The sequence below is a fragment of the Pseudomonas sp. LBUM1669 genome, assembly GCF_059695705.1.
Genome location: NZ_CP166784.1, coordinates 3,399,940 through 3,457,169, shown reverse-complemented (window position 1 = coordinate 3,457,169; position 57,230 = coordinate 3,399,940). Strand labels below are relative to the sequence as shown.

Below are 57,230 nucleotides of genomic sequence, written 5' to 3'. Positions count from 1 at the left end.
TCGCTGATCATCAGTTGCTCGCTGGCCCACAGGCTCGGTCGCAGGTTCGGGTCGAAGGACACGCTGCGCCCGGCAGTGCGCATTCGGGTCATCAACTCGAAGGACATTTCCCGGGCAGACGCAGACAGCGCCGGAGGAATGCCGGTGGCGTGCAGATGTCGCGCGTTGAGCAACGACGGGGCGATCGATTGCACCGACAAATGACTCGCCGCCGAACCGCGACGGAAATACTCAACCGCCGGATCGCTGCCATCGTCGGTACGGGACTTGAGCTGAAACCCGGTCGGATGTGCCGGGTCGATGTCGACATGGCTGCAGTCCAGGCCTTCTTTTTCCAGTGTGTCGACGACAAACCGCCCCAGCGAATCGGCACCGACCCGGCTCAGCCACGCCACGTTGAATCCCAGCCGCGACAGGCCGATCGCGACGTTGCTGTCCGCACCGGCAATGCGCTTGTGGAATTGGCCGACGGTTGACAGATCACCGTTCTGTTCAGCGACAAACATGGCCATGGTTTCGCCGAACGAGAGGATATCGAACTCAGACATGGGCACTCTCCAGGCGGGATTGACCGAGGCGGGCGAGGGTGGCGACATGGTCGGTGGTCAACTGCACCAGGTCATCGCCTTGCAGCGGATATTCCGCCGCGCGCATAACGCCTTGAGCCATGTGGCGCAACAGTTGTTCCCACAGGTGCACATCGCTGGTAGCCGGCGGGATGGCGACCAGTTTGCCGTCGGCCCGGCGCGCAACGGCTTTGCAATGCACGTAGCCGACATGCCGACCGAGCAGCCGCGCAGCGCTGGCGGCGGACTGGTCCTGCCATTGCCAGTTGCCGATGTCGAAGGTCATTTTGATCGGCAGTCGGTGTTGCTCGACCTCGCCGAAGAAACGTTGGAACGGCTCGATACGACCGCCGTGCAGCGTCTGGTCGTTTTCCACCAGCAGCTGCATCGGGCTTTGCGCGAGGATCCGGCTCAAGGTTTGCAAGTCGTTGTTGTCAGTGAAGTAGCCCAAAGAAACTTTCAGCCATTTGGCGCCGAACGTTTCGGCGCGCTGGAGGGTGGTGAGCAATTGAGGATTGGGTTTCGACTGGCCGGCCTGCCACAGTTCTATCGGTGAGGAATAGATGCTTTCCAGGCCATGTGACTGAGTGGCGTCGGCCAGTTGCAGCGGGTTTTCATCGGTCAGCAACTCTTCGCGCCATTCAATGCGCGTGGCACCGGCAGCCGCCAACAACTCGATAAAACTGCCTTGGCCGCGTTGGCGGACCAGATCGGCGCCGTAGCTCGACAGGCTGATGGAAACGGGTGGTTTATTCATTGTTTTGCACCTCTGAAACCGGTTTCATTTTTGTTCAAAAAAAAGGGATGCTTGAGTGATGTGGTGTTTTTCAGGGCCACTTCGCGGGCAAGCCTCGCTCCTACAGGGGGATGCGGTGCCCTTGTAGGAGCGAGGCTTGCCCGCGAAGGCGTTCTCAAACTGAAACACGCAACGCCGTCGACCCCCGCACCATCAACCGCGCCGAAAAATCCATCGTCCGCACTGGCCCGTCATCCCCGCGCAATCGCTTGAGCAAACACTCAAACGCACTCGCGCCCATCTCCGCCGTAGGCTGGGCCAGCGCCGTTATCCCGCTGCCCACCAGCGGATACCAATCCAGATCATCCAAAGCGATCAGCCCGACATCCTCGAACAGATCGCACTGCAACTCACGCAAGGCATGGGTGGCGGCCAATGCCGCAATGCCATTGGCACAGAACAACGCTTTCGGACCAGGGCCGGGGGTGTCCAGGAAGGTTTTCAACTGCGCAGTCAGCTCGCTACCGGTTTCCACCACCGCACCGGCCAGCGTCGGACGCTGCCGGATCTGCGCCTTGAAACTGCTGACCCGCTCAATCCGCGAGCTGGTGCCGTCAAATGGTTCAGTCACCATCAATACGTCGCGATAGCCGCGTTCCTGCAAGTGGGCGATGGCCATTTCAACGGCGGCCGGGTTGTCCAGACCGACCAGATCACTCTCAAGCTGCTCGACCTTGCGATCCACCAACACCATCGGCATCTCCCGATGCAGTTCGCGCAACTCATCGCGGTGGTGGCCCAGGGTGTTCACGATCAAGCCTTCGATGTTGTACGAGCGCAGCAACGCCAGGTGCTGGCGTTCCTGCTCGTCATCGCGATCGGTGTTGCACACCACCAGGCTGTAACCGTGCTGACGGCAGGCGGTTTCCACCCCGTGCATCACGGCAATCGAATAAGGGTTACGGATATCGGCCACCAGCATGCCGATCAGGCGAGTGCGGCCACGTTTAAGGCCGCGGGCCATCTGGTTGGGGCGATAGCCGAGTTGGGCAATCGCCTGCTCGATGCGCAAGGCAATGGCATCGGAGAGCAGGGCGCGGTCATCGCCGATGAAGCGCGAGACGCTGGCCTTGGAGACGCCGGCGTGTTCGGCGACGTCGAGCATGGTGACGCGGCTGCGCTGGGCGGCGGAGAAATCGTTCAAGGGACGACCTTTCTATTGTTATTGTCAGGTTCAAACGCTTATTGCTGAAACCGGTTTCAGAAGACTCCATTAATGGTCGCCCGTCAAGCAAGGCATTTTTGCCGCATGGTGCGCAACGCACAGAGATTCCGACAAACGGTCTGAATACCTGTCAGATCTGACAGTAGGCGGGTACGAAATAAGCGGGTCTAATTTCTTCCAGTCGTGCAGGAAAATTCCGAACTCGGGAGCAAAAGATGGCTTCAACAAATAGTGGCGGAATTGGAGTACTTGCCTCCCGGTTCACCGTAGAGGGGGTGGATCCAAACGACCCGGAAGCTCTGTTGCCTCCAGACGCTTCAACAAATGGTGTCTACCTGAACATCCCTCTGTGGGAATTTCCATCCGAAGGGGTCGGCAAATCCGACTTGTTGGAAATTTGGGTGCTCGAACCTGGTGTTACGGTTGAAACGCTTTTCTACAGCAATTCTTTTTTGGTTCCTGTAACCATCCCCCCACGGTTCCATTTGCCGGCACAGTATCTTCAACGCGTTGGCGAAATCAGCCTCCGGTATCGGGTGACACTGGGAGATAACGGAAACGAAGACACTTCGTTGCCACAACGTTTCACTTTAAGACGTCCGGTTCCAATCAACCTGAAGGAACCGGTTTTCCCCAATGCCACTCTCTGGGGTTACCTCAATTGCAAAACAATGCCGCCTATGTGGCAGCGGATTCAAGTTTTTATACCGCGACAACCGGGCAAGTTTAAAGGGGGTGACCAGTGCTTTCTGGATTGGGAGTCTTTCAGGAAGCTGAACGGAGTCGACGCCATTCCGAATACATTCACTCGTTTCACCAAGCGGTTGACCGAGCAAGAGGCTGTCGATGGTTTCTACTTCATACTCATGCGGTACAACAGACTTATAAAGCCCATTGATGGGCTCGGTTCGGCCTTGGTCAGATACTCCCTTTATCGTAATAACGTCCCAATGGGAAAGTCTGCCGCGGGGTTGGTAAAAATCGACCGCGTCATTTCCGGGGAGTCAGCATTTTGTGGTCCCTGATGTAATTTGAGGGGACTGCAATAGTTGTAAGTGTTTAACAGCGTTTTAAGTTGAAAGACGTCAGTGCCGGATTTTAGTTCAGGGGTAACTCCCTGATACTCGGAGCATGCAGTCAGCAGTCGCGCGGTTCTCTATCGGGCAATTACGTGTGTGGGTCAATAATCTAACTCATCGATGGGGTATACGAAAATGAATATGCAGGTTAAAACAGGTGGCGGTGTTCTGGCTCTACCACCGACCGTTCTCGACATACTGCCGGATAATCGCCTGACGTATAAGCAATTAAGAGAAGACCGACTCATCAAGGTGCAGTTGGCCGATATTGACGATAAGAGCCCAGACGGCGGCGCTAGAGTCGAACTGCATTTGTTTCCGAGAGGTCAAACCCCTGTCGAATTCGATCCCACTTTTGTCGTCGCAACCCAATTAAAAGCCAACCAGCCCGGAGGCGACTGGACATACCCAATCACGTTCGATGTATCTGTCGATAGACTGAGCGAGCGATTCGACATAAATGGCGAGTACACGGCTTATCAGCTGGCATTCATTATTTATGACGCTTTCGATAACAGTGATACCTCCGGTCCGTTTGCCGACGTTCTGGTCGACTTGACGGCGGCTTATCAACGACAACCAGGCGGGCCTAACGGTACGGGCAACAGGCCTCCTGTGCTGGTCTTGGGGCCTACCTTTCCTGCCGTCATCGACGATAATTGGTTGAATGATCCAGCCAACGCCAATGGATTGAATCTGATCATTCCCACCGCTTATCAAAAATTTGAAGCGGGCCTCGACAGGCTCAACTTCTATATTTCGACACAAACTACTTTTTCATTGATGCAGGGCCAACCAGCCGCCGTAGCAGGCTTCCCTCTGCCCGTTGGGGGCGCAATCAATATTCCACTTGCGTTTCTGACTGCCTTGGACGAGGGCACGTACTTTTACGCCTACAACATTACAGATGCACCAGGGAACATCAGCAACAACTCGCCTATTACCACTATGTTCAGACGGGTCAAGACACCGGCACCGGTACTCGAAGCACCGAAAATCCCCGTCACCGGTACCGACGGCCGTGTACCGATCACTTTCCTGACGGTGGCCTCGCCGACCAAAGCCATCATGGAAATCCAGCATCCACTTAACTCGTTACCCGGTGACCGAATCATCCCGTACATCACCTCAAACGAAGCCGGCGCACCGATCAACTTGCCTGAGCAAGTAATTCCACCCGCGGGCACCCCAGGCCCACTCAGGTTCGAACTGGAATACGACATTTTTGCCCAGCTTTTTGGAGACCCCAATGGGGCCGACGAAGTGGAGTTCGAATACTGGTTTGAACTGTTTCGCCCTACCATCACGCCCAATCCGGTCTCGCCGTCCGCATTTGGCGTAACAGACTTGGCTTATGCCGGACCGGAACAACCGAATCTGCCGGAACTGGAAAACCCTAATATTCGGCCAGTGGTGGTTCAGGGCGCAGGTACAACGCCGCCTCCTAACACACTTGGTCCGGCACAGGCAGGGCTGCCGGCGACCATGAACTGGCCAGTATGGGTTGACGCCAGTCGCCCAGTAACGGGCAGGGAAATTGTAACGTTCTATTACCAGGGCAAACAGGTTGGCGATCCGGTACCTGTGCGAGTGGGCGATACAACCGTCACAACCACATTGCCTTGGGAAACGATTCGGGTTGAGGGTAACGGCACTGTCGCAGGCGGTGACGCCAGAGAGGCATATATAACCGTCGGGTACCCTGGCAGCGATAATGTGATGAAGCAGCAGGTCACGACAAAAGTCGACGTGACCGCGATCGTGATCAATTTGCCGGCACCTCAAATTATTGTTTCAGCCTTCCGGTCGGCAACTGCGTTGGTGCCGGAGCGCGTCGTTACCAGCATCAACTGTCCAAGCCTCAACCACCCGCAAGTGGCCAATGGCCCCATGCCGCCTTATCAACCGCGCCAACTGCGGATCAGGATCCGGCGCGATGCCAATATCCCGACCGGTGCCACGGTGGATCTGGTGTTTGAAGGCCGGGTAACCAACGCGGTGGGGGGGGCTGCCATCCCGAATACACGCATCACCGCCACGGCGACCATGCCGCCGACCGGGGACCTGGAGTTCAGGCTGACAAACTACACGGCGATCAGGACGATCCAGTTGCCAGCTACGGGCACACGTCCTCCAACCCGCTATGCGAATATCGAATATACGGTTAACGGGATTAAGTCTGCAGTCATAGTGCCTGTTGCGCTTTTGAACTCAAGCCTGGTGTATTGCGAGCAGGAGCGTCCTGAGCCAACTCCTTAATCGATACTTCAAGTAAATCTTCCTACTGATGGAGGCGGCACTGGTTGTCGTCTTCATCAATGGAGGTGAAGTGTTGTACGTCCTGATACGGAGCCTCGCACAACAAAAATGGATAAGTCGTACATGCAAAGAGATTTTTCCTACATATAGCTGGACAGGTAGACCGTAGTCTGGCGGCCGTTTCAGTCCGGCTCGCGCACTGTTTGAGTCGGAAACTCGTTCCTGACGGAATGCAATCGAGTAGGACTTAACTATGTGGTCAAAGACGCAACTTCCATTCTCAAAACAATCGATCGGCCTCTGGACATTTTCGTTTATGTCCCTCGTATTAAATTCTTCATTGGTTCAGGGTGCCACCGTTCCAACGGGCACCAGCCAGTCTATCGACTCCAATACTCCTCTCGAAAACTGGCAATTAGAAGCCAACGCCACACTGATCGGTTCCGGTGCCGCAACGCTCGGTATCACCAGTTCTGCGGGAGGAACGATCAACTTGACTAACTCGAGCACCACCTCTGCAGGCGAAGGTGGTTTTGCCCAGGGTATTTTCCTGACCAACGCCAACGCCACGCTGAGCAATTCAACGGTCACCAGTGTTTCGGGCATCGGCATGTCGGCCGTGCGTGGAGTCTCAAGTGTCGGCGGTTCTACAGTAACCCTGCGTGACCAGTCTGTTGTTCGAGGCTTGCAAGGCGGGATTGCGGGTAACCGTTTCAGTGAAATCAACGTTCAGAATTCGACCGTAGAAGGGACGGGCGCCAACAGTTTTGGGATTCGTTTGCTCGAGGGTGCGTTGTCTGCCAGCGGTAGCACGATTACCGGTGGTCGAAACGGCTTGACCGTGGGGACTGACACACAGGCATCAGCGATCATTCCAACAACGATCGTGCTGGACAGAACTCGGGTAGAGGGCAAGAGTGGTTCGGCCATTGTTGTCGGCATCAATGCGCCGAATTTCCCCACCGTGGCCAACATCGAAGTACGCAATGGTTCGAGCCTGATCGCGGGTAACAATACGATTCTTGAAGTCGGCCCAGGTGCCTCGGCCGGTTTTCTGGTTGATAACAGTAACTTGACTGGCAACGTCGTGGTTGCGCCAGGCAGTTCGGCCAACGTTACCTTGCAAAACAATGCGTCGTTGACCGGTGATTTACAGAACGTCACCTCTGCAACCCTCAACAATCGCGCCAGTATGACTGGCAATGTGTTGGGCGCCTCAAACGTGTTAGTCAACAATGCATCGACGGTTACCGGCAATTTTCAAGGTGTCATCAATGCAACGATCAACAATCAGAGCGTGATGACGGGAGACGTGGTGGGCGCCTCAAGTGTGGTGGTCGATCACGCATCCACGGTCAACGGCAACTTTCAAGATGTAGCCAATGTAACGATCAACAACCAAAGCGTGATGATCGGGAATATCAGGGCTGGCGCTGAAAGTGTTTCCAGCCTGACGCTGGATAACGGTGCCAACTTGACGGGGCAGGTGACTGTAGCCAACTTCTCCATCAGCAATCAGGCGCTGTGGCAAATGACCGACAGCCAGTCGGTTAACAATCTCACGCTCAACAATGGCGGCAGGGTGCGGCTTGGAGGGGATCAGGAATACTTTCAGCTGAACGTGGCCAATCTGTCGGGCAGCGGCACGTTTGAGATTGGTACCGATTTCAACAAGCGTATCAGCGGTCTGGTGAACGTCACCGAAAGCGCTGCCGGCGATCATCAGTTGCGGGTGTCCAGCACAGGCCTTGATCCGGTCATTGATTCGTCGATCAAGGTGGTGCAGAGCGTTGCAGGAAGTGCTCAGTACGCCCTCGTAAACGGTCGGGTCGATGTCGGGGCATTTACTTACCGCCTGGTCAAGGAAGGTAATGACTGGTACCTGCAACCCGATAAAACGGTAGTCAGTACTCCGACCCGTGCGGTCATGGCGATTTCCGCCGTAGCGCCTACGGTGATCTATGGCGAGACCGTTTTATTGAACAACCGGATGGGGGATCTTCGCGTCAACGGTGGGCAAACAGGGGGATGGGTCCGCTCTTTCGGTAGTCAATACAGCATCAGCAACAATGCCTACGGTAATGGTTACACCCAGAATCAGTATGGGTTTTCCATGGGGGTCGACACCCCGGTACAGATTGCAGGCGAGCGAGTATTGCTGGGTGTTTTTGCCGGCTACAGTAAGTCGAACCTCGACTTGAGTCTCGGCAGTTCCGGTGAGATCGATAGTACGTCCATCGGCCTATACGGTACCTGGCTCGGCGATAGCGGCTACTACCTGGATACCGTGGCCAAACTCAATCATTTCCGCAACGATGCAAAGGTGACGATGAGCGACGGCAGGCAAACCAAGGGTCATTACGACAACCTGGGCGCGAGTGCATCGGTCGAGTTTGGTAAACACATCGACATCAGGGACGGGTATTACGCAGAAGTGTTTACCCAATGGCAAGCAGCCTCCGTGCAAGGCAAGGACTTCAGTCTGGATAATGGTTTGAAGGCTGACGCCGACACGACGCGTTCCATGCTTGGAAAGGCAGGCGTAACCCTGGGACGGGGTATGACACTGTCCAACGGTAGCGTACTGCAACCGCACATTCGGGCAGCCTTCGTTCATGAGTTCGTGAAAAACAATGAAGTACGGGTCAACGATAACAAGTTCAACAATGACCTGTCGGGCCGCCGGTTGGAAGTCGGGGCAGGGGCCTCGTGGACATTGAATGATCGCTGGCAACTCCATGCTGAACTGGATACCAGTAAAGGCGACAATGTCACTAAGGACTTTGGCGTGAACATGGGGGCTCATTACACGTTCTGAGTGTTAAATAAAAAGGGAAGCTTTGGCTTCCCTTTTTATTGCCCTTTTTGTTGATGCCAAATTGGACTATCCCGCTTTCAGTACCTGAAAGTTGCCCTTGAGAAGAAAGGTCTTTCCGTCGGTGTCTGGCAATTCGAGGTCGACTTTGAAGCTGCCCTTGACATGTTCTCCCACGGGCGCTTCCAGCCCGATGCTGCCCGAAATACCTTCGTAGATCGTGTTGTCCGCATCTTTGAAGCTGAAGCTCACATCGTCGCGACTTTTCAATGCGTATTCGCCCGCGGCGAAGTCTGCGGGAATGGAGATATGCAGCTCCCGAGCAGGCAAGCTTTTCGCTTTTGTTTTTGAGGCTGGCCGGTGGATTGCAGTAATTAACACTGCTTCAGTTTGTTTTACGCCCGCTTTGACCCTCTCGATCAGTCGGGATGTGGCAATAAACTCTGGAACTTCTTTATCAGTTGCGAAAGCAGAGGCGGTGACGTAGTTGCCGTCTGCAAAGCTGGTGCGTTTGATCACAGCGTTCATGGATTCGGTCTCCGTTACGGTAAGTAAGGTATCCAAAGGCCATGTTCGGCCCTAATCCTGGATGAACTATAAAAGCCTGTTATTGAACAGGTTGTAAACTGTCATTGTTGACAGTTTACAAGGGCTGGCAGTTGTGAAATCAATCACAAAATGATCGTGCTAGATGTCTGCTGATATGTGCTTATAGCCGCTCGCGGCTATACCGCGACCGGCAACCAGACTGAACAAAGCTACAGCACGCTCCTGCCTCTTTTGAAATACGCCCGCATGGGGAAAGTGGGGGACATGACAGCGGGCTCCGTAGATGATCCTGGGAGCTGATCCTCACAAAGGCTGCGTCAAACGTCTGGAAGATTTGAGCAGCGCCTGCGGTATAGCGCCGGCGTGAAACCATAAGCCCGGATGAACCAGCGGCCCAAATGGCTCTGGTCGGCAAAGCCCTATTCCATCGCCACGGTAGCTGGTTGCTCGCCACGGGCCAGCATTCGCCGGGCCGAAGCCAGGCGCAATTGCACCAGATAGGCGTGGGGCGCCAAGCCATAGGCGGCCTTGAAGGCGCGGTCTGGCGGACGATCTTCAGTTCGCCGCCATGCAGGGCTTGAAAGGCCAGGATGGTGGCGTGGGCCAGTCGCGTATCGCTGGACAACGTGCTGGCGAAACTCAATTGGCTGTTGTCGGGCGCATTTTCGAACACCGCACTCAGTTCCCGCTGCAACCACTGCGGGTCGAGGTACAGCATGCGGTAGGTAAAGCCTGCTTCGGTGGGCGCCTCGCCATCGTGGATGTCCCCCGGCTCAAGCAAAAACACCTTGCCCGGTGTGCTCTGATGCCTGGCACGCCGGCAATTGAACTGCTGGACACCTTGCTCGGTCACGCCCACCAGGTAGCGGTCATGCCTGTGCGGATGCTAACAAATTTAACGCCCGCGCCGGGAACGATGACTAGAACGTTTGTGCAGCGGTCAGCCAAACAACCCGGCTGCGATGTTGATCGAGAACCCGAGAATGGCTGTGTTGAACAGAAAACCGATCAATGATTGCGCCAGCACAATCTTGCGCATACTCCGAGTCGCCACGCCCACATCCGACGTCTGCACCGCCACGCCGATGGTGAAAGAAAAATACAGAAAGTCCCAATAGTTGGGCGTTTCCAGTCCTTCTGCGAAACGCAACGCCAAGTCTTTGCCGTTCCAGGTGTAGAACAGACGCGCGTAATGCACGCTGAAAATCACCCCGATCAGCAGCCATGAACCGATGACCGTCAGCGCGGTGAAGCCGTAATGCAGGAGCTTGTGGGTGGTTTCCAGGTCCTTGCTGCCGGCCAGTTCAAAGGTGATGGTCGCGAGGCTGGCAAGCGCGGCAATGCACACCACGAATAACACCAGCCCGGCGTTTTCGTCTTCGATCTCGGCAATGCGCTTTACATCCGAGGCCTTGGCGCGGGCGGCGAGCCAGAACATCAGGATCAGGTAAGTCCAGACGCCGATGTTCCAGCCAATCAGGATTTTGCTGATGATCGAATCGGCCGGAGCCAGAATGCCTGCCGCAACACCGAGGGTGGCGGCGGCCGACAGGCGAGGGTGGCTGCGGGCGAGGAAGGGCATGAAGACTCACGGTCAGGGGCTTTGCAGCACCATAGCCCTGCCGTGAGTGATGCAGCAAGTGCGGGGCTTTTACCTTTTATCAAAATGCTCAGGACGGACGCTTTGTGCCGTCGAAATGGAACACGCCTTTTTGCACATGGATGGTTTTTGACCCGTCGGAGAGTTCGGCTTCGAAATCGATGGAACCCGTCAAGGCTCCCTCGGATGAACCCTCCGGTGGGACGGAGTTGAGCCGGAGCTTCCCGTCGATGGATAAGTAACTCCGAATCCCGGAGGCATCAAAATCGATGTGCATCGCCCGAACTTCAGCACTGTCCCGGGTGAGTGTGTATTCCTTGTTGGTCTCTAACGTATCGGCGACAAACAGGACGATGACGGCAGTCGAGGAGCCGGGTTGTTTGGACCAGGCCCACCAATGCGCAACTGGAAAATTGGTGTCGTTACCAGGTCTCGCGGTCAGGTCAAACTCAACAGCGCTGTAATTTTTCGTGAGCTCGCCGTCTTGAATGTCAGCGGTGAAGCTCCCGGTCGCTTTGCGTTCCATCGACCCCATTAGGCTTGGGTCGAAGCCTTCAAGGTCGAACCCGCCTTCGGTCACAGTAACGATTTGTTCCTCTGTCTCGAACACGAAGGTGGCGGTGGCATGCTCGGTGTTTTCGTCGATGGTAAAAGTCAAACGGCCCGACGTGGCTGTGAACGCCTTGGCGCCCGGTCCATTGCGCTCCCAAAAGGTCGCCTTGACCGTCTTCGGGTTGCCAAAGTCGTCATCAATTTCATAAACCTTGTCCGTTACAGCTCCCTCATCAGGAATGATGATGTCGAGATCGAAAAAACGGAGTTCGTCTTCCTCGACGTTATGGGTGGCCATTGCATACCAGCGACCTTCACCGGGGTCTTTGTATAATTTCATTTTTTTTTCGTCGCCCACAAAGTTTCCGCGCTCACCGATATATGCGGTGTACGTTCCGGTAGTGGCGTTTGGTGTACGACTGGTTGGTTTTTTCATCTGGGCATTCCTTCGCTGAGGGATCATCTCGTGCTCAACGACGTCGTCGAGCGTTGAACCCAGCGTAAAGAGGAATGCAAACCCCGTGAACTGTAAGATCTGTCAGTTCACGGGGCTGTATTGGCTTAAAAAATGCGGTTTATAGAATGAATGGTTCAGTCCGTCTTCTTTAAACGTTTAACCCACTTCATCACCACCACAAAAAACACCGGCACAAACACCACCGCCAGCGTCGCCGTGATCATCCCGCCAATCACCCCGGTGCCGATCGCTTGCTGACTCGCCGAACTGGCCCCGGTCGCAATCGCCAACGGCACCACACCCAGAATGAATGCCAGCGACGTCATCACAATCGGCCGCAGTCGCAGGCGCGCGGCTTGCAGCGTGGCGTCGATCAAGTCATGCCCTTCGTCGTACAGGCTCTTGGCGAATTCGATGATCAGGATCGCGTTCTTCGCCGACAGGCCAATGATGGTGATCAGCCCGACCTTGAAGAACACGTCGTTGGGCATCCCGCGAAAGGTCACGGCGAGCACGGCGCCGAGCACACCCAGCGGCACCACCAGCAGCACCGACGTCGGAATCGACCAACTTTCATACAACGCCGCCAGACACAGGAACACGATCAACAGCGACAGCCCGAGCAGAATCGGTGCCTGACTGCCGGACAAGCGTTCCTGCAACGACAACCCTGTCCACTCCTGACCCAACCCTGCCGGGCCGAGCGCAACCAGCCGCTCGATTTCCGCCATGGCTTCGCCGGTGCTGTGACCAGGCGACGGCTCGCCGGAAATGCTGATCGCCGGGTAGCCGTTGTAACGGGTCAATTGCGCCGGCCCCTGGGTCCATTTCGCCTGGACGAAGGCCGACAACGGCACCATTTTCCCGGCATCGTTACGCACGTGGATCTTCAGCAGATCGGCCACCTGACTGCGCTGATCGCCTTCAGCTTGAACCACCACCCGTTGCATCCGCCCCTGATTGGGGAAGTCGTTGATGTAGGCCGAGCCGACCGCCGTGGACAGCACGTTGCCAATGTCGGCAAAGGACACACCCAGCGCGTTGGCCTGTTTTCGGTCGACTTCCAGCTGCACTTGCGGTGCTTCGGCCAGCGCGCTTTCGCGCACGTTCATCAGGATTGGGCTTTTCTCGGCGGCGGCGAGCAATTCGCTGCGCGCTTTCATCAGCGTGGCATGACCGAGGCCGCCACGGTCCTGCAAGCGGAACTCGAAGCCGCTGGAGGTGCCCAGACCGTCAACCGGCGGTGGCAGCACCGAGAAGGCCACCGCTTCTTTTATTTGGCTCAGCGCAATGTTGGCGCGGTCGGCAATCGAACTCGCCGAGTCGTCGCTGCCCCGATCCGACCAATCCTTCAACGTGGTAAACGCCAACGCGGCGTTCTGCCCGCTGCCGGAAAAACTGAAACCGAGAATCACTGTGCTGTCGCCGACGCCCGGTTCCGTGGCGTTGTGAGCTTCTATCTGCTCCACGACCTGCACCGTGCGGTTTTTGCTCGCACCCGGTGGTAGCTGAATGTCGGTGATGGTGTAGCCCTGATCCTCCACCGGCAGGAACGAGGAGGGCAGGCGACTGAAGCACAGGCCCAGGCCGATCAGCAGCACGCCGTAGATCAGCAGATAACGGCCCGTGCGTTTCAGTGCATAGGCCACCCAACCTTGATAACACTCGGTCAAACGATCGAAACCACGGTTGAACCAACCAAAGAAGCCGCTCTTTTCGTGGTGCTCGCCCTTGGCAATCGGCTTGAGCAGCGTCGCGCACAACGCCGGGGTCAAGGTCAGCGCAAGGAACGCCGAGAACAGGATCGAGGTGGCCATCGACAGCGAGAACTGTCGGTAAATCACCCCGACCGAGCCCTGCATGAACGCCATAGGAATGAACACCGCCACCAGCACCAGGGTGATGCCGATGATCGCCCCGGTAATCTGCTTCATGGCCTTGCGCGTCGCCTCTTTGGGCGACAGGCCCTCGGTGGCCATGATCCGTTCGACGTTTTCCACCACCACGATGGCGTCGTCCACCAGAATGCCGATGGCCAGGACCATGCCGAACATGGTCAGCACGTTGATCGAGAACCCCAGCGCCAACATGGTCGCAAACGTGCCCATCAGCGCCACCGGCACCACCAGCGTCGGGATCAGCGTGTAGCGGATGTTCTGCAGGAACAGGAACATCACCGCAAACACCAGTAGCATCGCCTCGCCGAGGGTGTAAACCACTTTCGTGATCGAGACTTTGACGAACGGTGAGGTGTCGTAAGGAATCTTGTATTCCACGTTCGCCGGGAAGTAGCGCGCCAGTTCATCCATCTTCGCTCGCACCAGGGTCGCGGTGCTCAGCGCATTGGCGCCCGGCGCCAACTGCACGCTGACGGCGGTGGAGGGTTTGCCGTTCAGGCGCGTGCCGAACTGATATTCCTGGCTGCCGATCTCGACCCGCGCCACGTCCTTGATGCGCACGGTGGAACCGTCGGGGTTAGCTTTGAGGACGATGTCGGCAAATTCTTCCGGCGTCGACAATTGACCTTTCACCAGAATGGTCGCGGTGATTTCCTGGGTGGTGCGTGTCGGCAAATCGCCGATGCTGCCGGCCGAGACCTGGGCGTTCTGCGCGACGATGGCGGCGTTGACGTCGGCTGGGGTCAGGTTGAAACCGATCAACTTCTGCGGGTCGATCCAGATGCGCATCGCCCGTTCGGCGCCATACAACTGGGCCTTGCCGACGCCGTCCAGACGCTTGATCTCGTTCATCACGTTGCGCGCCAGGTAATCACTGAGCGCCACATCGTCGAGCTTGCCGTCGCTGGAGGTCAGGGTGATCAGCAACAGGAAACCGGCGGAAACTTTCTCCACCTGCAAGCCTTGCTGATTGACCGCTTGCGGCAGGCGCGACTCCACCACTTTCAGGCGATTCTGCACATCGACTTGAGCCATCTCCGGGTTGGTGCCCGGCTGGAAGGTGGCCTTGATCGTCGCGCTGCCCAGGCTGCTCTGGGATTCGAAATACAGCAGATGATCGGCGCCGTTGAGCTCTTCCTCGATCAGGCTGACCACGCTCTCGTCGATGGTCTGCGCCGAAGCGCCGGGGTACACGGCGTAGATTTCGATCTGCGGCGGCGCGACGTCGGGGTATTGCGCCACCGGCAACTGAGGAATGGCCAATGCACCGGCCAGCAGGATGAATAGAGCAACCACCCAGGCGAACACCGGGCGATCGATAAAGAACTGCGGCATAAAAAGCGTCCTGCTTACTGACCAGAAACCTGGGCAAGTGGAAGAGGGGTGTTGTCGACTTGGACTTTTTCACCGGGCTTGGCGTGTTGCAGGCCTTCGGTGACGATGCGGTCGCCGGGTTTGAGGCCGCCGGTGACGATCCAGCGATCGTTCTGTACCGCGCCCAGTTCTACCGTTTGCTGGCCGACTCGCTGCTCGGCGTCAATCAACAGCACTTGGGCAATACCGGCGCTGTCACGCTGAATGGCTCGCTGCGGCACGCTGATGCCTTGCTGATTGACGGCTTGTTCGAGGCGCACACGCACGAAGCTGCCCGGCAGCAAATCGAGGTCCGGGTTGGGGAATTCGCTGCGCACGATGATCTGGCCGGTGCCCGGGTCGACGGTGATGTCGGTGAACAGCAGCTTGCCCGGCAGCGGGTAGAGGCTGCCGTCATCCTGAATCAGCGTGGCTTTGGCCTGGCCCTGGCCCACTTCCTTTAGCTGGCCGGAGCGGAAGGCACGGCGCAAGTCGTTGAGTTCGCGGGTCGATTGGGTCAGGTCGGCATGAATCGGGTTCAACTGCTGAATCAGTGCCAGTGGTGTGGTTTCGTTCTGCCCGACCAGCGCACCTTCGGTCACCAGCGCACGGCCGATGCGCCCGGAAATCGGTGCAGTGACAGTGGCGTAACCGAGGTTGAGCTTCGCCCGGTCCACAGCGGCTTTGCTGGCGGCGACATCGGCGGCGGTTTGCCGGGCACTGGCTCGGGCGTTGTCGTAATCCTGGCCACTGATGGCGTTGCCTTCGATCAACTGGGCGTAACGCTGTTCCTGCAGTTTGGCCTGGAACGCGTTGGCTTCAGCCTTGCGCAGCGCAGCTTCGGCGCTGTCGAGGTCAGCCTTGAAGGGCGCCGGGTCGATACGGAACAGCACATCGCCTTTTTTGACGTCGCTGCCTTCGCGAAAGGTGCGTTGCAACACGACGCCGGCGACCCGGGCGCGGACTTCGGCAATCCGTGGCGCGGCAATCCGCCCGCTCAGTTCGCTGGTGATCGACAAGGGCCGGGCTTCGACGGTTTCGACACGAACCGTGGCCAGTGGCGCCTGCTCTTCGGCGTTCGAGGACTTGCCACAAGCGCTCAGCGTCAACGCCAGCGCCATCAGGCTGAGCTTGGCAAGCAGGTTCTTTGACATGTAATTACCCCAATAATGACTGCCCGCATCCTACGGGGAGGCGAGGAGAGTAGCGGTGAAGCTTTGTTGGTGCTGTGTGAAATTGTGTAAGGGTTTTGCTCACGGGCGTGCGGGGGCGTATATCCTTGGCCGCTTGAAACTTTTTGCGCCTGTCATGCCGCCTTCGCGGGCAAGCCTCGCTCCTACAACTAATCGCATTCCCCTGTAGGAGCGAGGCTTGCCCGCGAAGAGGCCCTAAAGGTCGCCACTGCACTTTCTGGAACACCCATGCCCAACATCCTCCTGGTCGAAGACGACACCGCGCTCTCCGAACTGATTGCCAGCTACCTGGAACGCAATGGCTATTGCGTCAGCGTGATCAGCCGTGGCGACCACGTGCGCGAGCGGGCTCGGGTCAATCCGCCGGATCTGGTCATCCTCGACCTGATGCTGCCGGGGCTTGATGGCCTGCAAGTCTGCCGCTTGCTGCGGGCGGATTCGGCCACGCTGCCGATCCTGATGCTCACCGCCCGCGACGACAGCCACGACCAGGTACTGGGCCTGGAGATGGGCGCCGACGATTACGTCACCAAACCCTGCGAGCCCCGCGTGCTGCTGGCCCGCGTGCGCACGCTGTTGCGCCGCAGCAGCCTCGGTGAACCGCAGACCGCCAACGACCGCATCCTCATGGGCAATCTGTGCATCGACCTGTCCGAGCGCACCGTGATCTGGCGCGAGCAACTGGTCGAACTGTCCAGCGGTGAATACAACCTGCTGGTGGTGCTGGCCCGGCATGCCGGCGAAGTGCTGAGCCGCGACCAGATCCTGCAACGCCTGCGCGGCATCGAATTCAACGGCACTGACCGCTCGGTGGACGTGGCGATTTCCAAGCTGCGGCGCAAGTTCGACGACCACGCGGGCGAGGCGCGCAAGATCAAGACCGTGTGGGGCAAGGGCTACCTGTTCAGCCGCTCCGAGTGGGAATGCTGAGACGATGTTCAGGATCCTGTTTCGCCTGTACCTGGTGACCATCGTCTCGTTCAGTGCGGCGATCTACCTGGTGCCGGACCTGGTGATCAAGGTGTTCCATGAACGGTTCGTCACCTACAACCTCGATTATTCGCGCGGGCTGCAAACCCTCATCGTCAAACAGTTCCACACTGTGCCCGAAACGCAGTGGCCGGCGCTGGCGAGCGAGATGGACAAGGAATTCGCCCCGCTGCGTATCGTCCTCACCCGCTATGACGACCCCGGTTTCACACTCGACGAACGCCAGCGTTTGCAGCGAGGCGAGAACGTCGTGCGCATCGGCGACTGGGGCTGGCGCACACTCGCCGTGGCGCCGCTTAACCAGCAGAGCGTTGTCGAAATGGTCGTGCCGCCGGACCCGATGGACGTCAGCCTGTTGTACTGGAGCATCAACGTCCTGATCGGCGCGACCATGCTCGCCTGCCTGTTGCTGTGGCTGCGTCCGCACTGGCGGGACCTGGAGCGCCTCAAAGGCACCGCCGAACGTTTCGGCAAAGGCCATCTCGGCGAGCGCACGCAGATTTCCCCACACTCCAACATCGGCAGCCTGGCCAACGTCTTCGACACCATGGCCAGCGATATCGAAAACCTGCTCAACCAGCAGCGCGACCTGCTCAACGCCGTTTCCCACGAACTGCGCACACCGCTGACGCGCCTGGACTTCGGCCTGGCCCTGGCGCTGTCCGACGACTTGCCGGCCGCCAGTCGCGAGCGGCTGCAAGGGCTGGTCGCGCACATTCGTGAATTGGATGAGTTGGTCCTGGAGTTGCTGTCCTACAGCCGACTGCAAAACCCGGCACAGTTGCCTGAGCAGGTCGAAGTGTCGCTGGATGAGTTTATCGACAGCATTCTGGGCAGCGTCGATGAAGAACTGGATTCGCCGGACATCGTGATCGACGTGCTGCTTCATGGGCAACTTGAGCGCTTCGTGCTGGACCCACGACTGACGGCTCGCGCCATTCAAAACCTGCTGCGCAATGCCATGCGCTATTGCGAAAAGCGCATTCAGATTGGCGTAAAGGTTTGCCCTAAAGGCTGTGAAATCTGGGTGGATGACGACGGCATCGGCATTCCCGATGATGAGCGCGAACGGATCTTTGAACCGTTCTATCGGTTGGACCGCAGCCGCGACCGCGCAACGGGCGGGTTTGGTCTGGGGCTGGCGATCAGTCGCCGGGCGCTGGAAGCGCAGGGTGGGACGCTGACGGTGGAGCCTTCGCCATTGGGTGGTGCGCGATTCCGTTTGTGGCTGCCCACTTCAGCCTGACGCACGCGATGTAGCAGATGCCCTGTGGTGAGGGGATAAATCCCCTCACCACAGGGCATCTGCTACAGGGGGTTAGCCTGGTAGTTCTGTGGAGGGAATCATTCCGACCCCAGCCACTTGCATACGCTCGATCGCCGCCGCCAATGATCCGTCCAGATCAATCGCCCGGCACGCATCCATTACCACAAACGCATTGAACCCTGCCGCCCGTGCATCCAGCGCCGAGAACATCACGCAAAAATCCAGTGCGAGTCCGACGAGGTAAACGGTGTCGATGCCGCGTTCTTTCAAATAGCCGGCCAGCCCGGTGGTGGTCGTGCGATCCGCTTCCAGAAACGCCGAATAACTGTCGATGTCCGGGTTGCAGCCCTTGCGAATGATCAGTTGCGCGTGGGGCAGGTCCAGATCCTTGTGGAACTCGGCCCCTTTCGTCGCCCGGACACAATGATCCGGCCACAGTGTTTGCGGGCCGTAAGGCAGCTCGATGACCTCGTAAGGCTTGCGGCCGGGATGGCTTGAAGCGAATGAGGCGTGGCCGGGCGGGTGCCAGTCCTGGGCGATGATGACCTGTTTGAACTGGCCACCGAGGCGGTTGATCAAGCGCACGATCAGGTCGCCCTCAGGCACCGGCAGCTGGCCACCGGGGATGAAGTCGTTCTGTACGTCGATGACCAGCAAGGCTGTGCGAGAAGCGATTGGCATGGGTAGGTTCCTCCTTGGAAAAACAGGCGCCAAGCATAGGACAACTTCGCTCACACGCTAAGTCGACTTCGCAACAACTTCGCCATGCCTTCCAGTTCCGCCGCCGGGTTATGCCCGATCAGCATCCACGCATGTTCCATGTCTGCCCAATAAACCACATTCATCCTGTGTCGAATTTCATGGGCGAAATGCCGGCTGCCGATGTTTGAACGCTTGGCGCACAAGGCAATTGGGCCATGTGCCGGGTCCAGATATGTAATCTGCGCGATAGGCATGCCGTCGTATTCGAGGATTTGCGCGCGCTTCAATTCTGACCGAGGCAAGGCCAGTTGCGCAGGCGTCAGGCTCAGGCCCAGGCGCGCGTCGATGGTCCGCAGTTGCGCCCGTTGCGAAACTTCATCGACGGGCAAGTGTTCCAGGGTTTGCGGCACGTACAGCGACATATAGTCGGCGACCAGGCCCCGCCAGTTGCTCTTTTCCTGGCTCAATTGCCAGCCAAGGAACAATCGATCTGCCACTACCCCGCTGACCACCAGGCCCGCCGCCGCAGCGAGGAACCAGCGTCGACTCATGGCCGGGCGTTCAGGCGAAGGCAAGGTGTCGAGCATCGATTGCAAGCGGTCGATGGGCGCTTGCTGGGCGAGTTCGTCGTAGGCCACTTTGAATGGCAGGCTGCTGCGGGCCAGCCATTGCAGGCGCAGGTTGAGTGTAGAGTCTTCGGCGATGGCCGTATCAATGCGGGTGCGCTGGTCGACATCAAGATGATCGTCGAGGTACGCCACCAGTTGCTCGTCTGAAGGTGTCGCGCGCTCGTTCATCGACGTTCTCCCGTAAAAGGGTTCGGTACTGTGTGCAGTGGCGGGTATTCGGCCAGTTTCACCCGGGCGGCGGCGAGGCGGCTCATGACGGTGCCGATGGGCACTTGCAGCACCTCGGCGACTTCGCGGTACGACAGGCCTTCAACGTAAGCCAGGTACACCGTTTCACGCTGGGCCTCGGGCAGGGCGTCGACCCGGCGGATGACCTGGGCGGCGAGCACATGAGTTTGCGCCACGGATTCTCCGTCAAACGACAGCTGGCTATCAGCATCGACGAGGCCCTGACCCTGGCGCACCCGCCGGGATCGCACTTCGTTGAGCCAGATCGAATGCAGAATGCTCAGCAGCCAGCGGTCCATGCGGGTGCCGGGGACAAACTGCCCGGCACGCTCCAGCGCCCGAACGCAGGTGGCTTGCACCAGGTCCTCGGCGACATGCCGCTGCCGGGACAACAGCAGGCCGTAACGCCATAAACGCGCCAAATGCTGGCCCAGTTCAGCTCGTATTGCCTGATCGCTGGCGATGGCGACCTCCGTCTGTTCGGTGTGTCAGGTTTTCGATGAGTCGCTGATGGCTTCGGCCAGGTCCTGGTATTCCTCGCACGTGCTGCCACAGATCGATTTGATCTGCTGCAACTGCTCTTGCGCCAGGTCCAGTCGACCTTTGATCACGTAGGCTTCGCCCAGGTATTCACGCACTTGCGCATACTGCGGATCAAGTTTGACCGATTGCAGGTAATAACCGATGCCTTCGTCAGTGCGCCCCAGTTTACGCGTGGCGTAGCCGCGGTAGTTCAGGGCCTTGGCCGTGTTCGGTTTCTTGAGCGTGTCGAGCAGCGCCAACGCTTCTTCGTAACGACCGTCCTTGGCTAGGCGATAAGCATAGTCGGTTCGGTCGGCGTCCGGGACCAGGCTGCTGGTTTGCATGACGCACTTCTGCGACTTGGTGTCGAAAACCTGGCCTTTGGGGCAGTTGGGCTTGGCCGGGGCGTCATCGTCGCCATTGGCCAGGGCCAGCGAACTGGACAACGCAACGGCGAGCAGCAGCGGGGCGGTGAACACAGCAAAACGGATAGTCATGGGCAATGCTCCGTAGGGAAATTCGTTTCAGTTGGTTCTTCCTGAACCCAGCGAAATACAAAACCCAGCCAATCTGGCTCAGCAGCAAGATATAAAGCACCCGTGCGCGGTCTTCGCCAATACATTTATCACGCCCTGATTGTCCGTTGGTGGTCATGGTGAGGTGGTCGCAACGTGGCGGTGAATCCGGGTTCGGGTTGTTAACGGGCAATTCTCATGGGGCGTTGATTGGAGAACACCGCAGGGTGAACAATTATTCATTTCTTTGTGACGAACATTGCGAGGAACCCTTGGATCGAGGCGCTATGCTCGACTGCACTCGTCGTCGATCGGGAGCACTGCCATGAAAGATCAGGTCCATCATTCTGCCGCTACGGGTTACAAAACGGGGGCCGACGCCTACGTTCGCGGCCGCCCGGACTATCCGCCGCAAGTGGCCGACTGGCTGAGCAATACTCTGGGCTTGAACGCGGACAAAACCGTGATCGATTTGGGCGCGGGCACCGGTAAATTCACCGTGCGCCTGGTAGCGACCGGCGCGCAGGTGATTGCCGTGGAACCGGTGCCGCAGATGCTTGAGAAGTTGTCCGACGCGTTCCCCGATGTGTTAGCGGTGAGCGGCACCGCCACGGATCTGCCGCTGCCGGATGCTTCGGTGGACGTGGTGGTCTGCGCCCAGGCCTTTCATTGGTTTGCCAGCACCGAAGCGCTGACCGAAATCGCCCGGGTCCTCAAGCCCGGCGGCAAGCTGGGCCTGGTGTGGAACCTGCGGGATGCGAAGGTGAGTTGGGTGCCGAAACTGGATGCGATCGTCAACGCGCTGGAAGGCGATACGCCGCGCTACTACACGGGAGCCTGGCGTCAGGCCTTTCCTCATCCGGCGTTCGGGCCGTTGCAGGCCCAGCATTTCAGCCATGGGCACACGGGGGCGCCGGAGGATGTGATCTTCAATCGCGTGCGCTCGACCAGTTTTATTGCGGCGTTGCCCGAGGAGCAGCGGCAAAAGGTCGATGAACAGATGCGGGCGTTGATTGCGGGGGAGCCTGAATTACGCGGCAAGGATGTGGTGACCGTGCCTTATGAAACCGTGGCGTTTGTGGCGGTGAAGGGCAGTTAGATCGACGGTGCGGCCTTCGCGGGCAAGCCTCGCTCCTACAAAGGCACCGTATCCCCGTAGGAGCGAGGCTTGCCCGCGAAGAGGCCAGATCAGACACTACAACCTGAGGCAGTCCCGCTTTTGGCCGAACCACTGCCTTACTCCCCCAGGCAATGCCTTGTTATAGTCCGGTCCTCATTTTTGCCCGGTAAAAGGATCACTGCCATGTCTCAGTACACCGCGTTCACCGTCGAACTGGCCGATAAAATTGCCCATGTGCAGATCAATCGCCCGGAAAAGATCAATTCGATGAACGCCGCGTTCTGGAGCGAGATCATCGAGATTTTCCAGTGGATCGACGACACCGATGAAGCCCGGGTTGTTGTACTCAGTGGCGCCGGCAAGCATTTTTCTTCCGGCATCGACCTGATGATGCTGGCCGGTGTGGCCAATGAACTGGGCAAGGACGTCGGCCGCAATGCGCGCCTGCTGCGCCGCAAGATCCTCGCCCTGCAAGCGTCGTTCAACGCCGTCGATAACTGCCGCAAGCCAGTGCTGGCGGCGATTCAGGGCTATTGCCTGGGCGGCGCCATCGACCTGATTGCTGCGTGCGACATGCGCTACGCCGCTGAGGGCGCGCAATTCTCGATCAAGGAAATCGACATCGGCATGGCCGCCGACGTGGGCACTTTGCAACGCTTGCCGCGGATCATCGGTGACGGCATGCTGCGTGAACTGGCTTACACTGGTCGCACCTTCGGCGCCGAGGAAGCGCGCAGCATCGGTCTGGTCAATCGCGTTTACAGCGACCAGGCCAGCCTGTTGGGCGGTGTGATGGGCATTGCCCGCGAAATCGCCAGCAAGTCGCCGATTGCGGTCACCGGCACCAAAGAGATGATCAGCTACATGCGCGACCACCGCATCGACGACGGCCTCGAATACGTCGCCACCTGGAACGCCGCCATGCTGCAATCCACCGATTTGCGCGTGGCCATGGCCGCCCACATGAGCAAACAGAAACCCGAATTTCTGGACTGATTAAAAATGACTTCACGCTGGACCACTGCAGTACTGGACACCGATCAACCCGGCGGCTGGGCCGTGGCTCGCAGCCCCGAAGGCTTTCTGTTCGACGACAATGGCGCGCTGTTCCCTCGCGAATGGCTCAAGCGCCAGGACCTGTCGATCCTGGCCGAACATGGCATCGGCCACCTGGATGGCGAACCGGTCTATCTGCTGGAATTGCGCAGTCACAGCGATGTACCGGGCTGCAACTGGAAAGGCTTGCGGGCGTTCATGCTCGACGGCGATCACACGGTGTACAAGGTGCTCGGCTATGCCGCGCAGATTGGCACCTGGTACCGCGAGCATCGCTTTTGCGGCAACTGCGGCCAGGCCGCGACGCAAGTTCCCCGTGAGCGGGCGATGTACTGCGAGCCGTGTGATTTGCGTTATTACCCGCGCATCTCGCCGAGCATGATTGTGCTGGTGACCCGGGGCGACGAAGTGTTGCTGGCTCGTTCGCCACGCTTCGTGACCGGGGTCTACAGCACGTTGGCGGGGTTTGCCGAACCGGGCGAGTCAGCCGAGGACTGCCTGATTCGCGAGGTGCGCGAGGAGGTGCAGATCGAGGTCAAGAATATCCAGTACCTGGGCAGCCAGTGCTGGCCGTTCCCGCATTCGATGATGCTCGGTTTTCACGCCGAGTACGCCGGTGGCGAAATTGTCTGCCAGGAAGATGAAATCGAAGACGCCCAGTGGTTCAACGTGCATGAGTTGCCGCCATTACCGGCGTCGCGCTCGATTGCTCGTTACCTCATTGATGTCTACGTGGCGCGGCGCTTAGGCCACGCTGAACCAGTGCTGCCAGGCTAGCCGCACGGTCAGGCCCAGCACAACGGTGATGAACACCGGACGAATGAACTTCGCGCCGCCGCTTATGGCGGTGCGAGCCCCGAAGAACGCGCCGACCATCACCGACAGGCCCATGCTCAGGCCGATGATCCAGTCCACCTGCCCGGAAAACACGAACACCGACAGCGCCGCGATGTTGCTGACGAAGTTCATGCTGCGCGCCACGCCGCTGGCCTTCACCAGGTCAATCGGATACATCAGCATACTGCTGACGGTCCAGAACGCGCCGGTGCCCGGGCCGGCCACACCGTCGTAGAAACCGAGGCTGAAGCCTTGGGTCGATTGCCACTTTTTCTTGATCGGCGCATCGCTGTCCAGCGGCGCTTTCGGTGTGCCACCGAACAACAGGTACAGGCCACAGGCAAACACAATCACCGGCAGCATCTTGTTCAGCCATTCGGCCGGCAGGTAATGCGCGACCACGGCGCCGGTCAGCGCACCGACCAGCGTGCCGACGATGGCGTGCACCCACTGCCTTGGATGGAACAGCTTGCGGCGATAGAAAGTGAAACTGGCGGTGGCGGAGCCGAAGGTCGAACTCAGTTTGTTGGTGCCCAGCACCAAGTGCGGCGGCAGGCCGGCGGTCAGCAACGCCGGGGTGGTCAGCAAACCGCCACCGCCGGCAATGGCGTCGATGAAACCGGCGATGAAGGCGACGAAGGCCAGAATGGCCAGGGTGGTGAGGTCAACGCTGAGTTCGAAAGGCATGGAAATCGGCTTATTTGGCGGGGTGCAGCAAGGGGCTGCGGGGAAGGGCCGATATCTTACCTATATCCAAAGTTTGCGGCGACTGGTCTGGCCCCTTCGCGAGCAAGCCTCGCTCCTACGGGATTTATGTCATCCCCCCATTTTGTGATGACCACAATCCCGTAGGAGCGAGGCTTGCCCGCGAAGGCGTCCTCCCAGGCGCTACATCACTTGGCCTGCGGCCCATTCCCGATCTGCCACACAAACGGCGGCTCCGTCCCGTTGATCGTCCAGTCCCCAACGATCCGCGCCTTGTAGATCAGCGGATTATGCGACGACACCGTCCGCGCATTGCGCCAATGCCGGTCCAGCGATTTCCCCTCGCGAACATCCGAGGCCCCCAGCGCATTGAACAACTGCGTGGTCGCTCGCAGGATCAGTTCAGAAACCACGACTTGCGCCTTGGCTGATTCGATTTCCGCCGCAACATTCGCCGCCCGCTCAAGCACCCCATCACCCGAGAATCGCGCCAGGTAGGCCCGTTGCGCCGGTTGCGCAGCCTTCAAGGCACTCGCTTCAGCGGCGTACACCCACGCGGCGATGTCACCAACCACTTGCTGAACCTGCGCATCCTGGCTGACGTGCCGAGCATTGCCGTGGCTGTAAATGCGTTTGCGCTCGCTTACCTGATGAGCCACGTCGCGCAATGCCGCGCGACCGATGCCGGCCAGGGTTGCCAGCAGCACCAATTGATAGAACGCGGTCTGGTATTTGAAGCGGGTGGCAAAGTCGATCACGTTTTCGGCGTCGACGTCGGCGTCGATAAACCGCGAGGTGCCACTGCCGGTGGTGCGCTGGCCAAAACCGTCCCAGTCATCGCTCTGCACGATCCCGGGTTGTCGGGTGCGGACGGCGGCAATCACATCGCCGCCGGTGTCGCTGCGTTGGGCATACACGTCGATCCAGTCGGAAAACAGGCTGCCGGTGCTGTAGAACTTCTCGCCATTGAGCCGCCACTGGTCGCCGTGGGGCGAGACTTTGGTGATGACATCGCCGATTGCCACGCTGCCGATTTCAGTCCAGGCATTGCCGACAAGGTCACCGTCGACAAAGCGCCTGAACCACAGATCCCGGCCCGGTCCCGGCGGTGAGTTCAAGCGGTCTTCGACAAAGGCGAAATGCCCGCGCAGGGCCTGGGGCACGTTGGAATCGGCTTCGGCCAGTTCGATCAGCAACTCGAACAATTGCGGCAGGGACGCGCCGCCACCGCCATATTCCACCGGCACCCGCACGGCGCCGAAACTGGCGTCCTTGAGCCATTGAATCGGTTCGAAGGGCAGGCGGCGGGTTTGTTCGCGCTCCACGGCGCCGGCGGCGATGCGCTGGAAAATCGGCCGGAATCTTGAGGCCAATGCCTCATAGTCGGTGCCATTGGACAGAGGGTTGATTACCTGGTGTTCGGTCATGAGACGGCTCCTTGGGCAGTGAATGCCAAGGGGGATTGCACGGACCATGCCGTGTGCTTTTGGCCAGGTTTTGCGTGGTGTTATCGATGTTCAGGTGTGCCCGCCTGTTGCTCAGCCAACAGCGCATCCGCAAATTGCCCCAGACCCACCGACATCTGTGGCGAGGGAGCTTGCTTCCGCTTGAGTGCGCAGCGCTCACAAATATTCTGGGGCTGCTGCGCAGCCCAGCGGGAGCAAGCTCCCTCGCCACAGTGGTCTCTCAAGAAAACTGCGCTGGCACGGTTGCTGCTCTGCCCCAAGGACTTCCCAACGTCCCGAGGACATGCCAATGAGTCAGCAAGCCGTCAAATTTGCCTACTGGGTGCCGAACGTCAGCGGCGGGCTGGTTGTCAGCAAGATCGAGCAACGCACCCACTGGGGCATCGACTACAACCGCAAGCTGGCGCAACTGGCTGAAGAGGCCGGGTTCGAATATGCCCTGACCCAGATTCGTTTCACCGCCGGTTACGGTGCCGAGTTCCAGCACGAGTCGGTCGCCTTCAGTCATGCGTTGCTGGCCGCTACGACCAAGTTGAAAGTGATCGCCGCGATCCTGCCGGGGCCTTGGCAACCGGCCTTGGCAGCCAAGCAACTGGCGACCATCGATCAGCTGACAAACGGCCGAGTGGCGGTGAATATCGTCAGCGGCTGGTTCAGGGGTGAATTTCAGGCGATTGGCGAACACTGGCTGGAACACGACGAGCGCTATCGCCGTTCAGAAGAATTCATCCGCTCGCTCAAAGGGATCTGGAGCCAGGACAACTTCACCTTTCGCGGAGACTTCTACCGCTTCGACAACTACAGCCTCAAGCCCAAGCCGCTGGGCCACCCGGAAATCTTCCAGGGCGGCAGTTCCCGCGCAGCCCGGGACATGGCCGCGAGGGTCTCGGACTGGTACTTCACCAACGGCAACACGCCTGAAGGCATCAAGGCCCAGGTCGACGACATTCGCGGCAAGGCTGCGGCCAACCATCATTCGGTGAAAGTCGGGGTGAACGCGTTTGTCATCGCTCGCGACACGGAAGAAGAGGCCCGGGCCGTGTTGGCGCAAATCATCGATCAGGCTGACCCGGATGCGGTGAACGCGTTCGGTGATGCGGCGAAACAGGCGGGCAGGGCGTCGCCAGAGGGCGAGGGCAACTGGGCGAAATCGACGTTTGAGGATCTGGTGCAGTACAACGATGGCTTCAAGACCAACCTGATCGGCACGCCGCAACAGATTGCCGAGCGCATCGTGGCGTTGAAAGCGGTGGGCGTGGACCTGGTGCTGGCGGGGTTCCTGCACTTTCAGGAAGAGGTGGACTATTTCGGCAAGCGGGTGTTGCCGTTGGTGCGGGAGCTTGAAGCAAAAGCAGCGGCCAAACAGCAAGCCGCAGTCGCCTGAACACCAAAACCCCTGTAGGAACGAGGCTTGCCCGCGAAGGCTGATTCACAGTCAACAAATAAGTGGCCTGTTACATCGCCTTCGCGGGCAAGCCTCGCTCCTACAGGGGATCAGCGGTTACAGACCGAGGTCGGACAGGCCTGGGTGATCATCCGGGCGACGACCCAGTGGCCAGTGGAACTTGCGGTCGCTTTCCTTGATCGGCATGTCGTTGATGCAGGCAAACCGGTTGGCCATCAAACCGTTTTCATCGAATTCCCAGTTTTCGTTGCCGTAGGAACGGAACCAGTTGCCCGAGTCGTCGTGCCATTCATAGGCATAACGCACGGCGATGCGGTTGTCGGTGAAGGCCCAGAGTTCCTTGATCAGGCGGTAATCCAGTTCTTTGGCCCATTTGCGGGTCAGGAAACCTTTGGCTTCTTCGCGGTTGTAGGCGAACTCGGCGCGGTTACGCCACTTTGTGTCCAGGGTGTAGGCCAGCGACACGCGTTCCGGGTCGCGGGAGTTCCAGCCGTCTTCGGCCAGGCGAATTTTTTCGATGGCTGATTCACGGGTAAACGGCGGCAATGGCGGACGAACTTCGGCGTTAGACATTTACAGTCTCCCTTTCAAATTAACGTTCAAGCAAGTTGTCGGGCTTGGTTCAAGTGTTACAGGTCCAATAACTTTCGCGCCATGCATTGCGCATTATCGGCGGCACTGTGATCACCCATCACAAGCGCTACGGTAATGGCGCCGTCGATCAGGATCAGCAGCTGTTTGGCCAGCATCTGCGGATCGGTAGCGCCATGTTCGGTGCAGAGCTCGCGCACGTAGTCGAGCAGCTTCTGTTTGTGGTCTTTGGCGACCAGGCGAACCGGGTCTAGCGGGTCGCCGGTTTCACCGCTGGTGTTGATGAACGCGCAGCCACGGAAGCCTTCAGAGGCGAACCAGGCCTTGAGCACGGTAAACAGGTTGAGCAGGCGGTCGGCCGGGGTTTCAGCCTGGTCGACTTCACTTTGGTACCACTTCATCCAGCGCACGTCGCGGCGTTGCAGGGCGGCGACGGTCAGCTCCTCCTTGTTGGCAAAGTAGCGGTAGATACTTTTTCTGGAGACGCCGGCGGTTTTCACCAGAAGATCCATTCCGGTGGCGGCGATGCCACTTTTGTAGATCAACTTTTCGGTGACATCCAGAATGATGTCGCGTGTGTCGTTGCTGGTAAGTTCGTTCATGTGGCGAACAGTAGAACGATCATTCTCCTTGGTCAAGCGGGTATTTTATTTGCCTGTTAAATTGCCTTCGCGGGCAAGCCTCGCTCCTACAGGGGAATACAATCGCCGTAGGAGCGAGGCTTGCCCGCGAAGGCGTCATTACAGACGCTCACAAGACCCAAGCGGATCCATGGTGTAAGCTCTCGGGCTATTCGGAATTGACCCATTGCGAGCCCTATGCCGTCGCTTTTCAAACGCTCTCTGCTGCCTAAACTGCGCAGTTTTCCGCTGACCGCCGATGCCGTCACCATTCTTTCCGGCGCTGCCGAGTTCCGTCGTTGCCTGCTGGAAAAAATCGCCAGTGCCACCCAACGTATCTATATCGTTGCGTTGTACTTGCAACAGGACGAGGCCGGTCAGGAAATCCTTGATGCCTTGCACGCCGCCAAACTGGCGCGTCCAGAGCTGGACGTGGTCGTGGTGGTGGACTGGCTGCGCGCTCAGCGCGGCTTGATCGGTGCCGGCAAACAGCCCGGCAACTCGGCCTGGTATCAAGAGGCGACCCGCACCCACGAAAGTGTTGTGCCGGTATACGGCGTGCCGGTGCAGACTCGCGAGCTGTTCGGCGTGCTGCACTTGAAAGGCTTTGTGATCGACGACTGCGTGATCTACAGCGGCGCGAGCCTGAACAACGTTTACCTGCACAAGTTCGACAAGTACCGCTACGACCGTTATCACCTGCTGCAGAATCACGCGCTGGCCGATTCCATGCAGCACCTGATTCAGCACGGTCTGATCGCTTCCAAAGCGGTGCATCGCCTCGACCTGCCGAACCTGCCGACCACCCGCAGCCTGCGCAACGACATTGGCGATTTGCGCAGCCGTCTCAAGCACGCGGCGTACGACACCACAGCCGGCAGCACGGTGAAGGGCGGCTTGTCGGTGAGCCCGTTGCTTGGCGTGGGTAAGAACAACCCGTTAAGCCGGGTGATCTGCGAGTTGATCGCCAGCGCTCAGCATCAGCTGACCATCTGCACGCCGTACTTCAACCTGCCATTGGCGGTGACCCGGGAAATCAACCGGGCCCTTGGCCGTGGGGTGAAAATCGACATCGTGGTCGGCGACAAGACCGCGAACGACTTCTTCATCCCGCCGAGCGAGCCGTTCAAGGTGATCGCCGCGCTGCCATATCTTTACGAGATCAGCCTGCGGCGCTTTGCCAAACGCCATCAACACAGCATCGACAGTGGAAAGTTGAACCTGCATTTGTGGAAGGACGGCGACAACACCTATCACCTCAAAGGCATGTGGATCGACCAGCGCTACACCTTGCTGACCGGTAATAACCTCAATCCACGGGCGTTCCGTCTCGACCTGGAAAACGCGCTGCTGATTGATGACCCGAAGGGCGAGTTGCTGGAGCCGCGCAGTAATGAACTGGGCGAGATTTTCCAGAACACCACGCGCATCCAGCGGTATCAGGATCTGGAAACGCTGCTGGAGTACCCGGCGGCGGTGGCCAAGTTCCTCAAACGCGTCAGTCGGGTGCGGATAGAGCGGTTGCTCTATCGTATTTTGTAAGGTTCAGTGCTGCCGAGGCTGTGGCCACAACGCCACCAGCAGCAACAGCGCAGCGGCAACCAGGTAGGGCAAGCGCGGATCGACGTCGTAGATCAACGTCGCCGCCAGCGGTCCGATGACCACCCCAAAGCCCTGCGCGGCACCAATGGAGCCGGCGGTGGCGCCTTGTTCCGAGGCGTCGACCGCGTTGGCAGCCAGTGCGGCGAACGACGGAAAGATCAGCCCCATCCCGCCCGCCGACACGAAAAAGCACAGCCATAACCCCCACGCAGCATCCGCCAGGATGCTGCCGGCAAAGCCCACAGCCGCCACGAGTGCGCCCGCGCGAATCAGCCGCAGCGGCGGCCATTCGAGCCGCCGCACCAGCAGTTGCGAACAGATCAGCGCGAAACCGACCATGGTCAAGGCGATGCCAGCGGTTTGCGCCGCATCGGCCGGACTCATGCCGAGTCGGTCGAGGGCGAAGAAGCCGACGGTGATCTGCGCAATCGACACACAGAGCATCGCCACAAACGCGACGGCCATTGGGCGACGCAGTCGTGGATCGTTCAGACGAACCTTGCGCGGCGCTTGCCGCAGGTGCAGTTCCTGACCCTTGAGCTTGTAGTGCAGCACCACAAACGCCAGCAACGGCAGGATCGCCATGGCATAGAACGGCAAGCTCAGACTGAAGCGCGACAACAACGCCGCAATCGCCGGGCCGATCACCAGGCCGCAGGCGTTGGCCGCGCCCAGGGCCGCCATGGCTTTGGCGCGGTGTTGCGGCTCGATGTTGTCGGCGATCAGCGCGTTGCCGCCCACCGGAATCGCGGCATAGAACACGCCGATCAGGCCGCGTCCGATCATCAACCCGATAAACCCCAACAGCGCTGACGGCAGAAAACGCAACGAGGCATCGATGAACAGGCACAAGGCCCAGTAGGCGAGGGTGAAGCCGGCCGTGGCGATCAACAGAATCCGTCGTCGGCCATAGCGATCACTGGCCTGACCCCAGGGGCGGGCGAGCAACATCCAGATCACCCCGGACACCGTTACCGCCGCGCCGGCCTGCCAGGTGGCCAGGCCCAACACCCGGGCGATCGGCCCGATCAGGGAGACGAACGCCATCATCGACATGGAACAGGCCATGTTGGCGACCATGAGTGGGCGCAGGTCGAAGGCAGGGGTGGTCATGGTGAGTCTTCCGTGAGCTTTTGTTATTGGCGGGGATGTTAGCGCGGGTTATGTGCAAGGCAGGAGGAATATCGGTGAGCGTGATAATGCCTTCGCGGGCAAGCTCGCTCCCACATGGATTTTGTGTCGATCACAAATCCACTGTAGGAGCGACGGTGCGACGATTCGACCTGCTCGCGAAGGGGCCCGCTCTGAAGCTACAAAAAATCAGTTCAAACCCAATTTCCCACGCAACGTGGAAAGATCCTCAGCCAACGTATTCACCGGCCCCACCAATGCCTTGCGGTCGTTCTCTTTCACCTTGTCATACGTCTCAAACCCACCCTCCTTGGTTTTGTACTTCGCCAGAATCTTGTTCACGCTGGCGAAGTTCTTGTCGACCTTGGCAATAAACGTCGGGTCCTGCTTCTCGATCTGCGGACGGAACAGGTCGACGATTTTCTTCGCGCCGTCGATGTTGCCCTGGAAGTCATACAGGTCAGTGTGGCTGTAGCGGTCTTCTTCCCCGGAGATCTTGGTCGCCGCGACTTCCTCCAGCAGGGCAGCGGCGCCGCCCACCACTTTTTCAGGCGGGAAGGTCAGGCCGGCCACGCGGGTTTGCAGGTCTTTCACGTCTTTGTTCAGGCCATCGGCCAGCTCGTCCAGACCCTGGGTGCTGTTTTCCGAGAACAGCGAATATTCAATGCGATGGAAACCGGTGAAATCCTCAGCCTTCACGCCTTTTTCGTGATCATCGACGCGCGAGTCGATGGAGGCGTCCAGGTCACTGAACAGCTCGGCAATCGGCTCGATTGACTCGTAGTACACCCGGGTCGGCGCATAGAGTTTCTTGGCGGTGGCCAAGTCACCTTGTTTCACCGCGTCGGTGAATTGCTGGGTGTGGCTGGCCAGCTCATCCAGTTGCTCGGTGACGTAGATCTTGTAATCCGAAATCGGCTGCACCAGCTCCAGCGGCGCCGTCGCCGCGAATGCCGAAAGCGGGGTATTGAGCAAGCCTAGGGTCAGCAATAACGCGAGGGGCGACTTTTTCATGGGACGGTTCCGTGTGGGGTTTTCAGGTGTTGTTTTTGGGTGATGTGGCGTCAAGCAGCGAGCGACCGATGAAGTCCTTGTCGCCCGTCACACCCGGCAGGGTGAAGAAGTAACCGCCGCCGACCGGCTTGAGGTATTCCTCCAACGGCTCGCCGTTGAGTCGGGTCTGCACGGTGATGAAGCCTTTTTCCAGATCGGCCTGGTAGCAGATGAACAGCAACCCCATGTCCAACTGGCCGTTCTTGTTAACGCCGTTGGAGTAGTTGAACGGCCGGCGCAGGATCAGGTTGGCCTGGGTCGCAGCGGTGCGCGGGTTGGCCAGGCGGATATGCGCGTCGAGTTTGGTCAGTTTGCCTTCCGGGTCTTTGGCGTAGTCGGGGACCTGGGTTTCATGCGCACCGCCCACGGGCGCGCCGGTGGCTTTGATGCGGCCGAGAATGCTTTCCTGTTCCTGCAATGGCGTGCGATCCCAGCGTTCGACGAAGTTGCGGATGATCCGCACCGCCTGATAGCTGCCATTGGCGGCCCACGCCGGTTCCTCGCTGCCCGGTTGCACCCAGACGATGCTGTCCATGGCCTTGGAGTCGTTGGAATCCGGGTTCGCCGAGCCGTCGCGAAAACCCAGGAAATTGCGCGCGCTCTGCGCCGGCACACCGGGTTTTGTCGGGGCCTGGGGCGGCACGCTGCCTTCCTGTTTCCAGCGCACCAGCAGCAGGTCCGGCAGGTTTTTCACAATGTCGCGCAGGGCGTGGATGTTGGTGTCGGTGGTGTTGGCGCAGAACTGCAGACTCAGGTCGCCGTGACAGCAATCGGCGTCCAGGGCGTCGTTGGGAAAACCGACCATGCGGATAAGCCGTTTGGGCTTGGCACTGGCCAGGCCGAAGCGCTCGTCAAACAGCGACTCGCCCACCGACACGGTGATGGTCAGATTGTCCGGTGCGACCACCGGGCCGAGGATGCCCGAATCCACCGGCGGCAGTTTCGGATCGATTTGAGCCACCGGGCCACCCTGCATCAGGAAGGCGATGCGCTCATTGAGGGTGCGGAACAGCCGCTCCAGGTCTTCGCGATCACTGGCCAGCACATCGAACGACACCAGCATTCCCGATGCCGGGCGTGGGGTGACGATACCGGTCTGGTGCCTGCCGTGGAGCGCGTGGCGGTCCTCGGTCTTGTCGCTGCTCGGTGCTTCGGTGACTTGCGCGGGGCTTGCGGCCATCGCCGGACAGCTCAGTGCGGAACCTGCCAGCGCGACACCAGCAGCGCCCATGCCCATCAATACCCGGCGCCGCTGGAGGTTGAAGTGTTCTGAATCGTTCATCGTTTTGAGTCTTCTGCTTAAAGGCCGGAAAGGCCAAGGGCGGGATCGATTCCATCGAGTGCGTCGGCCAGCGCCTTGGCCTTGTTGGCGATTTGTTTGCGCTGGTCTGCGGTGACCGTGTCGTAGCTCGCGTAGCCGTCCTGGACCTTCAACCCATTGAGTTCCGCGTCGAGGGCGGTGATCGCGCTGTCGATCTTCGGCAGCAACTCGGCGGCGGATTTGGTCAGCAACGGGCGCAACAGGTCGACGACTTTGCGCGCAGCGAAGAGGTTGGAGGCGAAACCGTTCAGGTTGGTGTGGCTGTAGCGTTCTTCTTCACCGCTGCTGGCACGCACATCGGCGAGGCTGTGCAGATTGCGCACGACAATACTCACCAGTTGCTCCGGCGGCAGCGACTGGGCGAGCAGTTGCTGTTTGAGCGTGGTGACGTCGCTGCTCAAGCGCAGGGCAACCGGCGCCAGGCCGTCGAGATTGCGTTGCTGGAACAGCGCGTACTCGATGCGGTGGAAGCCGCTGAAGGCCGGATCCTGCTCGCGTTTCTCGAAGTAATCGGCGCGGGCATTGATGGCGTTGTCCAGTTCAGCCAGACGCTGGGCGGCCGGGGCGATCCGTTGATAGGCGGCGCGGGCGGGCACATACAGCGCTTGTGCCTGGCTCAGATCGCCAGCCGCGATGGCTTGCTCAAGGGCGGCGACGGCTTTGATCAGCGCGCTGCTTTGGCTGCTCAGGTAGACACGAAACTCGGACAACGGCCCCACGAACGCGACCATCGACGGTTTGGCCTTGGCGGCGGCGTCGGAAGCGGCGGTCGCCGTCACGTGCAGAGTGCCGCGCGGGTTACTCAGCAGTCCACAGGTGATCGCGTAGTCGCCGGGCAGCAGGTTGGCATTGATGACTTGGCTCAGGCCTGGCGCGATGTTTTCCCGTTCTTCGACCACCAGCACGCCGTCGAGGATCTCCCATTCCACCGCCCGGTCCGAGCGATTGACGATGCGGAAACTGGCGCGGCCTGCCGGAACGGTCAGCGCATTCGGCTCGCAGCTGTGCGAGTGAATGGTCACCACCACTTCGTCATGGTGGGGCTGGCGCTTGGCCGCCGCTATTTTCGAGGCGTAGTAGAACAGGCCACCGGCGGCGATCATCACGATCACCGAACCGGCCACCGCCCAGCGCAAGGCGCGGGGAGGCGAGGCCTGGGGAGGGGCTTGATTTGGCATGGGTGCCCTTACTGGCTGGAAACGGAAGAGGGTTGTTTAGCGAGTACGGGCGCAGGGAGAAAGAACATCACCAACGCCACTACCAGATAAATCAGATAAGCCCCGAGGGTGCTGACCGTCGGCGCGTCCTGGTAACCGAACATGCCGGCCATCACCGAACCTACCGGGCCGTCCATCGGCAGCGTTGCACTGAAGTCAAAAAGCACGGTTTGCAGGTGATTCCACAGACCGGCTTCATGCAGGGCCTGCACCGAGTTGGCCAGAATGCCGGCCGCCACCACGAGGATGAACAGACCGGTCCAGCGGAAGAACGCGCTGAGGTTCAGGCGCATGCTGCCGGTATAGATCAGGAACCCGACGATGACCGCCAGGATCAGGCCGAGGAGGGCACCGATCGGTGCCGCCGGGCCTTCGCTCTGCTGGAATACCGCGAGCAGGAAGAACACCGTCTCCAGACCTTCCCGGGCCACGGCGAAAAACACCATGGCGATCAGTGCCGTGACCTGGTGTTTGGAGCCGGTGAGCGCGTGGTCGAGGGAGACGTGCAGTGAGTGCTTGATCGAACGCGCCACTTTGCGCATCCAGAAGACCATGGAGCTGAGAATGCCGACGGCCACCAGGCCGACCACGCCTTCAAACAGTTCCTGTTGTTTCTGCGGAAATTCGGCGCTGACCAGCTCCAGGCCACCGCCCACCAGCAGGGCCAGCGCAACGGCGAGGAACACGCCGATCCACACCGCGGGCATCCACTGGCCACGGCCGGTCTGCTTGAGGTAGCTGGCGATGATGCCAACGATCAACGCGGCTTCAATGCCTTCGCGCAGCATGATCAGAAAAGGAACAAGCATTCAGCACCGACTCGGAATTAGATAGGGTGCTAAGTTGTAACATAATGACACTCATTCCCAAATGGCATTCATTGACATTTACCTGAACCTAACCTGAACAACTCTAAAGATCACCCCGTCCCCTGTAGGAGCGAGGCTTGCCCGCGAAGAACGATTACGCGGTTTCAGGGCAAGACCGAGTCGTCTGCTTCGCGGGCAAGTCGGATCGCCGCACCGCTCGCTCCTACAGGATTGGGTCGCTGTACGCTAATATGCCGGCACTCAAACAAGAACAAGGCCCACCTCGCTCAATGTCGGAAAAAGACACCATCGCCATTCAACTGGTGCGCGAAGCCCTGTTGCAAAGTTGCGCCCCTGGAGCCGCCACCGATGAGGTGTTGAACAAGGTCGGCATCGATCCGGCGCTGCTGCACACCAGCGATGCCCGCGTTCCGGCGACGGCGTATGCACGGCTTTGGCGCTTGCTGGCCCGGCGCGGGGACGATGAATTTTTTGGCATGGACCCGCGCAAGCTCAAATCCGGCAGTCTTGAGTTTCTCTGCCGCAGTTCGATGATCCAGCCGAGCCTGGCGGCCGGCCTGATGTCAGGCCTGAGCTTTCTGTCGTTGATGCTCGAACGCATGCCCGCGCAGCTGGTTCGTCAGCAAAGCCTGGCGGAGATCGTGTTGCTGGAAGACGATCAGGACCCGCGCCGTGCCTTCACCTATTTCACTTACTGGATGATCGTTCACGGCGTTGCCTGTTGGCTGGCCGGGCGGCGCATACCGATTCTGGCCATCGAATTGCGCTGTGCGGCGCCGGACTTCTGCGATGACTATCAGGTGATGTTCTCCGAGAACCTGCGTTTCGACCGGCCCCGCACGCGGATGATTTTCTCCGCCGATTGCCTGGGCCTGCCGATCAAGCGCAGCCCGGAAGAGCTCAAGCGGTTCCTGGCCCATGCGCCGGCGAATATTCTGGTCAAGTACCGCGACCCGGAAAGCCTGGCGAGCCGGATCAAGCATGATTTGCGCCAGTTGCCTGCTGAACAGTGGCCGGAGACCGAGCCTTTGGCGCAGCAACTGTGCATGTCGGCCTCGACCTTGCGTCGGCGGCTGGCGGAAGAAGGTCAGACCTATCAAGGGCTCAAGGACAGCGTGCGCAAGGAGTTGGCGATTGTGTGGCTGGCCGAACCGCACATCAGCTTCGCCGAAATCGCCACGCGGTTGGGATTTGCCGATGCGAGCTCGTTCTACAAGGCGTTTCGCAAGTGGTCGGGGTCGAATCCGGGGCATTATCGGAGTTTGATTCTTAACGAAGCCCACTGATCCGGGGTTTGGGTTGACTTGCCCGCGAAGGCGCCAGCACAGGCAAAACCTCTCTTGAACCTTGGCCAAACCAGTCAAACAACTTGATAGCTTTGACCATTGCCCCAATCCCCCCGCGGGGCGAGTATTTCTGTGGTTTTTACGGTTCCCCCAACCTAATAAAAATACAGAGGGATTCTGGCAATGCGCGAATACTTGTCTGCCACATCACAGTTCAATTATCAGCACACCGTCGACGCCGCCCTTGTCGGTGATTTGACTGCCCTCAACGCTTGCGTCGAGTGTTGCGACCGGCATGCCTTGCCGGGGCGCATTGCACTGTTCTGGGAAGGTCGCGACGGCGCCAGCGCGACGTACACCTTCAGCGACCTGCAGGACAAAGCCGCGCGGTTTGCCAACTTCCTCCTGGCCCAGGGCGTGAAAAAAGGCGACAAGGTTGCCGGCCTGCTGCCACGCAACATCGAATTGCTGATCACCGTCTTCGCCACTTGGCGCATCGGCGCGGTCTATCAGCCGCTGTTCACCGCCTTCGGCCCGAAAGCCATCGAGCACCGCCTCAGTTGCTCCGGGGCCAAAGTGGTGGTCACCGACGCGGTCAATCGACCCAAACTCGTTGAAGTCGCCGACTGCCCGACTATCGTTACCGTCGCCGGTGCGAAAGGCCAAGGCATCGTCCGTGGCGATTACAGTTTCTGGGCCGAACTGGCCAATCATTCCTCCAAGTGCGAACCGGTGTTGCTGACCGGCGAAGACCCGTTCCTGCTGATGTTCACCTCGGGCACCACCGGCCCGTCGAAAGCCCTGTCGGTGCCGCTCAAAGCCATCGTCGCTTTCCAGAGCTACACCCGCGACGCCGTGGACCTGCGCCCCGAAGATGCGTTCTGGAACGTGGCCGATCCGGGCTGGGCCTACGGCATCTATTTCGGCGTCACCGGGCCCATGGCGATGGGGCATCCGATCACGTTTTACGATGGCCCGTTCACCCTCGAAAGCACCTGCCGGGTCATCAACAAATACGGCATCACCAACCTCACCGGGTCACCAACGGTCTACCGCTTGCTGATTGCCGGTGGCGACGAATTTGCCAAGTCGATCAAGGGCAAATTGCGCATCGTCAGCAGCGCCGGTGAGCCGCTGAACCCGGAGGTGATCCGCTGGTTCGCCGACAACCTCGGCGTGGTTATTCATGACCATTACGGCCAGACCGAACTGGGCATGGTCCTGTGCAACCACCATGGCCTGGAACATCCAATCCACATAGGCGCCGCCGGTTTTGCTTCGCCGGGCCACCGCATCGTGGTGCTCGACGATGAATACAAGGAACTCGGCGTCGGCCAGCCAGGCATTCTTGCCATCGACCGCACCCAGTCGCCGATGTGCTGGTTCGCCGGATATGAAGGCGCGCCGACCAAAGCCTTCGTTGGCAACTATTACCTGAGTGGTGACACCGTCGAGTGGAACCCGGACGGCAGCATCAGTTTCGTCGGCCGCAGCGATGACGTGATTACCACTTCCGGCTACCGCGTCGGCCCGTTCGATGTGGAAAGTGCGTTGATCGAACACCCGTCAGTGATCGAAGCCGCCGTCGTTGGCAAGCCCGATCCGGAACGCACCGAACTGGTCAAAGCCTTCGTGGTGATTTGTGAGCAATACCGCCCGACACCGGAGCTGGCCGAAGAACTGCGCCAACACGTGCGCAAGCGCCTGGCGGCGCATTCGTACCCGCGTGAAATCGAATTTGTCAGCGAGTTGCCGAAAACCCCAAGCGGCAAATTGCAGCGCTTTATCTTGCGCAACCATGAAATCGCCAAGGCTCAAGAGGCCGCGGTGAAGAACGTTCAAGCTTGAATCAAGGACACAATGATGCAGATCGAAAACAAGGTTTTTCTCGTCACCGGCGGTGCCTCGGGCCTCGGTGCGGCCACCGCTGAAATGCTGGTCGCGGCCGGCGCCAAAGTAATGCTGGTGGACATGAACGCCGAGGCGGTTGCGACCCAGGCTGAACGTCTCGGCGCGCAAAGCGTAGTGGCCGACATCAGCGACGAATCAGCCGCCGAAGCCGCGGTCAAGGCGACGGTAAAAGCCTTCGGCGGCCTCAACGGTCTGGTCAATTGCGCCGGCATCGTGCGTGGCGAGAAGATCCTCGGCAAGAACGGCCCGCACGCTTTGGCCAGTTTCAGCCAGGTGATCAACGTCAATCTGATCGGCAGCTTCAATATGCTGCGTCTGGCTTCGGCGGCCATCGCCGAAACCGAAGCGGATGCTGACGGTGAGCGCGGCGTGATCATCAACACCGCCTCGGCGGCGGCCTATGACGGCCAGATCGGCCAGGCTGCGTATGCCGCGTCCAAAGGCGCAATCGTCAGCCTGACCTTGCCCGCCGCCCGTGAACTGGCGCGTTTCGGCATCCGCGTGATGACCATCGCCCCCGGCATTTTTGAAACGCCGATGATGGCCGGCATGACCCCGGAAGTCCGCGCTTCCCTGGCGGCCGGTGTGCCGTTCCCGCCACGTCTGGGCAAACCGGGCGAGTATGCCGCGCTGGTCAGGCATATCATTGAAAACAGCATGCTCAATGGCGAGGTGATCCGTCTCGACGGTGCCTTGCGCATGGCCGCCAAGTAAGGAGATTTGTCATGACTATTGCCAACGATCCCATCGTTATCGTCAGCGCTGTCCGCACCCCGATGGGCGGTTTTCAGGGCGAACTGAAAAGCCTGACCGCACCGCAACTGGGTGCTGCCGCGATTCGCGCGGCGGTCGAGCGCGCTGGTATTGCGCCTGAGTCGGTCGAAGAAGTGCTCTTTGGCTGCGTATTGCCCGCAGGGCTTGGTCAGGCACCGGCGCGGCAAGCTGCGCTGGGTGCGGGGCTGGATAAATCGACCCGCTGCACCACCCTGAACAAGATGTGCGGCTCGGGCATGGAAGCAGCGATTCTGGCCCACGACATGCTCGTTGCCGGCAGCGCTGACGTGGTTGTCGCGGGCGGCATGGAAAGCATGTCCAACGCGCCGTACCTGCTGGACCGCGCTCGCAGCGGTTACCGCATGGGCCATGGCCGCGTGCTCGACTCCATGTTCCTCGACGGTCTGGAAGATGCCTACGACAAAGGCCGCCTGATGGGCACCTTCGCCGAGGATTGCGCCGAAACCAACGGTTTCAGCCGCGAAGCTCAGGACGCATTCGCCATTGCCTCGACCACCCGCGCGCAGCAGGCGATCAAGGACGGCAGCTTCAAGGACGAGATCGTGCCGATTACCGTGACTGTCGGTAAAGAGCAGGTGCTGATCAGCAACGACGAACAACCACCGAAAGCCAAACTGGACAAGATTACCTCGCTGAAACCGGCGTTCCGCGAAGGCGGCACAGTGACAGCGGCCAACTCCAGTTCGATCTCCGACGGCGCGGCTGCATTGGTGCTGATGCGCCGTTCCGAAGCACATAAACAAGGTCTCAAACCGCTGGCGGTGATTCACGGCCACGCTGCGTTTGCCGATACCCCGGGCCTGTTCCCGGTCGCACCGGTGGGCGCAATCAAGAAGCTGATGAAGAAAACCGGATGGTCCGTGGACGACGTCGAGCTGTTCGAAGTCAACGAAGCGTTCGCGGTGGTCAGTCTGGTGACCATGACCAAACTGGAAATCCCCCACGAGAAGATCAACGTGCACGGCGGCGCTTGCGCCCTCGGCCACCCGATCGGTGCGTCTGGTGCGCGGATTCTCGTGACCCTGCTCTCGGCCCTGCGCCAGAAAGGCCTGAAACGCGGCGTTGCAGCGATCTGCATCGGCGGCGGTGAAGCCACGGCCATGGCTGTGGAATGCCTGTACTAGGCCAACCTCACCCCTGTGGGAGCCAGCCTGCTGGCGATGACGGTGTGTCATAAAAGTAGATATTGACTGACACGACGCCATCGCCAGCAGGCTGGCTCCCACAGAGTTTTGTGCCGTACTCCGGATTTTAAGGATTCACCATGATTCCCAACGACGAACAACTTCAGATCAGCGACGCCGCCCGGCAGTTTGCCCAGGAACGATTGAAACCGTTCGCCGCCGAGTGGGACCGCGAACACCGCTTCCCCAAGGAAGCCATCGGTGAGATGGCCGAACTGGGCTTCTTCGGCATGCTGGTGCCGGAGGAGTGGGGCGGTTGCGACACCGGTTACCTGGCCTACGCCATGGCCCTGGAAGAAATCGCCGCCGGTGACGGCGCCTGCTCGACGATCATGAGCGTTCACAACTCAGTGGGTTGCGTACCGATCCTCAAGTACGGCAACGACGATCAGAAAGAACGCTTTCTCAAGCCACTGGCCAGCGGCGCGATGCTCGGCGCCTTTGCCCTGACCGAACCGCAGGCAGGCTCCGACGCCAGCGGCCTGAAAACCCGTGCGCGTCTGGAAGGCGATCACTACGTGCTCAACGGCTGCAAGCAGTTCATCACTTCCGGGCAGAACGCCGGTGTGGTGATCGTGTTTGCTGTCACCGACCCGAGCGCCGGCAAGCGCGGCATCACGGCGCTGATCGTGCCGACCGATTCACCGGGCTACAAAGTCGCACGGGTTGAAGACAAACTCGGTCAGCACGCCTCCGACACTTGTCAGATCCTGTTCGAAGACGTGAAAGTCCCGGTGGCCAATCGACTGGGTGAGGAGGGCGAAGGTTACCGGATCGCCTTGGCCAACCTCGAAGGCGGCCGCGTCGGCATCGCCTCGCAATCGGTTGGCATGGCCCGCGCTGCGTTTGAAGCGGCCCGCGATTACGCCCGTGAGCGTGAGAGCTTCGGCAAGCCGATCATCGAACACCAGGCGGTCGCGTTCCGTCTGGCAGACATGGCGACCCAGATTGCCGTCGCCCGGCAAATGGTGCATTACGCAGCGGCATTACGGGACAGCGGCAAACCGGCCTTGGTCGAAGCGTCCATGGCCAAGCTGTTCGCCTCGGAAATGGCCGAGAAGGTCTGCTCCTCAGCGTTGCAAACCCTAGGCGGTTACGGTTATCTGAACGACTTCCCGCTGGAGAGGATCTACCGCGACGTGCGGGTGTGCCAGATCTACGAAGGCACCAGCGATATTCAGCGCATGGTTATTTCGCGCAATCTTTAAAAAGAACCTGTAGCAGCTGTCGAGTGAAACGAGGCTGCGATCTTTTGAGGTTGTTTTAACGAGCAAGATCAACGGAACGCAGCCTCGTTTCACTCGACAGCTGCTACAGAGATCGAGCTTTTTGTAAAACAGGAGTTGGTTATGAGTTACGAAACGATTTTGCTGGAAACCCACGGTCGTGTAGGCCTGATCACCCTCAACCGTCCGCAGGCGCTGAACGCGCTGAATGCGCAGATCGTCAGCGAACTGAACCACGCCCTCGATGGCCTGGAAGCCGATTCGAACATCGGCTGCATCGTGCTGACCGGCTCGAAAAAAGCCTTCGCCGCCGGCGCCGACATCAAGGAAATGGCCGAGCTGACCTACCCACAGATCTACCTCGACGACCTGTTCAGCGACAGCGATCGCGTGGCCAACCGCCGCAAGCCGATCATTGCCGCGGTCAACGGTTTCGCCCTGGGTGGTGGCTGTGAACTGGCGCTGATGTGCGATTTCATTCTGGCCGGCGACAATGCGAAATTCGGCCAGCCGGAAATCAACCTCGGTGTGCTGCCGGGTATGGGCGGCACCCAACGCCTGACCCGCGCCGTTGGCAAGGCCAAGGCCATGGAAATGTGCCTGAGCGGACGTTTGATTGATGCGGTAGAAGCCGAGCGCTGCGGGATCGTCGCGCGAATCGTGCCGGCGGATGAACTGCTGGAAGAAGCGCTTAAAGTGGCGGCGTTGATCGCCAAGAAGTCGCTGCCGATTGCGATGATGGTCAAGGAAAGCGTCAACCGCGCGTTTGAGGTGAGCCTGTCGGAAGGTGTGCGCTTTGAGCGCCGGGTGTTCCATGCGGCGTTTGCGACGCAGGATCAGAAGGAAGGAATGGCGGCGTTTATTGCCAAGCGTGAGGCGGAGTTCATCGGTAAATAAAACGGCGTTTTCAATGACGCCTTCGCGGGCAAGCCACGCTCCTACAGGTTATCGGTGTTCGCATGAACGACTCGTAACCTTGTAGGAGCGAGGCTTGCCCGCGAAGCTTTTAAGGCTTCAAACCAAGTAGTGCTTCAACTCCCGGGCAATCACCATCCGCTGAATCTCGCTCGACCCTTCATAAATCTGCGTAATCCGCGCATCTCGGTAATAGCGCTCCACCGGATAATCTTCCAGATAGCCATACCCGCCATGAATCTGCATTGCCGACGAGCAGACCTTCTCGGCCATTTCCGATGCAAACAGCTTGGCCTGCGAAGCCTCGGACAGGCACGGCTTGCCGGCACTGCGCAACCGCGCCGCATGCAGGATCAGCAAGCGCGCCGCGTTCAGCCGGGTGTGCATATCAGCGAGCATATTGGCGATGCTCTGGTGCTCGATGATCGGTTTGTCGAACTGCACCCGGTCCCGCGAATACGCCAGCGCGGCTTCGAACGCCGCCCGGGCAATGCCCAACGCTTGCGCGGCGATGCCGATGCGGCCGCCTTCGAGGTTGGACAGGGCGATGGCCAGCCCCTTGCCGCGATCACCCAACAGGTTGGCTTCGGGAATCGTGCAGTTGTTTAACGTCACCGCGCAGGTATCGGAGGCGCGAATGCCCATTTTGTGTTCGGTGCGGTCGACGATAAAACCGGCGGTGTCGGTGGGTACCAGGAACGCCGAGATGCCGCGTTTGCCCAAGTCCGGATCGGTGACGGCAAACACAATCGCCAGTTTTGCCCGCTTGCCATTGCTCACGAACTGTTTGGCGCCGTTGATCACCCATTGGCCGTCGCGCAGTTCGGCGCGGGTGCGCAGGTTGTGTGCTTCGGAGCCGGCTTGAGGCTCGGTCAGGCAGAAGCAGCCGATCGCCTGGCCGCTGGCCAGATCTGGCAGCCAAGTCTGTTTCTGTTCTTCGGTGCCGTAGTTGAGCACCGGGCCGCAGCCCACGGAATTGTGGATGCTCATCAACGCGCCCGTGGCGCCGTCGCCGGCCGAAATCTCTTCCACCGCCAGGGCGTAGGCGACGTAGTCGACATAGGTGCCGCCCCATTCTTCCGGCACCACCATGCCCAGCAGGCCCAGTTCACCCATCTTCGCCACCAGACCGTCATCGATCCAGCCGGCCTTCTCCCAGGCTTGCGCATGGGGCGCGATTTCGCCGCGGGCAAAGTCCCGGGCCATGTCGCGGATCATGACTTGCTCTTCGCTCAACTCGATATCGTGCATGGTTCAGTTCCCACTCTGTTCAAAACCGCTGAAGAAACTCGCGACGTGCTCGGCGTCCAGCGCCTGCAAGGTCGGCGGGTTCCAGCGCGGTTGCTTGTCTTTATCGATCAGCAAGGCGCGCACGCCTTCGATCAGGTCGCCGCGCGCGAACCACTGACGGTCAAGGTGCAGCTCAAGGGCGAAACAGTCTTCAAGACTCAAGTGCCGACCACGGCGCAGCATTTCCAGGGTGACGCCCATCGCCAGCGGCGAACGGCTCTCCAGCAGGTCGGCGGTGGACTTGGCCCATTCATGGCTGTCGGCGACCGTGACTTCACGCAGTTGCTCAACAATACTCGGCACATCGGGCAGGGCGAAGAAATGGTCGATGGCCGGGCGCAACGCGCTCAGTGGCGCATCGGGAAGTTGTTGGACTGCGAGCTTCGCCAGCAGACCTTGAAGGTCCTTTAGCGGCGTTTCGTGCCATTCGAGCTGATCGAGGTGCTCGTCGAGGGTGCTGAGTTTTTCGCTTTCCAGATACCAGTCGGCCAGGCCGCAATAAAGCGCATCGGCTGCGCGAATCTGCACGCCGCTGACGCCCAGGTAAATCCCCAATTCCCCCGGAACCCGTGGCAGGAAATGACTGCCACCCACGTCCGGAAAATAACCGATGGCCACTTCCGGCATCGCCAGACGGCTCTTCTCGGTGACCACCCGCAAATCAGCGCCTTGCACCAGGCCCATGCCGCCGCCCAGGACAAAACCGTCCATCAGGGCCAACACGGGTTTGCGGTAGTGGTGAATGGTGAGGTCGAGGGCGTATTCCTCGACGAAGAAATCTTCGTGCAGCGTGTCGCCGCTTTTGAAACTGTCATACAGCGAGCGAATATCGCCGCCGGCACAGAACGCTTTCTCGCCGGCACCGCGCAAGACCACTGCGTGAACCTGCGGATCCTGCACCCAGGCGTCGAGCTGGCGCTGCAGGTGGCGGACCATGTCCAGGGTAATTGCGTTGAGGCCGGCGGGGCGATTGAGGGTCAGGTGACCGATGTGGTTGCGGACCTCGGCCAGCACTTCGTTTTGCATGGCATCCATGGACGAAGTTCCCTTCGATGAAACCTGAGCAGTCATCACTAACTCCCTGCTTTTATTGTTCTTTATAGAGAAGCTCGCGCGCGAGCGATCCCGGATCGTACCAGTGCAAATTTGTGATGTACAACTGGGATATATGCAGGTGCTTCCTGCATATTTGCATGGCTCTTAAAGTGGGAGGAGTGCGGTCAGGAGCTGTGGCTCAGGACTTCACCAATACTGCGACGTTTGGCACGCAACTCACTGATATCGATCAGTTGTTCAAGGTCTTCCGGCAGACATCGAAGAACGCTTCTGTTTCAGCTCAGATGAGAATTAAACAGCGTTGTTTAATAGACATCTCCAGACACTCTCTCAGGCTACACATCCTTGCGCCGTTACCTACGACTGCGCCAGAATCCGCCGGCTTGTGCGCCTTGGTCCTGGGTTTTATCGTTTCCCCGTCGCTGAAGAACAGCGATGGGGGGTTGGTAGCCCCGGGGTTCATGTGAGGTGCTAAGCATCACCATTTACGGCGTTTTTTCGTCTCTGTTTTATGGTGGTCATGCACAGGGCGTCCTCGGGCGCGCCGGTCTCCTCACATCCCGGTCTACCAACCTGTGCATGGCCACCACCCGTCGTTTGGTAGCGAGGGCGGTGGCTCCCAAATACGATGAGAGGAGTTTCACCTATGTTCAAACCAACACCCAATCCACCCGAAACGGACGACGTTTCCCCCACGAATCCATTGATTCCAAAAAACTCAACGAGGCCGCCGAACGCGCTCTCGACTTCCACTTCCCGTCCAATGCCGACATCAAAGCCACCCCGCGAACACGCAGTACCCTGTTTTCCGTAGACCCACAGGCCACGACCGAAACCCTGGCGGTGCATCTGGTCGAGACGCTGGCCTCGGTCGACGTGATGGTGCACCAGTTGGTGGATCATCTGGAGGGTGAGTCGCGTTACGCGCTTTTGGGTATTTCCAATAGCATCATGATGGCGGAGATCACGGCGAACCGGGTGCTGGATAACGTCGGCCCGCAGGGTTAAGCAGATTCCGTAGACCGCACCTATCTGTGGCGAGGGGGTTTACCCCCGTTTGGCTGCGCAGCCGTCGTAAATCCTTGTTCACGCGGTTTAACTGCCAAAGCTGCGGTGTATGGATTTGGGGTCGCTTCGCGGCCCAGCGGGGATAAATCCCCTCGCCACAGGGGTTTCAGCGCTTTGAAGTACAGAGTTCAGTGACGTTATGTGCGACGCGACAACACTTCACCAATACTGCGACGTTTGGCATGCAACTCACTGATATGGATCAGCTGTTCAAGGTCCTCCGAGGTGACATCGAAGAACGCTTCCATCTCCGCCAGGGCCAGTTTCAAGTCCTGAGCGGTAATGGCCAGGCTGTCGATCGGCGGATGATCGGCCGGCACCACGGCCACCGGCTCGCTGGCACGTTTGGGGTAGCGAATGCGCGTCAGGTTGTTGTACGCCAAGGCGCTGAGCAGCAGGGTCGATGCGCCGAGCATCACCGGGCCGAGGGCTTTCCAGTCCAGCGCGATGGTCGCCGGGTCTGCCAGGACCAACAACAGCGCCAAGGCTCCGGCCGGTGGGTGCAGGCAACGCAGCCAGCACATCAGAATCAGCGCCATGCCGGCCGCCAGGCATGCGCTGCCGAGGGTTCGTCCGAGTACGTGAGCGACCAGCAGCGAAACGACGCCGGCACTCAAATATCCGGCAAGAATCGACCACGGCTGGGCGAGCGCGCCGGAGGAAACGGCGAACAGCAACACGGCGGATGCGCCCAGCGGCCCGATCAAATGCTGGGCCACTTCCATGCCGAACACTTGCGCGCACAGCCAGACGCTGAACAGCGTGCCCAGGGACATGCCGATAGCGGCACGGCTCCACTCGGTGGGGCGGGTGTTGATGGCGGCAGGTAACCAGCGAGCGAGCATGAGGCAAACGATCCGTTGGCTAAAATCCAGGAAAAAAAAAGGCTTAACTGGGAAACCCAGAAAGCCCTTGAAGGTGTTCCAACTATTGGGGGAGGAACGAGGCACAGTGTGCCGTTCATTCCCAACACTGACAAATTCATATTAATGCAGTTTGAGTGCATTATTTTTGCTGTAAAGCGACTCGGCGACCGCTCATGAAACACATACACCCGCCCATGGCCGTCAGCGCGCTCAGTGCGTAAAACATCGTCGGCGCCGGTGTGTGCATCAGCAGGAAACCGCAAATCACCGGGCTTAGCGCACCACCGAGGGCCGCGAGGTTCTGTGCACCGTAGTAACTTCCGCGCAGTTCTTCCGGGGCCAGGGTGTCGACGAAGAGGAATTCGGCGGGGTAAATGATCATTTCACCGAGGGTGAAAATGAACATCGCCACGCACCAGCTCATCAGGCTGTCGGCCAGACTGAAGCCGATCAGCCCGACGATAAACAGGCTGGTGCCGCCGGCGATCCAGTAACGCAGCTGTTCGCGCTTGAGGAAACGGCCGATCTGGTATTGCAGCAGGATCACGCTGATGGCGTTGCAGGCGAGCAGAGCGGCCATGGTTTCCAGCGCCCGCTTGGAATCATGGGTTACCAGCAAGTATTGCGACAAGTACAGGGTGAATCGACCGTGGACCACGGTACTGAGCAGGCAACCACAGGTGAACATGATCAGCGTGCGGTCGTTCTTCAGGGTGATCAGCGTCTTGAGAAAACTCTGGGGCTGGCCGATTGCGGGTGTCTGCGCCGAATCCTTGGGGATTCCGATCATCAGGAAGATACTGAAAAATGCGATGCCGCCGGCAATCAGGAACGGCGCAATCGGGTACACGCCGGCAATCACCACACCGAGCATCGGGCCGGTGGCGTAGCCGATGTTGGTCAGGGTGTAGCGCAGGGAAAACGCCTTGGCGCGTTGGCCAATCGGCAGGTTTTCGCTGAGGATCGCCTTAGAGCCGATCAGGAACAGCGCCGAGGCGGTTTCGGTGATGACCAGGGTGGCGGTGGTCAGGTAGAGGTTTTCGGCGAAGGTCAGCAGCACGAAGCCAATTGCGCTGGAGAGCATCGCAAGGATCAGCAGTCGACGCTTCTCGAGGCGGTCGATGATGTAGCCGCCGTAGAGCGCGAGCAGGGTGGCGATGAACACCGCGATGCCCAGCAGCAAACCGACGTCCTGTTGGTTGAGGCCGAGCTTGTTGCTCAGGAACAGCGTGAGCAACGGGCTGGTGATGGCGCGGCTGACGACGATGGTCAGCGAAACGATCATCAACCGGCGGATTACGAGCGAGTAAGTGGCCACGGTGGGGCAAATGTCCTTATTCAGATTTTTTTGTGTTCGACGTGGAACCGAGTCGCCTTCATTCGCGGGCAAGCCTCGCTCCTACGGGTTGTTGGTGTCCGCATGATCAACGCATGACCTGTAGGAGCGAGGCTTGCCCGCGAAGAGGCCCGCACAGGCAAAACACCGATTCAAGCGTGTCCAGCCGCCACAATTTTTCGAGCAATTCTTAACGGATTCCCCGGCGCGCCCAAGGGTGGGTCGACACAAAGACTCGCCTGCCGACCGTCCACGGTCCGCACGCGGATGACGGGCTCGCCATCCTCTGACAGTTGCGGATCCACTTCAAGACGAATGCGCGACATCCAGTCAGCAATCCGAGGGTCGCCCCGTTGTGCCTCGTCGTAGGCCTACAGCCGGCAATGACCATGAACCAGCCGGGCGGCGAGGGCATACGGCAAACTCATCTGTGCCGCCACGAGCGTGCTGACATCCTGCCCACCGCACATATACTGAAGAAAGCCGCACAACGAGAATTCGATGTGATCGGCGCCGACCTGCAGTTGATCCATTAGCAACCCCAACGCATCGCACACCGCCGTTCGCCGGGTAAACCGTGAACGGTTTCGTCGTTCAAAACCTTGGTTAAACGTGGGCCGACTTCAGCAGGCCCCAATGTTTCAAAGCCCATGCGCCGATAAAACGCTTCATTCCATGGCACATCGCGAAACGTGGTCAGGGTCAGACCCTGGAGTTCTCGATCCCGGGCACATTCAATGGCCGCTAACAGCAACTTTCGTCCTGCGCCCCGCCCTTGAAAGTATTGGCTGACGGACAGTTCGTGAATATGCAGTTCGTTGTCGATTTCAACCGCACTGACAAATCCCATCACAGCGCCATCGACCGATTGCGCCACCCAAAAGTCATCCGTCTCGATTGCCCGTTGATGGTGTTCAGTATCGGGCACCGCAGCGTCGGCGAGCCAGGCCAGTGAAGGGTCACAACGAAATAGCTCCGCCGCCGAGCGCTCGATGGCGGGGAGGGCGGTGGCGTCGTCAAAGTGGGCACGGCGGACAATAAAATTCATGCGCACGACTGTAGCAGCTGCCGAGCAACGCGAGGCTGCGTTCGGCGACGAAGTCGTCGTAAAACCTGCGCATGTGGTCTTCCTGACGCACCGCATTGCCTGATTTTACGACTGCTTCGCAGCCGAACGCTGCCTCGCGTTGCTCGACAGCTGCTACAGGGGTTGTGACAGTGTAATCAAGCGACGACCTGCGCCGCCGGCCACTGCTGATGTGGAATCGGCAGTTTGCGCGATTCACCACGACCCATCGGGAAGTACAGGAAACCGTTGCGGGCGAGGCGTTCGGCGTCGTACAGGTTGCGCCCGTCGAAGATCACCGGCGCCTTCAACCGTTGCTGGATCAAGTTGAAATCCGGCGCCTTGAACTGCTGCCATTCGGTGCAAATGATTAACGCATCGGCGCCGGCCAATACCGATTCCGGTGTGCCCATCAGCATCAACTTCGACTCGTCGGGATACAAATGCTGGGTTTCCTGCATGGCTTCTGGATCGAATGCGCGTACGCTGGCGCCGGCGGCCCACAGCGATTCCAGCAGCACCCGGCTCGGCGCATCACGCATGTCATCGGTGTTGGGTTTGAAGGCCAGGCCCCACACGGCGAAGGTCTTGCCGCGCAAGTCGCCCTTGTAGAATGCGTTGATGCGCTCGAACAGCTTGTGCTTCTGCCGCTGGTTGATCGCTTCCACCGCTTGCAGCAGGTCGCTGGAGCAGTGCGCCTCTTCGGCGCTGTGGATCAGCGCGCGCATGTCCTTGGGAAAACACGAGCCGCCATAACCGCAGCCGGGGTAGATGAAGTGGTAACCGATGCGCGAGTCGGCACCGATGCCCAGGCGTACAGACTCAATGTCGGCCCCCAGGTGCTCAGCCAGTTCGGCGATCTGATTGATGAAGCTGATCTTGGTGGCCAGCATGCAGTTGGCGGCGTACTTGGTCAGCTCGGCGCTGCGCAGGTCCATGAACATGATGCGGTCGTGGTTGCGATTGAACGGCGCGTAAAGGTCGCGCATCACGTCGCGAACATCATCGCTGTCGCAGCCGATGACGATCCGGTCCGGACGCCGGCAGTCCGCCACGGCGGAGCCTTCCTTCAGAAATTCGGGGTTGGAGACGATTTCGAACTGCAACAAGCGGCCGACCTTGATCAGGCACTTGTCGATATGCGCACGCAAGGTGTCGCCCGTGCCCACCGGCACCGTGGATTTTTCCACCAGAATCACCGGCTGCTCACGATGCCGCGCCACCGCTTCGCCCACCGACAACACGTAGCGCAGATCCGCCGAACCATCGTCCCGGGACGGTGTACCGACCGCGATAAACAGCACCTGACCATGCTGCACCGCGAGTTTTTCGTCGTTGGTGAATTGCAGGCGTTTGGCTTCGAGGCTTTCACGCACCAGGCTGGCCAGCCCCGGTTCGAAAATACTCACGTGGCCCTGTTGCAGCAATTCGACTTTTTTCTCGTCAATGTCCATGCAGACCACGTCGTGGCCGACTTCCGCCAGGACGGCGGCTTGCACCAGGCCAACGTAACCGCTACCAAATACACTGATTTTCATGAGGCACTCCTGAGTTCGGGCGCGCGCGCTGGACGTGAGTTGATGGTGATGACCCCGAGCATGACCAGGGCCACCCCGAGGGTTTTTGAAAGGCTGAAGGTTTCGTTGAACAGCGGCAGGCTGGCGGCCAGCAGATACACCAGCGCGTAGCTGATGCTCAGCAGTGAATAGGCCCGGCTCAGCGGCACATCCCGCAGGGCGGCGAGCCAGCACAGCATTGACAGGGCGTAGGCCAGAATCGCCCCCAGCACCACGGCGACCGCTGTCGGGTCGATGCTGGAAGTCAGCAAGTGTTCGGGTGACGGCAAGCGCGTCATGCTCCAGCGCATGCCCAACTGCGCCGCGCTGCCGAGCAAGACGCTGCCCATGGCGCAGGTGAGTCCGCGACGCAGGCTCATGTGTGTTGCCCCAGCAGAATCACGCCGCCGATCACCAACGCCACGCCCAGCCAGTGCTGGCGGTCGATCGGTTCGTGAAAGACAAACCGGGCGATTAGGGTGATCAGCACGAAATTCAGGCTCAGCATCGGGTAGGCAATGCCGACTTCAAGGCGCTGCAACACCAGCAGCCAGACCAGCAAGCCCAACCCCAGCGAAGCGAGTGCCAGCCACAACCACGGCGAGCGCAGCGAGCGCAGTTTCTCGTCCCAGGCCGACGGCTTCGCGCGCCAGCTCTCGACGGCGTACTTTTGGGCGATCTGGCCCAGACAGGTCAGCAGGCACGCGGCCAACAAAAGTAGCAGGGTCATGACGCGCCCTGTGGAAAGATCAGAATCACCAGATTGCCTTCTTCATAGCGCTTGCCATCCTTGGGCAGTCGTTCAATTTCTTGCAGCTCGTCCTCACCCTTGACCCGCATGACCACGCCGACCGAGCCGTTCTGCCGCGCCTCGTGCATCCACTGTTGAACTTGATCGAGGTCGACGCGCTGCTGCACCGAGTCAGGATAGGCGAGGCCATATTTCAATTCGCCTATCGTGTTGTACAACGCCACGTCCGGGCGCTTCAGGCGCCAGGCCAGGGCCGAAGCGGCGCCGAGATCGTTGCTCAACAGCTTGCTGGTCTGCGCCAGTTCATCGGCGTGATGGAGGATGAACTGGTCGGGCATCTTGTTGGCCACCACCGAGTCGGGCAGCCCGGCGGGCACCAGACCGATCAGCAGCAGGCTGCCGAAGGCCGGTGCGGCCCAGCATTGCAGGGGTCTGAAGGCTTGCAGCAGGTTGGCCATGATCCAGCCGATCAAGCCGATGAACACCAGCATCAGGTTGTGCAGTTCGTGGTCATACAGCGGCTTTTTCAGTTGCAGATAGACCAGTGCAAGCAAGGTGATCGCACCCAGTAGCAAGTTCAGCAAACCGTTGATGCCCAAAACCCGGCCTTGCTCCAGCTTCAGTCGTTCGGCCAGGGTATGGCCCAACAGCAAGGCCAATGGCAGCAGGCAGGGCAAGATGTAGCTCGGCAGTTTGCCGTTGCTCAGGCTGAAAAACAGCAGCGGCATCACCAGCCACAGCAGCAGAAAACCGATGCGGGCCTGGCCCCGGGTTTTCCACGCCTGGCGCAGCGCCGACGGCAACAACGCCACCCATGGCAGACTGAACGCCACCAGTAACGGCAAGTAGAACCACCACGGTGCGTCATGCTGGGCGTCGTCACCGGCAAAGCGACGGATGTGTTCGTGCCAGAAGAAGAACCGCCAGTAATCGGGTTCCTGCGAGTGAATCGCCAGCGCCCACGGCAGACTCACCGCGATCGCCACGACAACGGCCACGGGGCCGAAGACCAGCAACTCACGCCAGCGTTTTTGCCAAATCATGAAGGGCAGGGCGATCAGCACCGGCAGCAACCAGGCGAGAAAACCCTTGGTCATGAATCCCATGCCGCAGGCCAGTCCGAGCACTGTCCAAGCGATCAGCCGCGGGCCTCGGTGGACACGGTCAAGCGCGAACCACAGGGCGACCAGGCTCAGATTGACCCAAAAAGTGAATTGCGGATCGAGGTTGGCGTACCCCGCAGCGCCGGCGATGACGGTGAAACTCATGTACAGCAGCGCACAGGCAAAACTCTTGCGCGGCTCGTTCCACAAACGACGGGCGACCAGGAAACACAGCAACACACTCAGGCCCATGCTCAGCGCCGATGCAAAGCGCACACCGAACAGGTTCTGGCCAAACAGGGCCTGGCTGGCGGCAATTACCCAGTATCCGGCTGCCGGTTTTTCGAAATAGCGCAGGCTCATGAAATGCGGCGACACCCAGTCGCCGCTCAGAAGCATGCCTTGGCTGATCTGCGCGTAGCGGGTTTCGTCGGGAATCCATAAGCCGTGGCTGCCCAACGGCAACAGATACGCCAACAAGAAAATCCCCAGCAGCAGCGGCAATCCCCAGCGTTTGCTCATGCGCTTTGCACTCCCAGCCAGCCTTCCCGGCCTTCGAGAGTGCCGCGCACGACGCGTCCTGTTGGCAAACAGTTCGGGGCTGCAGGAAGCAGATCGCCCAAGGGTTTGAAGCAGATGCCACGCTGGCGCGCATCGGCCAACAATCGACGAAAATCATTGGCCATCAGAATCCCTTCTACTTCGGCGTGGATCGTATAGACGTTGAGTTTTTCAGGAGTGAATCGATCGAGGATGAACCCGTTGAAGTCCTTGGCTGCGACGACAGGGCCGACCACTTCATCGAAGGTCGGCAGGTCCACCGGAATCTGCGGTGCCCCCACGCCACCCCCGGCCAACCTCGGTTGGAACAGACCCTGGCCGCGGCAATCGCTGTTGTAGCGAAAGCCGAACGTTTGCTTGGCCTCGATCACGCGCTCGTCCGCGCGCCAACCGGCAGACGCCGAACACTCGACTGCTTGCCCAAGGATGTCGCTGAGGGTGTCGACGCCCAGGCGGATCTGTTCGATCAACTGCGCCTCGCTCCAACACCCGGCATTGGCCTGCCAGCCATGGTGATCCCAGGCGTGCAGCCCGACTTCATGACCCGCATCCCGGGCCTGTCGCATCAGGTGCCCGAGGTCGCGGCCGATGGGTTTGCCCGGCCAGGCGGTGCCAGCCAGCAGAATGTCCCAGCCGTACAGGCCGGCAGCGTTGGAGCGGAGCATTTTCCAGAGGAATTGCGGGCGGATCAGGCGCCACAGATGGCGCCCCATGTTGTCCGGCCCGACGCTGAAGAAAAATGTCGCCTGGACCTGCGCATCATCGAGGATTTCCAGCAGTCGCGGCACCCCCTCACGAGTGCCTCGGTAAGTGTCGACATCGATTCGAAGGCCTGCCTGCATCAGCGCGATTCTTCTGTTGGGGGCGCCGCCATTTCGAGCATGGCCTCGCGCAGGAAGAAATCCAGCGTGTTGCCGATGGTCTCGCTCATCTCCACCGTCGGCGTCCAGTCCAGCAGGCGCTTGGCGTTGGCGATACTCGGTTTGCGGTGGGACACGTCCTGGTAGCCGGTGCCGTAGAACGCCTTGCTTTCCACGTCGCGGAAACCGGCGAACGGCGGGAAGTTGTCGCGCAACGGGTGCGCTTCAAACTGACGCAACAGCTCTTCGCCCAACTGACGAATGCTGGCCTCGTTGTCCGGGTTGCCGATGTTGATGATCTGGCCATTGCAGGCATCGTTTTCGTTGTCGATGATCCGGGCCAGCGCTTCGACGCCGTCGGCAATGTCAGTAAAGCAGCGTTTCTGCTCGCCGCCGTCGAACAGACGAATCGGCGTGCCTTCCACCAGGTTCAGGATCAATTGGGTGATGGCCCGGGAGCTGCCGATCCGCGCCGAGTCCAGCCGGTCCAGGCGCGGGCCCATCCAATTGAAAGGACGGAACAGGGTGAAGTTCAGGTCTTTCTGGCCGTAGGCCCAGATCACCCGGTCAAGCAATTGCTTGGAGATCGAATAGATCCAGCGCTGCTTGTTGATCGGGCCGACGACAAGATTGGAGCTGTCTTCGTCGAAGTGCTGGTCCTGGCACATGCCATACACTTCGGAGGTCGACGGGAAGATCACGCGCTTGTTGTATTTGACGCAGTAGCGCACCAGCTTCAGGTTCTCTTCGAAGTCGAGTTCGAACACCCGCAGCGGGTTGCGGGTGTATTCGATCGGCGTGGCAATCGCCACCAGCGGCAGGATCACGTCGCACTTCTTGATGTGGTACTCGATCCACTCGGAGTGAATGCTGATATCACCTTCGACGAAGTGGAAACGCGGATGGCTGCGCAAGCGCTCAATGGCATCGGAACCGATGTCGAGGCCGTACACCTCGTAGCGGTCGTCGCGCAAAAGCCGTTCGGACAGGTGATTGCCGATGAAGCCGTTGACGCCAAGGATCAGCACGCGGGTGCGACGTGGCGCGCGGCCGGACTCGGCGCCACGCAACACGGAACCGTCGACCAGCCCCAGTTCGCTGGCCAGTTGCGGACCGCTCAGGTACAAGCCGTTGTCGTTACGCTGGCCGGAGTTGATGACCAAAGAGTCTTCGCCACAGGCAATGCGCAGCGGATCAACGCTGATCACGCGGCCCGGTGCCTGGCCTTCGTTGCCCTTGGCAACTTCTGCGCTCCAGACAATCAGCTTATGTTCGCCCACGGCGCAGAACGCGCCGGGGTAAGGCTGGGTGACGGCGCGGACCAAGTTGAACAGTTCTTCGGCGGGGCGCTTCCACACAAGCTTGCCGTCGGCCGGGGTGCGACGGCCGAACACGGTGGCGCTGGATTCGTCCTGCTCCGTTTCGCTGACTCGACCGGCGAGCAGCGCCGGCAAGGCATCTCGCAGCAGGTCGATGGCGGCCACGCGCAATTTTCCGTGCAGGCTCAGCGCGGTGTCGCTGCGCTCAATGCCTATCCGTTGCTGGGCGATGATTGCGCCGGCGTCGGCGCGCTTGACCATGCGGTGCAGGGTCACGCCGGTTTCGCTTTCACCGTTGACCAGCACCCAATTGGCCGGTGCGCGGCCCCGATAGCGCGGCAGCAAAGAGCCGTGCAGGTTGAACGCGCCTTTACGGGCCGTGGCCAACAGCGGTTCGCTTAGCAGGTGGCGGTAGTAGAACGAGAACAGGTAATCGGGATTGAGCTTGCTGACGCGCTCGATCCACAACGGATGATTGGCATCTTCCGGGGCGTGAACCGGGATGCCCCTGCTCGCGCAGAGTTTCGCCACGGAGCCGTAAAAGGCGTTTTCCTTCGGATCATCGGCATGGGTAAACACGGCGGCGATTTCGAAGCCCGAGTCGAGCAGGGTTTCGATGCCGGCACAGCCAATATCGTGATAGGCGAAGACAACAGCTTTTGCGCTCATGAGAGGACCTGATCGGAAGAAGTGGAAGTGAGGCCGTCGACCGTGACAACCGGAGCTGGGGTGGCGGGCTGGCTACGCAGTACCTTCTCGACGAAGAACCGGGGGCGGGCGCGGACGTCGCTGTACATGCGGCCCAGGTATTCGCCCAACAGGCCCATGCCAATGAACTGCCCGCCGGTGAACACGAAGAGCACGGCGAACAACACGAACGTGCCGTCGCCAGCCCATTCGGCGCCGAAGACCAGGCGCAGGACGATCAGCGCGGTGGCGAACAGCAAACCCAGTCCGGCCATGGCGAAACCGACGATGCTCAGCAACCGCAG

General features: G+C 59.7%; 49 protein-coding genes and 4 pseudogenes (2 of these 53 only partly in view). 17 read left to right on the top strand and 36 right to left on the bottom strand.

Going from position 1 to position 57,230, the window contains the following annotated elements:
• The 3 genes from ACA051_RS16100 to ACA051_RS16090 all read right to left on the bottom strand — a co-directional run.
• Positions 1-548, bottom strand: partial view of a sugar kinase gene (locus ACA051_RS16100; RefSeq protein WP_497370822.1) — the 5' portion only. 490 nt of this gene lie to the left of the window's left edge; the window shows 548 of its 1,038 coding nt (coding positions 1-548); it begins with the start codon at positions 546-548; its stop codon lies beyond the left edge, outside the window.
• Positions 541-1,323 (bottom strand): sugar phosphate isomerase/epimerase family protein, encoded by a 783-nt coding sequence (locus ACA051_RS16095; protein ID WP_497370820.1) that lies wholly within the window; start codon positions 1,321-1,323, stop codon positions 541-543. Before ACA051_RS16095 ends, ACA051_RS16100 begins: the two co-directional genes overlap by 8 nt.
• A 154-nt stretch (positions 1,324-1,477) precedes the next feature.
• Complete coding sequence (locus tag ACA051_RS16090) at positions 1,478-2,506, bottom strand: LacI family DNA-binding transcriptional regulator (protein WP_497303065.1); 1,029 nt, start codon at positions 2,504-2,506, stop codon at positions 1,478-1,480.
• Positions 2,507-2,742: 236 nt separating this feature from the next.
• Here ACA051_RS16090 and ACA051_RS16085 point away from each other — a divergent pair, with 236 nt between their 5' ends.
• From ACA051_RS16085 to ACA051_RS16075, 3 genes are all read left to right on the top strand, one after another.
• A complete protein-coding gene (locus ACA051_RS16085) occupies positions 2,743-3,552 on the top strand; it encodes a hypothetical protein (RefSeq protein WP_497303064.1) in 810 nt (269 codons plus the stop codon).
• Between the two features lie 189 nt (positions 3,553-3,741).
• A complete protein-coding gene (locus ACA051_RS16080) occupies positions 3,742-5,865 on the top strand; it encodes a hypothetical protein (RefSeq protein WP_497370818.1) in 2,124 nt (707 codons plus the stop codon).
• A 316-nt stretch (positions 5,866-6,181) separates the two neighbouring features.
• Complete coding sequence (locus ACA051_RS16075) at positions 6,182-8,683, top strand: autotransporter outer membrane beta-barrel domain-containing protein (RefSeq protein ID WP_497370816.1); 2,502 nt, start codon at positions 6,182-6,184, stop codon at positions 8,681-8,683.
• 66 nt (positions 8,684-8,749) lie between these two features.
• Here ACA051_RS16075 and ACA051_RS16070 read toward each other — a convergent pair whose 3' ends face one another.
• From ACA051_RS16070 to ACA051_RS16045, 6 genes and pseudogenes are all read right to left on the bottom strand, one after another.
• The gene (locus ACA051_RS16070; protein WP_497303059.1) at positions 8,750-9,208 is read right to left on the bottom strand and encodes a hypothetical protein; all 459 of its coding nucleotides are present in this window, start codon (positions 9,206-9,208) and stop codon (positions 8,750-8,752) included.
• A 338-nt stretch (positions 9,209-9,546) separates the two neighbouring features.
• Positions 9,547-10,112, bottom strand: a pseudogene (locus ACA051_RS16065) (AraC family transcriptional regulator); the annotation flags it as partial.
• 57 nt (positions 10,113-10,169) lie between these two features.
• A complete protein-coding gene (locus ACA051_RS16060; RefSeq protein WP_497303057.1) occupies positions 10,170-10,811 on the bottom strand; it encodes a DUF1345 domain-containing protein in 642 nt (213 codons plus the stop codon).
• A gap of 88 nt (positions 10,812-10,899) precedes the next feature.
• Positions 10,900-11,817, bottom strand: coding sequence for a hypothetical protein (locus tag ACA051_RS16055; protein WP_497370814.1), 918 nt, complete (start codon positions 11,815-11,817; stop codon positions 10,900-10,902).
• Between the two features lie 155 nt (positions 11,818-11,972).
• On the bottom strand, positions 11,973-15,071 hold the full coding sequence (locus tag ACA051_RS16050; RefSeq protein WP_497303053.1) for a multidrug efflux RND transporter permease subunit: 3,099 nt from the start codon (positions 15,069-15,071) through the stop codon (positions 11,973-11,975).
• A gap of 14 nt (positions 15,072-15,085) precedes the next feature.
• Complete coding sequence (locus ACA051_RS16045) at positions 15,086-16,243, bottom strand: efflux RND transporter periplasmic adaptor subunit (protein WP_497303052.1); 1,158 nt, start codon at positions 16,241-16,243, stop codon at positions 15,086-15,088.
• Between the two features lie 267 nt (positions 16,244-16,510).
• On the opposite strand from ACA051_RS16045, the gene ACA051_RS16040 reads away from it, so the two are divergent.
• Both ACA051_RS16040 and ACA051_RS16035 read left to right on the top strand, forming a co-directional pair.
• Positions 16,511-17,212, top strand: a complete 702-nt coding sequence (locus ACA051_RS16040; RefSeq protein ID WP_497303050.1) for a response regulator — start codon at positions 16,511-16,513, stop codon at positions 17,210-17,212.
• 4 nt (positions 17,213-17,216) lie between these two features.
• Positions 17,217-18,518: an ATP-binding protein gene (locus tag ACA051_RS16035; RefSeq protein WP_497303048.1), complete on the top strand. Its 1,302-nt coding sequence runs from the start codon at positions 17,217-17,219 to the stop codon at positions 18,516-18,518.
• Positions 18,519-18,590: 72 nt separating this feature from the next.
• Here ACA051_RS16035 and pncA read toward each other — a convergent pair whose 3' ends face one another.
• The 4 genes from pncA to ACA051_RS16015 form a co-directional block, all read right to left on the bottom strand.
• Positions 18,591-19,220 carry a bifunctional nicotinamidase/pyrazinamidase gene (gene pncA / locus ACA051_RS16030; RefSeq protein WP_497370812.1) on the bottom strand — a complete coding sequence of 210 codons (630 nt, stop codon included), beginning with the start codon at positions 19,218-19,220 and terminating at the stop codon, positions 18,591-18,593.
• Positions 19,221-19,270: 50 nt separating this feature from the next.
• Positions 19,271-20,038 carry an anti-sigma factor family protein gene (locus ACA051_RS16025; RefSeq protein ID WP_497303045.1) on the bottom strand — a complete coding sequence of 256 codons (768 nt, stop codon included), beginning with the start codon at positions 20,036-20,038 and terminating at the stop codon, positions 19,271-19,273.
• Positions 20,035-20,520: an RNA polymerase sigma factor gene (locus ACA051_RS16020; RefSeq protein ID WP_255141626.1), complete on the bottom strand. Its 486-nt coding sequence runs from the start codon at positions 20,518-20,520 to the stop codon at positions 20,035-20,037. Before ACA051_RS16020 ends, ACA051_RS16025 begins: the two co-directional genes overlap by 4 nt.
• Before the next feature lie 66 nt (positions 20,521-20,586).
• Positions 20,587-21,117: a tetratricopeptide repeat protein gene (locus ACA051_RS16015; RefSeq protein ID WP_497370810.1), complete on the bottom strand. Its 531-nt coding sequence runs from the start codon at positions 21,115-21,117 to the stop codon at positions 20,587-20,589.
• 343 nt (positions 21,118-21,460) lie between these two features.
• Between ACA051_RS16015 and ACA051_RS16010 the strand changes: the two genes are divergently transcribed.
• The 3 genes from ACA051_RS16010 (at position 21,461) to nudC (ending at position 24,088) form a co-directional block, all read left to right on the top strand.
• The gene (locus ACA051_RS16010; protein ID WP_497370808.1) at positions 21,461-22,234 is read left to right on the top strand and encodes a class I SAM-dependent methyltransferase; all 774 of its coding nucleotides are present in this window, start codon (positions 21,461-21,463) and stop codon (positions 22,232-22,234) included.
• A 204-nt stretch (positions 22,235-22,438) separates the two neighbouring features.
• Positions 22,439-23,251 carry a crotonase/enoyl-CoA hydratase family protein gene (locus ACA051_RS16005; RefSeq protein WP_497370806.1) on the top strand — a complete coding sequence of 271 codons (813 nt, stop codon included), beginning with the start codon at positions 22,439-22,441 and terminating at the stop codon, positions 23,249-23,251.
• Between the two features lie 6 nt (positions 23,252-23,257).
• Positions 23,258-24,088, top strand: a complete 831-nt coding sequence (gene nudC, locus ACA051_RS16000) for an NAD(+) diphosphatase (protein WP_083376822.1) — start codon at positions 23,258-23,260, stop codon at positions 24,086-24,088.
• On the opposite strand, the gene ACA051_RS15995 is transcribed toward nudC, so the two are convergent.
• Both ACA051_RS15995 and ACA051_RS15990 read right to left on the bottom strand, forming a co-directional pair.
• Positions 24,056-24,835, bottom strand: a complete 780-nt coding sequence (locus ACA051_RS15995) for a TSUP family transporter (protein ID WP_109631768.1) — start codon at positions 24,833-24,835, stop codon at positions 24,056-24,058. The genes nudC and ACA051_RS15995 overlap by 33 nt on opposite strands.
• Before the next feature lie 206 nt (positions 24,836-25,041).
• A complete protein-coding gene (locus tag ACA051_RS15990; RefSeq protein WP_497370803.1) occupies positions 25,042-26,280 on the bottom strand; it encodes an acyl-CoA dehydrogenase family protein in 1,239 nt (412 codons plus the stop codon).
• A 328-nt stretch (positions 26,281-26,608) separates the two neighbouring features.
• On the opposite strand from ACA051_RS15990, the gene sfnG reads away from it, so the two are divergent.
• On the top strand, positions 26,609-27,703 hold the full coding sequence (gene sfnG / locus ACA051_RS15985) for a dimethylsulfone monooxygenase SfnG (protein WP_497370801.1): 1,095 nt from the start codon (positions 26,609-26,611) through the stop codon (positions 27,701-27,703).
• A gap of 117 nt (positions 27,704-27,820) precedes the next feature.
• Here the strand turns inward: sfnG and ACA051_RS15980 are convergent, their stop codons facing one another.
• Entirely contained in the window at positions 27,821-28,297 is a 477-nt protein-coding gene (locus ACA051_RS15980) for a nuclear transport factor 2 family protein (protein WP_497370799.1), read from the bottom strand.
• Positions 28,298-28,353: 56 nt separating this feature from the next.
• The gene (locus ACA051_RS15975; RefSeq protein ID WP_497303029.1) at positions 28,354-28,917 is read right to left on the bottom strand and encodes a TetR/AcrR family transcriptional regulator; all 564 of its coding nucleotides are present in this window, start codon (positions 28,915-28,917) and stop codon (positions 28,354-28,356) included.
• 216 nt (positions 28,918-29,133) lie between these two features.
• On the opposite strand from ACA051_RS15975, the gene pssA reads away from it, so the two are divergent.
• The gene (gene pssA, locus ACA051_RS15970) at positions 29,134-30,477 is read left to right on the top strand and encodes a CDP-diacylglycerol--serine O-phosphatidyltransferase (protein WP_497303028.1); all 1,344 of its coding nucleotides are present in this window, start codon (positions 29,134-29,136) and stop codon (positions 30,475-30,477) included.
• 3 nt (positions 30,478-30,480) lie between these two features.
• Here the strand turns inward: pssA and ACA051_RS15965 are convergent, their stop codons facing one another.
• The 5 genes from ACA051_RS15965 to efeU all read right to left on the bottom strand — a co-directional run bounded on the left by ACA051_RS15965 (position 30,481) and on the right by efeU (position 36,068).
• The gene (locus ACA051_RS15965) at positions 30,481-31,650 is read right to left on the bottom strand and encodes an MFS transporter (RefSeq protein ID WP_497370797.1); all 1,170 of its coding nucleotides are present in this window, start codon (positions 31,648-31,650) and stop codon (positions 30,481-30,483) included.
• A gap of 207 nt (positions 31,651-31,857) precedes the next feature.
• Positions 31,858-32,682: an iron uptake system protein EfeO gene (gene efeO, locus ACA051_RS15960; RefSeq protein ID WP_497370795.1), complete on the bottom strand. Its 825-nt coding sequence runs from the start codon at positions 32,680-32,682 to the stop codon at positions 31,858-31,860.
• Positions 32,683-32,704: 22 nt separating this feature from the next.
• Positions 32,705-34,003 (bottom strand): iron uptake transporter deferrochelatase/peroxidase subunit, encoded by a 1,299-nt coding sequence (gene efeB / locus ACA051_RS15955; RefSeq protein ID WP_497370793.1) that lies wholly within the window; start codon positions 34,001-34,003, stop codon positions 32,705-32,707.
• A gap of 17 nt (positions 34,004-34,020) precedes the next feature.
• Positions 34,021-35,220 carry an iron uptake system protein EfeO gene (efeO, locus tag ACA051_RS15950; RefSeq protein ID WP_497370791.1) on the bottom strand — a complete coding sequence of 400 codons (1,200 nt, stop codon included), beginning with the start codon at positions 35,218-35,220 and terminating at the stop codon, positions 34,021-34,023.
• A gap of 8 nt (positions 35,221-35,228) precedes the next feature.
• Entirely contained in the window at positions 35,229-36,068 is an 840-nt protein-coding gene (gene efeU / locus ACA051_RS15945) for an iron uptake transporter permease EfeU (RefSeq protein ID WP_497370789.1), read from the bottom strand.
• Positions 36,069-36,358: 290 nt separating this feature from the next.
• Here efeU and ACA051_RS15940 point away from each other — a divergent pair, with 290 nt between their 5' ends.
• The 6 genes from ACA051_RS15940 to ACA051_RS15915 all read left to right on the top strand — a co-directional run bounded on the left by ACA051_RS15940 (position 36,359) and on the right by ACA051_RS15915 (position 43,388).
• The gene (locus tag ACA051_RS15940) at positions 36,359-37,375 is read left to right on the top strand and encodes an AraC family transcriptional regulator (protein WP_497370787.1); all 1,017 of its coding nucleotides are present in this window, start codon (positions 36,359-36,361) and stop codon (positions 37,373-37,375) included.
• A gap of 183 nt (positions 37,376-37,558) precedes the next feature.
• Positions 37,559-39,223, top strand: coding sequence for an AMP-binding protein (locus ACA051_RS15935; RefSeq protein ID WP_497370785.1), 1,665 nt, complete (start codon positions 37,559-37,561; stop codon positions 39,221-39,223).
• Between the two features lie 15 nt (positions 39,224-39,238).
• Positions 39,239-40,000, top strand: coding sequence for a 3-hydroxyacyl-CoA dehydrogenase (locus ACA051_RS15930; RefSeq protein WP_497303013.1), 762 nt, complete (start codon positions 39,239-39,241; stop codon positions 39,998-40,000).
• An 11-nt stretch (positions 40,001-40,011) separates the two neighbouring features.
• Positions 40,012-41,205, top strand: coding sequence for an acetyl-CoA C-acyltransferase (locus tag ACA051_RS15925; protein WP_497303011.1), 1,194 nt, complete (start codon positions 40,012-40,014; stop codon positions 41,203-41,205).
• 140 nt (positions 41,206-41,345) lie between these two features.
• Positions 41,346-42,473: an acyl-CoA dehydrogenase gene (locus tag ACA051_RS15920; RefSeq protein WP_109631727.1), complete on the top strand. Its 1,128-nt coding sequence runs from the start codon at positions 41,346-41,348 to the stop codon at positions 42,471-42,473.
• Positions 42,474-42,614: 141 nt separating this feature from the next.
• Complete coding sequence (locus ACA051_RS15915) at positions 42,615-43,388, top strand: enoyl-CoA hydratase (protein WP_497303009.1); 774 nt, start codon at positions 42,615-42,617, stop codon at positions 43,386-43,388.
• A gap of 117 nt (positions 43,389-43,505) precedes the next feature.
• On the opposite strand, the gene ACA051_RS15910 is transcribed toward ACA051_RS15915, so the two are convergent.
• From ACA051_RS15910 to ACA051_RS15900, 3 genes and pseudogenes are all read right to left on the bottom strand, one after another.
• The gene (locus ACA051_RS15910; RefSeq protein WP_497303005.1) at positions 43,506-44,657 is read right to left on the bottom strand and encodes an acyl-CoA dehydrogenase family protein; all 1,152 of its coding nucleotides are present in this window, start codon (positions 44,655-44,657) and stop codon (positions 43,506-43,508) included.
• A gap of 3 nt (positions 44,658-44,660) precedes the next feature.
• Complete coding sequence (locus ACA051_RS15905; RefSeq protein WP_497370783.1) at positions 44,661-45,767, bottom strand: enoyl-CoA hydratase/isomerase family protein; 1,107 nt, start codon at positions 45,765-45,767, stop codon at positions 44,661-44,663.
• A 149-nt stretch (positions 45,768-45,916) separates the two neighbouring features.
• Positions 45,917-46,032, bottom strand: a pseudogene (locus ACA051_RS15900) (HPP family protein); the annotation flags it as partial.
• Positions 46,033-46,398: 366 nt separating this feature from the next.
• On the opposite strand from ACA051_RS15900, the pseudogene ACA051_RS15895 reads away from it, so the two are divergent.
• Positions 46,399-46,760 (top strand): annotated as a pseudogene (locus ACA051_RS15895) (DUF6124 family protein).
• Positions 46,761-46,957: 197 nt separating this feature from the next.
• Here the strand turns inward: ACA051_RS15895 and ACA051_RS15890 are convergent.
• The 11 genes and pseudogenes from ACA051_RS15890 to arnC form a co-directional block, all read right to left on the bottom strand.
• Entirely contained in the window at positions 46,958-47,665 is a 708-nt protein-coding gene (locus tag ACA051_RS15890; protein WP_497303001.1) for an HPP family protein, read from the bottom strand.
• A gap of 160 nt (positions 47,666-47,825) precedes the next feature.
• Positions 47,826-49,004, bottom strand: coding sequence for an MFS transporter (locus ACA051_RS15885; protein WP_497302999.1), 1,179 nt, complete (start codon positions 49,002-49,004; stop codon positions 47,826-47,828).
• 106 nt (positions 49,005-49,110) lie between these two features.
• Positions 49,111-49,573: pseudogene (locus tag ACA051_RS15880) on the bottom strand (MmgE/PrpD family protein); the annotation flags it as partial.
• Entirely contained in the window at positions 49,555-50,070 is a 516-nt protein-coding gene (locus tag ACA051_RS15875; protein WP_497375579.1) for a GNAT family N-acetyltransferase, read from the bottom strand. The gene ACA051_RS15875 and the pseudogene ACA051_RS15880, both read right to left, overlap by 19 nt.
• Before the next feature lie 176 nt (positions 50,071-50,246).
• Complete coding sequence (locus tag ACA051_RS15870; RefSeq protein WP_497370781.1) at positions 50,247-51,626, bottom strand: UDP-glucose dehydrogenase family protein; 1,380 nt, start codon at positions 51,624-51,626, stop codon at positions 50,247-50,249.
• Positions 51,623-52,024, bottom strand: coding sequence for a 4-amino-4-deoxy-L-arabinose-phosphoundecaprenol flippase subunit ArnF (arnF, locus tag ACA051_RS15865; RefSeq protein ID WP_497302993.1), 402 nt, complete (start codon positions 52,022-52,024; stop codon positions 51,623-51,625). The genes ACA051_RS15870 and arnF overlap by 4 nt, the downstream gene beginning before the upstream one ends.
• Positions 52,021-52,374 (bottom strand): 4-amino-4-deoxy-L-arabinose-phosphoundecaprenol flippase subunit ArnE, encoded by a 354-nt coding sequence (arnE, locus tag ACA051_RS15860; protein ID WP_497302991.1) that lies wholly within the window; start codon positions 52,372-52,374, stop codon positions 52,021-52,023. The genes arnF and arnE overlap by 4 nt, the downstream gene beginning before the upstream one ends.
• Positions 52,371-54,020 carry a lipid IV(A) 4-amino-4-deoxy-L-arabinosyltransferase gene (gene arnT / locus ACA051_RS15855; RefSeq protein WP_497370779.1) on the bottom strand — a complete coding sequence of 550 codons (1,650 nt, stop codon included), beginning with the start codon at positions 54,018-54,020 and terminating at the stop codon, positions 52,371-52,373. The genes arnE and arnT overlap by 4 nt, the downstream gene beginning before the upstream one ends.
• Positions 54,017-54,901: a 4-deoxy-4-formamido-L-arabinose-phosphoundecaprenol deformylase gene (arnD, locus tag ACA051_RS15850; protein WP_497302988.1), complete on the bottom strand. Its 885-nt coding sequence runs from the start codon at positions 54,899-54,901 to the stop codon at positions 54,017-54,019. The genes arnT and arnD overlap by 4 nt, the downstream gene beginning before the upstream one ends.
• Positions 54,901-56,907 (bottom strand): bifunctional UDP-4-amino-4-deoxy-L-arabinose formyltransferase/UDP-glucuronic acid oxidase ArnA, encoded by a 2,007-nt coding sequence (arnA, locus tag ACA051_RS15845; RefSeq protein WP_497370777.1) that lies wholly within the window; start codon positions 56,905-56,907, stop codon positions 54,901-54,903. Before arnA ends, arnD begins: the two co-directional genes overlap by 1 nt.
• Positions 56,904-57,230, bottom strand: the end of a protein-coding gene (gene arnC / locus ACA051_RS15840; protein WP_497302985.1) for an undecaprenyl-phosphate 4-deoxy-4-formamido-L-arabinose transferase. 693 nt of this gene lie beyond the right edge of the window; the window shows 327 of its 1,020 coding nt (coding positions 694-1,020); the start codon falls outside the window, past its right edge; its stop codon occupies positions 56,904-56,906. Before arnC ends, arnA begins: the two co-directional genes overlap by 4 nt.

What these genes read in the sequence shown, in the direction of transcription:
- ACA051_RS16095 (WP_497370820.1), bottom strand. Translation starts at nt 1,323, where the DNA reads ATGAATAAACCACCCGTTTCCATCAGCCTGTCGAGCTACGGCGCCGAT.
- ACA051_RS16085 (WP_497303064.1), top strand. Translation starts at nt 2,743, where the DNA reads ATGGCTTCAACAAATAGTGGCGGAATTGGAGTACTTGCCTCCCGGTTC.
- ACA051_RS16080 (WP_497370818.1), top strand. Translation starts at nt 3,742, where the DNA reads ATGAATATGCAGGTTAAAACAGGTGGCGGTGTTCTGGCTCTACCACCG.
- ACA051_RS16075 (WP_497370816.1), top strand. Translation starts at nt 6,182, where the DNA reads ATGTCCCTCGTATTAAATTCTTCATTGGTTCAGGGTGCCACCGTTCCA.
- ACA051_RS16070 (WP_497303059.1), bottom strand. Translation starts at nt 9,208, where the DNA reads ATGAACGCTGTGATCAAACGCACCAGCTTTGCAGACGGCAACTACGTC.
- ACA051_RS16060 (WP_497303057.1), bottom strand. Translation starts at nt 10,811, where the DNA reads ATGCCCTTCCTCGCCCGCAGCCACCCTCGCCTGTCGGCCGCCGCCACC.
- ACA051_RS16055 (WP_497370814.1), bottom strand. Translation starts at nt 11,817, where the DNA reads ATGAAAAAACCAACCAGTCGTACACCAAACGCCACTACCGGAACGTAC.
- ACA051_RS16050 (WP_497303053.1), bottom strand. Translation starts at nt 15,071, where the DNA reads ATGCCGCAGTTCTTTATCGATCGCCCGGTGTTCGCCTGGGTGGTTGCT.
- ACA051_RS16045 (WP_497303052.1), bottom strand. Translation starts at nt 16,243, where the DNA reads ATGTCAAAGAACCTGCTTGCCAAGCTCAGCCTGATGGCGCTGGCGTTG.
- ACA051_RS16040 (WP_497303050.1), top strand. Translation starts at nt 16,511, where the DNA reads ATGCCCAACATCCTCCTGGTCGAAGACGACACCGCGCTCTCCGAACTG.
- ACA051_RS16035 (WP_497303048.1), top strand. Translation starts at nt 17,217, where the DNA reads ATGTTCAGGATCCTGTTTCGCCTGTACCTGGTGACCATCGTCTCGTTC.
- pncA (WP_497370812.1), bottom strand. Translation starts at nt 19,220, where the DNA reads ATGCCAATCGCTTCTCGCACAGCCTTGCTGGTCATCGACGTACAGAAC.
- ACA051_RS16025 (WP_497303045.1), bottom strand. Translation starts at nt 20,038, where the DNA reads ATGAACGAGCGCGCGACACCTTCAGACGAGCAACTGGTGGCGTACCTC.
- ACA051_RS16015 (WP_497370810.1), bottom strand. Translation starts at nt 21,117, where the DNA reads ATGACTATCCGTTTTGCTGTGTTCACCGCCCCGCTGCTGCTCGCCGTT.
- ACA051_RS16010 (WP_497370808.1), top strand. Translation starts at nt 21,461, where the DNA reads ATGAAAGATCAGGTCCATCATTCTGCCGCTACGGGTTACAAAACGGGG.
- ACA051_RS16005 (WP_497370806.1), top strand. Translation starts at nt 22,439, where the DNA reads ATGTCTCAGTACACCGCGTTCACCGTCGAACTGGCCGATAAAATTGCC.
- nudC (WP_083376822.1), top strand. Translation starts at nt 23,258, where the DNA reads ATGACTTCACGCTGGACCACTGCAGTACTGGACACCGATCAACCCGGC.
- ACA051_RS15995 (WP_109631768.1), bottom strand. Translation starts at nt 24,835, where the DNA reads ATGCCTTTCGAACTCAGCGTTGACCTCACCACCCTGGCCATTCTGGCC.
- ACA051_RS15990 (WP_497370803.1), bottom strand. Translation starts at nt 26,280, where the DNA reads ATGACCGAACACCAGGTAATCAACCCTCTGTCCAATGGCACCGACTAT.
- sfnG (WP_497370801.1), top strand. Translation starts at nt 26,609, where the DNA reads ATGAGTCAGCAAGCCGTCAAATTTGCCTACTGGGTGCCGAACGTCAGC.
- ACA051_RS15980 (WP_497370799.1), bottom strand. Translation starts at nt 28,297, where the DNA reads ATGTCTAACGCCGAAGTTCGTCCGCCATTGCCGCCGTTTACCCGTGAA.
- ACA051_RS15975 (WP_497303029.1), bottom strand. Translation starts at nt 28,917, where the DNA reads ATGAACGAACTTACCAGCAACGACACACGCGACATCATTCTGGATGTC.
- pssA (WP_497303028.1), top strand. Translation starts at nt 29,134, where the DNA reads ATGCCGTCGCTTTTCAAACGCTCTCTGCTGCCTAAACTGCGCAGTTTT.
- ACA051_RS15965 (WP_497370797.1), bottom strand. Translation starts at nt 31,650, where the DNA reads ATGACCACCCCTGCCTTCGACCTGCGCCCACTCATGGTCGCCAACATG.
- efeO (WP_497370795.1), bottom strand. Translation starts at nt 32,682, where the DNA reads ATGAAAAAGTCGCCCCTCGCGTTATTGCTGACCCTAGGCTTGCTCAAT.
- efeB (WP_497370793.1), bottom strand. Translation starts at nt 34,003, where the DNA reads ATGAACGATTCAGAACACTTCAACCTCCAGCGGCGCCGGGTATTGATG.
- efeO (WP_497370791.1), bottom strand. Translation starts at nt 35,220, where the DNA reads ATGCCAAATCAAGCCCCTCCCCAGGCCTCGCCTCCCCGCGCCTTGCGC.
- efeU (WP_497370789.1), bottom strand. Translation starts at nt 36,068, where the DNA reads ATGCTTGTTCCTTTTCTGATCATGCTGCGCGAAGGCATTGAAGCCGCG.
- ACA051_RS15940 (WP_497370787.1), top strand. Translation starts at nt 36,359, where the DNA reads ATGTCGGAAAAAGACACCATCGCCATTCAACTGGTGCGCGAAGCCCTG.
- ACA051_RS15935 (WP_497370785.1), top strand. Translation starts at nt 37,559, where the DNA reads ATGCGCGAATACTTGTCTGCCACATCACAGTTCAATTATCAGCACACC.
- ACA051_RS15930 (WP_497303013.1), top strand. Translation starts at nt 39,239, where the DNA reads ATGCAGATCGAAAACAAGGTTTTTCTCGTCACCGGCGGTGCCTCGGGC.
- ACA051_RS15925 (WP_497303011.1), top strand. Translation starts at nt 40,012, where the DNA reads ATGACTATTGCCAACGATCCCATCGTTATCGTCAGCGCTGTCCGCACC.
- ACA051_RS15920 (WP_109631727.1), top strand. Translation starts at nt 41,346, where the DNA reads ATGATTCCCAACGACGAACAACTTCAGATCAGCGACGCCGCCCGGCAG.
- ACA051_RS15915 (WP_497303009.1), top strand. Translation starts at nt 42,615, where the DNA reads ATGAGTTACGAAACGATTTTGCTGGAAACCCACGGTCGTGTAGGCCTG.
- ACA051_RS15910 (WP_497303005.1), bottom strand. Translation starts at nt 44,657, where the DNA reads ATGCACGATATCGAGTTGAGCGAAGAGCAAGTCATGATCCGCGACATG.
- ACA051_RS15905 (WP_497370783.1), bottom strand. Translation starts at nt 45,767, where the DNA reads ATGACTGCTCAGGTTTCATCGAAGGGAACTTCGTCCATGGATGCCATG.
- ACA051_RS15890 (WP_497303001.1), bottom strand. Translation starts at nt 47,665, where the DNA reads ATGCTCGCTCGCTGGTTACCTGCCGCCATCAACACCCGCCCCACCGAG.
- ACA051_RS15875 (WP_497375579.1), bottom strand. Translation starts at nt 50,070, where the DNA reads ATGAATTTTATTGTCCGCCGTGCCCACTTTGACGACGCCACCGCCCTC.
- ACA051_RS15870 (WP_497370781.1), bottom strand. Translation starts at nt 51,626, where the DNA reads ATGAAAATCAGTGTATTTGGTAGCGGTTACGTTGGCCTGGTGCAAGCC.
- arnF (WP_497302993.1), bottom strand. Translation starts at nt 52,024, where the DNA reads ATGAGCCTGCGTCGCGGACTCACCTGCGCCATGGGCAGCGTCTTGCTC.
- arnE (WP_497302991.1), bottom strand. Translation starts at nt 52,374, where the DNA reads ATGACCCTGCTACTTTTGTTGGCCGCGTGCCTGCTGACCTGTCTGGGC.
- arnT (WP_497370779.1), bottom strand. Translation starts at nt 54,020, where the DNA reads ATGAGCAAACGCTGGGGATTGCCGCTGCTGCTGGGGATTTTCTTGTTG.
- arnD (WP_497302988.1), bottom strand. Translation starts at nt 54,901, where the DNA reads ATGCAGGCAGGCCTTCGAATCGATGTCGACACTTACCGAGGCACTCGT.
- arnA (WP_497370777.1), bottom strand. Translation starts at nt 56,907, where the DNA reads ATGAGCGCAAAAGCTGTTGTCTTCGCCTATCACGATATTGGCTGTGCC.